45 protein-coding genes (2 of these 45 running past the window's edge) are annotated in these 57,671 nt (G+C 61.0%); 36 read left to right on the forward strand and 9 right to left on the reverse strand.

Annotation, left to right across the window (positions count from 1 at the left end; translation table 11 throughout):
* From DWV48_RS00665 to DWV48_RS00715, 11 genes are all read left to right on the forward strand, one after another.
* A protein-coding gene (locus DWV48_RS00665; protein WP_158574783.1) for a PTS sugar transporter subunit IIC crosses the window boundary here: on the forward strand, window positions 1-784 show its 3' portion. It extends 488 nt beyond the left edge of the window; 784 of the gene's 1,272 nt are visible here — the last part of the coding sequence; the start codon falls outside the window, past its left edge; its stop codon occupies window positions 782-784.
* Between the two features lie 90 nt (window positions 785-874).
* Window positions 875-1,177 (forward strand): PTS sugar transporter subunit IIB, encoded by a 303-nt coding sequence (locus tag DWV48_RS00670; RefSeq protein ID WP_118652419.1) that lies wholly within the window; start codon window positions 875-877, stop codon window positions 1,175-1,177.
* Window positions 1,178-1,179: 2 nt separating this feature from the next.
* Window positions 1,180-1,497 carry a PTS lactose/cellobiose transporter subunit IIA gene (locus tag DWV48_RS00675; RefSeq protein WP_118652421.1) on the forward strand — a complete coding sequence of 106 codons (318 nt, stop codon included), beginning with the start codon at window positions 1,180-1,182 and terminating at the stop codon, window positions 1,495-1,497.
* A gap of 280 nt (window positions 1,498-1,777) precedes the next feature.
* Window positions 1,778-3,178, forward strand: coding sequence for an L-fucose/L-arabinose isomerase family protein (locus DWV48_RS00680; protein WP_118652423.1), 1,401 nt, complete (start codon window positions 1,778-1,780; stop codon window positions 3,176-3,178).
* Window positions 3,179-3,180: 2 nt separating this feature from the next.
* Complete coding sequence (locus tag DWV48_RS00685; RefSeq protein WP_199588805.1) at window positions 3,181-4,017, forward strand: transketolase; 837 nt, start codon at window positions 3,181-3,183, stop codon at window positions 4,015-4,017.
* Window positions 4,010-4,951: a transketolase family protein gene (locus DWV48_RS00690; RefSeq protein ID WP_118652425.1), complete on the forward strand. Its 942-nt coding sequence runs from the start codon at window positions 4,010-4,012 to the stop codon at window positions 4,949-4,951. Before DWV48_RS00685 ends, DWV48_RS00690 begins: the two co-directional genes overlap by 8 nt.
* A 56-nt stretch (window positions 4,952-5,007) precedes the next feature.
* Window positions 5,008-6,495 carry a glycerol kinase GlpK gene (locus DWV48_RS00695; protein WP_118652427.1) on the forward strand — a complete coding sequence of 496 codons (1,488 nt, stop codon included), beginning with the start codon at window positions 5,008-5,010 and terminating at the stop codon, window positions 6,493-6,495.
* A gap of 92 nt (window positions 6,496-6,587) precedes the next feature.
* A complete protein-coding gene (locus DWV48_RS00700) occupies window positions 6,588-7,217 on the forward strand; it encodes a YitT family protein (RefSeq protein ID WP_118652429.1) in 630 nt (209 codons plus the stop codon).
* A gap of 26 nt (window positions 7,218-7,243) precedes the next feature.
* Window positions 7,244-8,182, forward strand: a complete 939-nt coding sequence (locus DWV48_RS00705) for an ROK family protein (protein WP_118652667.1) — start codon at window positions 7,244-7,246, stop codon at window positions 8,180-8,182.
* 271 nt (window positions 8,183-8,453) lie between these two features.
* Complete coding sequence (locus DWV48_RS00710) at window positions 8,454-8,942, forward strand: S-ribosylhomocysteine lyase (protein WP_118652431.1); 489 nt, start codon at window positions 8,454-8,456, stop codon at window positions 8,940-8,942.
* Window positions 8,943-9,086: 144 nt separating this feature from the next.
* Entirely contained in the window at window positions 9,087-9,731 is a 645-nt protein-coding gene (locus tag DWV48_RS00715) for a DUF4867 family protein (protein ID WP_118652433.1), read from the forward strand.
* 196 nt (window positions 9,732-9,927) lie between these two features.
* Here DWV48_RS00715 and DWV48_RS00720 read toward each other — a convergent pair whose 3' ends face one another.
* Complete coding sequence (locus DWV48_RS00720) at window positions 9,928-11,034, reverse strand: AAA family ATPase (protein WP_118652435.1); 1,107 nt, start codon at window positions 11,032-11,034, stop codon at window positions 9,928-9,930.
* Window positions 11,035-11,498: 464 nt separating this feature from the next.
* Between DWV48_RS00720 and DWV48_RS00725 the strand changes: the two genes are divergently transcribed.
* Window positions 11,499-12,926 (forward strand): 6-phospho-beta-glucosidase, encoded by a 1,428-nt coding sequence (locus tag DWV48_RS00725; RefSeq protein WP_118652437.1) that lies wholly within the window; start codon window positions 11,499-11,501, stop codon window positions 12,924-12,926.
* Window positions 12,927-13,169: 243 nt separating this feature from the next.
* Here DWV48_RS00725 and DWV48_RS00730 read toward each other — a convergent pair whose 3' ends face one another.
* From DWV48_RS00730 to DWV48_RS00740, 3 genes are all read right to left on the reverse strand, one after another.
* Window positions 13,170-14,435, reverse strand: a complete 1,266-nt coding sequence (locus DWV48_RS00730; RefSeq protein ID WP_158574784.1) for an ATP-binding protein — start codon at window positions 14,433-14,435, stop codon at window positions 13,170-13,172.
* A gap of 217 nt (window positions 14,436-14,652) precedes the next feature.
* Window positions 14,653-16,164, reverse strand: a complete 1,512-nt coding sequence (locus tag DWV48_RS00735) for a nucleoside hydrolase-like domain-containing protein (RefSeq protein WP_118652441.1) — start codon at window positions 16,162-16,164, stop codon at window positions 14,653-14,655.
* Window positions 16,165-16,429: 265 nt separating this feature from the next.
* The gene (locus tag DWV48_RS00740; protein WP_118652443.1) at window positions 16,430-17,767 is read right to left on the reverse strand and encodes a prolyl oligopeptidase family serine peptidase; all 1,338 of its coding nucleotides are present in this window, start codon (window positions 17,765-17,767) and stop codon (window positions 16,430-16,432) included.
* 490 nt (window positions 17,768-18,257) lie between these two features.
* Here DWV48_RS00740 and DWV48_RS00745 point away from each other — a divergent pair, with 490 nt between their 5' ends.
* The 3 genes from DWV48_RS00745 (at window position 18,258) to DWV48_RS00755 (ending at window position 22,715) form a co-directional block, all read left to right on the forward strand.
* On the forward strand, window positions 18,258-19,706 hold the full coding sequence (locus DWV48_RS00745; RefSeq protein WP_118652445.1) for a PTS transporter subunit EIIC: 1,449 nt from the start codon (window positions 18,258-18,260) through the stop codon (window positions 19,704-19,706).
* Between the two features lie 158 nt (window positions 19,707-19,864).
* Window positions 19,865-21,172, forward strand: coding sequence for a DUF4038 domain-containing protein (locus tag DWV48_RS00750; RefSeq protein ID WP_118652447.1), 1,308 nt, complete (start codon window positions 19,865-19,867; stop codon window positions 21,170-21,172).
* A gap of 247 nt (window positions 21,173-21,419) precedes the next feature.
* Complete coding sequence (locus tag DWV48_RS00755) at window positions 21,420-22,715, forward strand: ATP-binding protein (protein WP_118652449.1); 1,296 nt, start codon at window positions 21,420-21,422, stop codon at window positions 22,713-22,715.
* A gap of 50 nt (window positions 22,716-22,765) precedes the next feature.
* On the opposite strand, the gene DWV48_RS00760 is transcribed toward DWV48_RS00755, so the two are convergent.
* Entirely contained in the window at window positions 22,766-23,413 is a 648-nt protein-coding gene (locus tag DWV48_RS00760) for a TetR/AcrR family transcriptional regulator (RefSeq protein WP_118652451.1), read from the reverse strand.
* 340 nt (window positions 23,414-23,753) lie between these two features.
* Here DWV48_RS00760 and DWV48_RS00765 point away from each other — a divergent pair, with 340 nt between their 5' ends.
* The 5 genes from DWV48_RS00765 (at window position 23,754) to DWV48_RS00785 (ending at window position 31,902) form a co-directional block, all read left to right on the forward strand.
* Complete coding sequence (locus tag DWV48_RS00765; RefSeq protein WP_006719690.1) at window positions 23,754-25,049, forward strand: MFS transporter; 1,296 nt, start codon at window positions 23,754-23,756, stop codon at window positions 25,047-25,049.
* 77 nt (window positions 25,050-25,126) lie between these two features.
* Window positions 25,127-26,662 (forward strand): DUF5605 domain-containing protein, encoded by a 1,536-nt coding sequence (locus DWV48_RS00770; protein WP_118652453.1) that lies wholly within the window; start codon window positions 25,127-25,129, stop codon window positions 26,660-26,662.
* A 102-nt stretch (window positions 26,663-26,764) separates the two neighbouring features.
* Window positions 26,765-27,682, forward strand: a complete 918-nt coding sequence (locus tag DWV48_RS00775; protein ID WP_118652455.1) for an ROK family protein — start codon at window positions 26,765-26,767, stop codon at window positions 27,680-27,682.
* 205 nt (window positions 27,683-27,887) lie between these two features.
* Window positions 27,888-28,907 (forward strand): LacI family DNA-binding transcriptional regulator, encoded by a 1,020-nt coding sequence (locus tag DWV48_RS00780; RefSeq protein WP_118652457.1) that lies wholly within the window; start codon window positions 27,888-27,890, stop codon window positions 28,905-28,907.
* A 475-nt stretch (window positions 28,908-29,382) separates the two neighbouring features.
* Window positions 29,383-31,902 (forward strand): phosphoketolase, encoded by a 2,520-nt coding sequence (locus DWV48_RS00785; protein WP_118652459.1) that lies wholly within the window; start codon window positions 29,383-29,385, stop codon window positions 31,900-31,902.
* Between the two features lie 216 nt (window positions 31,903-32,118).
* Here the strand turns inward: DWV48_RS00785 and DWV48_RS00790 are convergent, their stop codons facing one another.
* A complete protein-coding gene (locus DWV48_RS00790) occupies window positions 32,119-32,556 on the reverse strand; it encodes a universal stress protein (protein WP_118652461.1) in 438 nt (145 codons plus the stop codon).
* Between the two features lie 218 nt (window positions 32,557-32,774).
* Here DWV48_RS00790 and DWV48_RS00795 point away from each other — a divergent pair, with 218 nt between their 5' ends.
* The 7 genes from DWV48_RS00795 (at window position 32,775) to pflA (ending at window position 41,195) form a co-directional block, all read left to right on the forward strand.
* Window positions 32,775-33,710 carry an undecaprenyl-diphosphate phosphatase gene (locus DWV48_RS00795; RefSeq protein WP_118652463.1) on the forward strand — a complete coding sequence of 312 codons (936 nt, stop codon included), beginning with the start codon at window positions 32,775-32,777 and terminating at the stop codon, window positions 33,708-33,710.
* Window positions 33,711-33,801: 91 nt separating this feature from the next.
* Window positions 33,802-35,316 carry a M20/M25/M40 family metallo-hydrolase gene (locus DWV48_RS00800; RefSeq protein ID WP_233546006.1) on the forward strand — a complete coding sequence of 505 codons (1,515 nt, stop codon included), beginning with the start codon at window positions 33,802-33,804 and terminating at the stop codon, window positions 35,314-35,316.
* A 9-nt stretch (window positions 35,317-35,325) separates the two neighbouring features.
* On the forward strand, window positions 35,326-36,657 hold the full coding sequence (locus DWV48_RS00805) for an MFS transporter (protein WP_118652465.1): 1,332 nt from the start codon (window positions 35,326-35,328) through the stop codon (window positions 36,655-36,657).
* Between the two features lie 110 nt (window positions 36,658-36,767).
* On the forward strand, window positions 36,768-37,109 hold the full coding sequence (locus DWV48_RS00810; RefSeq protein WP_118652467.1) for an arsenate reductase family protein: 342 nt from the start codon (window positions 36,768-36,770) through the stop codon (window positions 37,107-37,109).
* Window positions 37,110-37,401: 292 nt separating this feature from the next.
* Complete coding sequence (gene pflB, locus DWV48_RS00815; protein ID WP_118652469.1) at window positions 37,402-39,516, forward strand: formate C-acetyltransferase; 2,115 nt, start codon at window positions 37,402-37,404, stop codon at window positions 39,514-39,516.
* A 141-nt stretch (window positions 39,517-39,657) separates the two neighbouring features.
* Window positions 39,658-39,909, forward strand: a complete 252-nt coding sequence (gene grcA3, locus DWV48_RS00820) for an autonomous glycyl radical cofactor GrcA3 (RefSeq protein ID WP_040360482.1) — start codon at window positions 39,658-39,660, stop codon at window positions 39,907-39,909.
* 467 nt (window positions 39,910-40,376) lie between these two features.
* A complete protein-coding gene (pflA, locus tag DWV48_RS00825) occupies window positions 40,377-41,195 on the forward strand; it encodes a pyruvate formate-lyase-activating protein (RefSeq protein ID WP_118652471.1) in 819 nt (272 codons plus the stop codon).
* Between the two features lie 235 nt (window positions 41,196-41,430).
* Here pflA and DWV48_RS00830 read toward each other — a convergent pair whose 3' ends face one another.
* On the reverse strand, window positions 41,431-42,369 hold the full coding sequence (locus DWV48_RS00830) for an aldo/keto reductase family oxidoreductase (RefSeq protein ID WP_118652473.1): 939 nt from the start codon (window positions 42,367-42,369) through the stop codon (window positions 41,431-41,433).
* Window positions 42,370-42,516: 147 nt separating this feature from the next.
* A complete protein-coding gene (thrB, locus tag DWV48_RS00835; protein ID WP_118652475.1) occupies window positions 42,517-43,398 on the reverse strand; it encodes a homoserine kinase in 882 nt (293 codons plus the stop codon).
* A 225-nt stretch (window positions 43,399-43,623) separates the two neighbouring features.
* Between thrB and DWV48_RS00840 the strand changes: the two genes are divergently transcribed.
* Window positions 43,624-43,923 (forward strand): DUF2442 domain-containing protein, encoded by a 300-nt coding sequence (locus DWV48_RS00840; RefSeq protein WP_118652477.1) that lies wholly within the window; start codon window positions 43,624-43,626, stop codon window positions 43,921-43,923.
* A gap of 165 nt (window positions 43,924-44,088) precedes the next feature.
* Here the strand turns inward: DWV48_RS00840 and thrC are convergent, their stop codons facing one another.
* Entirely contained in the window at window positions 44,089-45,603 is a 1,515-nt protein-coding gene (gene thrC / locus DWV48_RS00845; protein ID WP_118652479.1) for a threonine synthase, read from the reverse strand.
* Window positions 45,604-45,844: 241 nt separating this feature from the next.
* On the opposite strand from thrC, the gene DWV48_RS00850 reads away from it, so the two are divergent.
* The 8 genes from DWV48_RS00850 to DWV48_RS00885 form a co-directional block, all read left to right on the forward strand.
* On the forward strand, window positions 45,845-47,209 hold the full coding sequence (locus tag DWV48_RS00850) for an aspartate kinase (protein WP_118652481.1): 1,365 nt from the start codon (window positions 45,845-45,847) through the stop codon (window positions 47,207-47,209).
* A gap of 72 nt (window positions 47,210-47,281) precedes the next feature.
* On the forward strand, window positions 47,282-48,307 hold the full coding sequence (locus DWV48_RS00855) for an aspartate-semialdehyde dehydrogenase (RefSeq protein ID WP_118652483.1): 1,026 nt from the start codon (window positions 47,282-47,284) through the stop codon (window positions 48,305-48,307).
* Window positions 48,308-48,487: 180 nt separating this feature from the next.
* A complete protein-coding gene (locus tag DWV48_RS00860; RefSeq protein WP_118652671.1) occupies window positions 48,488-49,339 on the forward strand; it encodes a DegV family protein in 852 nt (283 codons plus the stop codon).
* A 184-nt stretch (window positions 49,340-49,523) separates the two neighbouring features.
* Window positions 49,524-50,225 carry an ABC transporter ATP-binding protein gene (locus tag DWV48_RS00865; RefSeq protein ID WP_118652485.1) on the forward strand — a complete coding sequence of 234 codons (702 nt, stop codon included), beginning with the start codon at window positions 49,524-49,526 and terminating at the stop codon, window positions 50,223-50,225.
* Window positions 50,226-50,237: 12 nt separating this feature from the next.
* On the forward strand, window positions 50,238-53,912 hold the full coding sequence (locus tag DWV48_RS00870; protein WP_118652487.1) for an FtsX-like permease family protein: 3,675 nt from the start codon (window positions 50,238-50,240) through the stop codon (window positions 53,910-53,912).
* Between the two features lie 331 nt (window positions 53,913-54,243).
* Entirely contained in the window at window positions 54,244-54,924 is a 681-nt protein-coding gene (locus DWV48_RS09470; protein WP_294122588.1) for a methylated-DNA--[protein]-cysteine S-methyltransferase, read from the forward strand.
* A 277-nt stretch (window positions 54,925-55,201) separates the two neighbouring features.
* Window positions 55,202-56,626 carry an MFS transporter gene (locus tag DWV48_RS00880; RefSeq protein ID WP_118652489.1) on the forward strand — a complete coding sequence of 475 codons (1,425 nt, stop codon included), beginning with the start codon at window positions 55,202-55,204 and terminating at the stop codon, window positions 56,624-56,626.
* A gap of 222 nt (window positions 56,627-56,848) precedes the next feature.
* On the forward strand, window positions 56,849-57,671 hold the beginning of the coding sequence (locus DWV48_RS00885; protein WP_118652491.1) for a 1-deoxy-D-xylulose-5-phosphate synthase. It continues 980 nt past the right edge of the window; the window shows 823 of its 1,803 coding nt (coding positions 1-823); its start codon is at window positions 56,849-56,851; its stop codon lies off the right edge, out of view.

A 57,671-nucleotide genomic window follows, 5' to 3' on the forward strand; every position in this document is an offset into this window, starting at 1 on the left:
CCCCATGCCCGATTCCGTCCCTCAGTTCGTTACCGATTCGCTGTCTCCGATGTTCTGCGCCATCGTCATCTTCACCACGGCTGCTCTGGTTAAGTGGGGCATGGGCATGACGAGCTTCGGCGATGTCTTTAACCTCATCAACAGCACCATTGCCACTCCCGTTATGTTCCTGGGCTCCAGCCCCTGGGCCGTTGTCATTTACTTTACGCTGTGCAACCTGCTGTTCTTCTTTGGTATCCACCCCAGCGTCCTGATGGGCGTGTACATGCCGGTTGTCCAGGCCTGCGCTCTTGCCAACACCGAGGCATTCGTTGCCGGCCAGCCACTGCCGTACCTGTCGTTCATCATCATGTTCTCTGTCGGTTCTGTTGACGCCCTTGGCATGGAGCTTGCGCTGCTCACGGCCAAGTCCGAGCGCTACAAGGCCCTCTCCAAGATTGCCCTGGTGCCCGCACTCTTCAACATCTCCGAGCCCATCATCTTCGGTACGCCCATTGCCATGAACCCTTATATGTTCATCCCCTACATCCTGCTCAAGCCCGTGGCCTGCATTGCTGCCGCCGTCGGCCTGATGCTCGGTCTGGGCAATGCATTTAACCCGACCATTTCCATGCCGTTTGTCGTGCCGCTGCCCATCAGCAACTTCTTTACGGGCGGCATTGGCCTGGTCGCAATCGTCCTCGCCGCAATCCTGCTGGTCGGACTGCTGTTTATCCCGTTCGTCAAGATGGCCGATAAGGAGGCACTGGCCGAGGAAGCTGCTGCAAAGGCTTCTGCCGAGTAGGTCATTGTCCACAAGTTCGAAGGTTCGGCCGATCGCGTTGATCGCCGAAACATATAAGTCCCTGTGAGGGGTTACAGGAAAGGAACTGCAATGAAAAACATCGTTCTTATGTGCGCTGGCGGCATGTCCACGAGCATCATCATGAAGAACATCAAGAAGGCCGCCGACGCCGAGGGCCTGGAGTGCGAGGTGTCCGCTCACGCCGTCAATGAGGCTGCCGCCATTGGCCGCAATGCCGACTGCATTCTGCTTGGGCCGCAGGTTGGCTATGCCAAGGATGAGGTCTGCGCCGCATGCCCCGAGGTTCCGGTCGGCGTAATCCCCATGACCACCTACGGCATGATGGACGGCGTCAAGGCTCTGGCTCAGGCCAAGGAACTGATGGGGCTGTAAGTATGACGGCAGAAGAGATTCAGCTTCAGAGTTTTCAGATCATTTCAGGCGTCGGTTGCGCGCGCAGCTGCTATATCGATGCGATTCATCTAGCTCGTGACGGCAAGTTCGAAGAGGCCGAGGCAAAGATCACGGAAGGCCAGCAGCACTATGCCGAGGGCCACGCTGCCCATGGTGGCCTTGTCCAGCAGACTGCCGCCGGCGAGAACCTGAGCATCGATCTTTTGGTCGTCCATGCCGAGGATCAGCTGATGAGCGCCGAGGGCTTTGGCATCCTTGCCAAGGAGTTCGTGGACGTCTATCGCAAGATGGGCGCGTAGCCACGGACTTTGCTGCCGGCTTATCACCGTGGGTGGTGTACTCGCGGTAACAGGGCGGTGTTGATTCGTTTACATACATGTGCGGATAGGGAGGGCCCTTCGGGGCCCTCTTTTGTTCCCCTTGTATGTTCAGTTTGTTTACATACCGTTTAGGCTGATTTCTCTACCGTTTACGGGTATTTCGCGTTACACTTCTAAACAAAAGAGTAAAACATTTAGTAAACAGAACAAAACGAAACACGCGTCTGTTTACTGAACATACAACTAGGGGAGGACGTACATGGATAAGATTAAGCTCGGCTTTGTGCCCACGCGCCGCAGCATCTTTAGCGCGCCGGACGCGCTTAAGTATCGCGGCCTGACGGCTGACCGCCTGCGCGAGATCGGTGTCGACATCGTGGACATCGACGACATTAACGACGAGGGCCTGCTCTTTGACGACAGCCATATCGAGCCTATCGTCAAGAAGTTCCGCGCCGAGGGCGTCGACGGCATCATGCTGTGCCACGCTAACTTTGGCACCGAGTACGTTTGCGCCCGTCTTGCCCGCGAGCTCGGTCTGCCTGTGCTGCTGTGGGGTCCGCGTGACGAGCGTCCCGAGCCCGATGGCACCCGCCTGCGCGATAGCCAGTGCGGCCTGTTCGCCACCGGCAAGGTTCTGCGCCGCTTCCAGGTTCCCTTTACCTATATGACCAACTGCCGCCTGACCGACCCCGAGTTCGAGCGCGGCGTCTGGGACTTTTTGGCCGTATGCAATGTGGTCAAGACCTTCAAGCACACTCGCATCCTGCAGATGGCGACCCGTCCGTTCGACTTCTGGTCCACCATGTGCAACGAGGGCGAGCTGCTCGAGAAGTTCAATATTCAGCTTTCGCCCATCCCCATGACCGAACTCGTTCAGGCTGTGCACGACGCTCAGGCCGACGAGCAGGCCATGGCCGCCATGCTCGACCACATTCGTCACAGCTTTGAGATCTGCATACCCGAGGACAAGGTCCCCGCGGTCGCAGGGCTCGCCATCGCTATGAAGCGCCTGGTCGAGAAGTACGGCTGCAACGCCGGCGCCATCCAGTGCTGGAACGCTCTGCAGGACGAGCTGGGCATTATGCCCTGCGCCGCCAACGCCATCCTCAACGAGATGGGCATCCCTATCGTATGCGAGACCGATATCCATGGCGCCATCACCGCGCTGATGGTCGAGGCTGCCGACCTGGGCCGTCACCGTGGCATGTTCGCCGACTGGACCGTGCGCCATCCCGATAACGAGAACGGCGAGCTGCTGCAGCATTGCGGCCCCTGGCCCTGCAGCTGCGCGGCCGTCAAGCCCAAGCTCACCTACCCGCTGGCTTTCGATCACCCCGGCGCGCTGACGGCCGAGGCTAAACACGGCGACCTCACCCTTGCCCGCTTTGACGGCGACAACGGCGAGTACTCGCTGCTGCTGGGCAACGCCCGCGGCATCGACGGCCCGGCCGGCATGGGCACCTACCTGTGGGTCGAGGTCGACAACCTCAAGCGCCTCGAGGCCAAGATTGTCGAGGGTCCCTACATCCACCACTGCGTCGCTATTCACGCCAACGTGGTGCCGGTGCTCTACGAGGCGTGCAAGTACATCGGCATTGCCCCCGATTTATACGACCCCATCGAAGAAGACGTTAAAGCCTACCTGCGAGGAGAGTAGAAATGGCAACTATCGAAGAGCTTGAGTCCCTGCGTTGGGACCTTCGCCGCGATTGCGTCGATATCATCATGGCTGGCGCCGGCGGCCACATCGGCGGCGACATGTCGGTGATCGACGCCCTCATGACCCTCTACGCCAACCACCTCAACATTTCGCCCGAGACCGTCGACGATCCCAACCGCGACCGCTTCGTGCTCTCCAAGGGCCACGCTATGGAAGCCTACTACGCGGTGCTCTGCCACGAGGGCTATCTTGACCTCGACGACGTCAAGGCCCGCTTCTCCAAGTTCGGCAGCCCCTACATCGGTCACCCCAACAACAAGCTCAAGGGCATCGAGATGAACTCGGGCTCGCTGGGTCACGGCCTGCCCGTGGCCGTGGGCATGGCGCTCGCCGGCAAGATGGACGGCCGCGACTACCGCGTCTACACCATCATGGGCGACGGCGAGCTTGCCGAGGGCTCGGTCTGGGAGGGCGCCATGAGTGGCGGTAACTACCAGCTCGATAACCTGTGCGCGCTCGTGGACCGCAACCGCCTGCAGATCAGCGGCAGCACCGAGGACGTTATGAAGCAGGACTCGCAGGAGGAGCGCTGGGCCGCCTTCGGCTGGAACGTGCTTTCCATTCCGGGCAACGACGTCCAGGCCATCGACGCCGCGCTGACGCTTGCGGCCGAGACCAGCGGAAAGCCCACGGTCATCATCCTCAACACGGTGAAGGGCTACGGCTCGCCCGTCATGGAGGACAAGGCCGCCTGGCATCATCACCTGCCCAACGATGAGGAATATGCCCAGATCATCGCCGATTTCGCTGCCCATAAGGAGGCCATCAATGGCTAACAAGATCGCCAACCGCAAGGTTATCTGCGACACGCTGCTCGAGGCCGCCGAGACCGATAAGGACATCGTCGTCCTGTGCTCCGACTCCCGCGGCTCCGCATCGCTCACGCCGTTCTTCAATCAGTATCCCCAGCAGTCCGTCGAGGTCGGCATCGCCGAGCAGGACCTGGTGAGTATCGCCGCCGGCATGGCTTCGTGCGGCAAGAAGGCCTGGGCCGCCTCGCCGGCGTCCTTTGTGACCACGCGCTCGTATGAGCAGTGCAAGGTCGACGTTTCGTACTCCAACACCAACGTCAAGCTCATCGGCATCTCGGGCGGCGTGTCCTACGGCGCTCTGGGCATGAGCCATCACTCCGCGCAGGATATCGCCGCCATGAGCGCTATCCCGAACATGCGCGTGTATCTGCCGAGCGATCGTTTTCAGACTGCCGAGCTCGTGCGCGCTCTGGTTGCCGACAACAAGCCGGCCTATATCCGCGTGGGTCGCAACCCGGTCGAGGACGTGTATACCGAGGACGAGTGCCCGTTCCAGATGGACCGTGCCACCTGGGTGCGTCGCGGCACCGATGTGACGATTGTCGCCACCGGCGAGATGGTCCGCCATGCCGTGGATGCCGCCGATCTGCTGGCCGAGCAGGGCATCTCCGCCACCGTGCTCGACATGTACTGCGTCAAGCCGCTCGACGCCGAGGCCGTGATCGAGGCCGCCGGTGTCACGCGCGCCGTCGTGACCGTCGAGGAGCACAGCCCCTTTGGCGGCCTGGGATCCATGGTCGCGCAGGTCGTGGGCGAGCATTGCCCGCGTCCGGTTAAGTGCTTGAGCCTGCCCGACGCGCCGGTCATCACCGGCACGAGCCCCGAGGTCTTTGCGCACTACGGCCTCACCGGCGAAGGCATTGCCAAGACGGTCGCCGAGTTCCTTCCCGCAGAGTAACCGGAATGTGACAAAGGGACAGTCCCTTTGTCACATTCATTTTGAAAGGGGTGACTATGGGCCGCTACATCATCGGAATCGACCAGTCCACGCAGGGTACGAAGGCACTGCTGGTGGACGAGGGCGGCCATCTGATTCATCGTGCCGATCGCTCGCATCGCCAGATTGTCAACGAGGCCGGCTGGGTGAGCCATGATCCGGCCGAGATCGCCGCTAACGTGCTGGCCGCGGCGCGTGCCGTGGTGGAGGAGACCGGGGTCGACCCGGCCGATATTGCCGGTATCGGCATCTCCAACCAGCGCGAGACCACCGTGGCGTGGGACCGCGCAACCGGCCAGCCCGTGTGTGACGCCATCGTGTGGCAGTGCGCCCGCGCCCGCAGCGTGTGCGAGGCAGTCGCATCTGCTGATGGTGCCGCCGAGCTGGTACGCGGTGTGACCGGTCTGGCGCTTTCGCCCTATTATCCGGCGGCCAAGATGGCCTGGATTCTCGAGCATGTTCCCGGTGCCGCGGCGCTTGCCGCTCAGGGCGACCTGTGTCTGGGCACCATCGACTCGTGGGTTGTTTGGACCCTTACGGGTGGTCGCACATTCGCGTGCGACTACTCGAACGCAAGCCGTACGCAGCTCTTTGATCTGGAGAAACTCGCCTGGTCGGACGAGGTCTGCGCACTGTTCGGTGTCGACGCTGCCTGCCTGCCCGAGGTCCGTGATTCCGACGCCTGCTTTGGCGAAACTGACCTTGGGGGCTTCCTGCCCGCGCCCGTGCCGATACACGGCGCGCTTGGCGACTCCCACGCTGCCCTCTTTGGCCAGGGCTGCCTCTCACGCGGGATGGCAAAGGCGACGCTCGGCACCGGTTCGTCCGTGATGATGAACGTGGGTCCCGAGCTCGTGCGGAGTAGCTGCGGGCTGTCGAGCTCGCTGGCGTGGCGCATGAGCGGCGAGGCGTCCTACGTGCTCGAGGGCAATATTAACTACGCAGGTGCCGTTAAGACCTGGCTGCGCGACGACATGGGCCTCGTGGCTACGCCCGACGAGGTCACGGAGTTGTGCTATGCTGCGAATCCGGCGAGCCATGTGTACCTCGTACCGGCGTTCACCGGCCTTGGGGCGCCCCATTGGGCGAGCGACGCCGAGGCCGCCGTCTTCGGTATGACGCGCACCACGGGCCGTGCCGAGTTCGTGCGCGCCGCAGATGAAAGCATCGCCTACCAGATTTTCGACGTTGCCGACGCCATGCGTCGCGATTCGGGCCTTGCCTTGTCTGAGCTGCGCGTCGACGGTGGTCCCACGCGCGATGGCTACCTCATGCAGTTTCTCACCGACCTGCTGGAGACCCCATTGCGGGCTGCCGGCAACGACGAGATGAGCGGCCTGGGCGCCGCCTGGTGCTGCGGTATCGCGCTGGGCATGTACGGCCCCGAAGTCACCTCGGCAACGCCGCCGCGTGCGACCTGGGATTCCGCTATGGCGGCAGAGGAGCGCGCCGAGAAGGTCGCCGGCTGGCACCATGCCGTTGAGGTGGCGATTGCGTACGAGTGACGCCCTGGGGCGATGTCACGGAGTGCTATTCGGTCGATAGGTGAAGATGCGAACGAGAGGACGATGTGATGCGGCAGAATCTAGCGCGTCGAATGATGGTCTACGTCTGCGGGCTTCTATTCCTGAGCTGCGGCGTTGTAATGAATGCGCGCACGGGGCTTGGTGTTGCGCCCATCAGCACAGTGCCGTACGTGATGTACGCCATCGAGGGCCTGAGCCTCGGCACGGCGTCGTTTGCGGTGTACTGCGTGTTCGTGGTCGCCCAGCTTTGCATGGTGCGATATCCGGACGTCAAGATCCTCATGCAGATACCCGTCACCCTGCTGTTCGGTGCGCTTATCGACGTGCTGAATATCTGGCTGTTCCCGTTTACCGCGACAGGACTCGTCGACGGCCTGATCATGCTGGTTCTCGCCGTGTCGTTCACGACGCTCGGCGTGACGCTGATCGTCTCCGCGCGGCTCGTCCCCGTGGCACCCGACGGCATGGTGCAGACGCTCTCCCAGGCGCTTCACTGCGAGTTCGGCAAGGCGAAGTACCTCTTTGACGGTACCTGTCTGTGCATCGCGCTGGCCTACGGGCTTGTGCGTACGGGTGCTGTGGTGGGCATCGGTATCGGCACCGTAGTCGCCGTGTTTCTGTCGGGCGGCATCTGCACGTTTTGGGGTCGTCTGCTCAACCGCAGGCTCATGGCCTTTATGGAAGAGCCTGCGAACATGTAGACGCATTGAGCGAGACGGGAGCGGCCATGAGGCAGCTTTTTGGAATTGATATCGGCGGAACGAACGTCAAATGGGCGGTTGTGAGTGGGAACTACGAGTTTGGTGACCGTGGTTCGGTTCCGACGACGTTCGTTTCGGCCGATCAGCTGGTCGACACGCTCGTGGCGCTCGTAGAGCCGTATCGCGAACAGGTTGTAGGTGTGGGCATCTCGGCCCCGGGTGGCATCTTCGGTTACGAGGCCGATCCAGACGGGACGATCCATCGCGGTGGTGCGCTGCCGTACATGGACGGGTTTCCGCTTGGTCGAGTGCTGCGCGAGCGACTGGGGTTGCCTGTGACCGTTGTCAACGATGGCAAAAGCTGTGCGCTTGGCGAGTACGCTGCCGGTGCGTTGCGCGGCGTGGACGTGGGTTGCGTGGCGGTAATCGGTACGGGCATCGGCGGAGGCATCGTGGTTGACGGCCGGGTGCTGATGGGTGCGGGCGGTTTCGCGGGCGAGTTCAGCTTCCTGTCCAACAACGTAAACGAACCGCTTGATCATTGCGATACATTCGCGACTTCGAGCGGATGGCACGGCCTGCAGAATCTCGTGGCAGTCGAACTTGGCATTTCGGATGAAGCTGAACTGGAGGCCCTCGATGGCCGACGGATCTTCGAGCTATTGGAGCGCGGGGGCGCGTCCGAAGTCGCCGCCGTGCAGCGCGGATTGGATGCCTATGCTGAGCTGTTTGATCGTGTGCTTGTGAATCTGCAGTGCGTCATCGACCCGGCAGTCTTCGCGATTGGTGGTGGCATCAGCTGCCATCCCGCGCTGTTCGAGGCGCTCGACCGTAAGATGGATGACGTCATGGCGCACTACACTGGTTTTCTGAAAGATATGCCTCGTCCGCATGTGGTCCCGGCGCAGCTGGGTAACGACGCCAATATCTACGGTGCCGTCGCAACTTGTTTGCAGGTGCTGTAAGTGCAGGCCATCTATTCGTCTGGTGGCGATTACAGTCGCTGCCGGGTTTTTGGCTGTTGAGCTGCTCGCACGCTCTGCATTGCGGACGACGCAGCATCAATAGGTGAGGGGTCAGAAAACTAGATGCTGAACGGTCGATATTATCGGCTGCGCGGCGCCCCGTCCCAAAGTAGTCATTTGGGACGGGGCTTTTTTGACTGCTATCATGGGTGGGATTGTTGCGACCAGCTAAAAGAGCCCTGTCCCAAATTGACTACCGAGAGGATCTGCCATGGAGCGCATCGCGAGTTTTTCCGTTGACCATCTGCTGCTTGAGCCCGGCGTGTATGTGAGCCGCGTCGACCGCGATCCGGCGACCGGTGCCGCCGTCACCACCTTTGACCTGCGCTTGACCACGCCCAACAAAGAACCGGTTATGAACACGGCCGAGTGCCACACCATCGAGCATCTGGGCGCGACGTTCCTTCGCAACCATGCCGAGTGGTCGAGCCGTATTGTCTACTTTGGCCCTATGGGCTGCCGCACGGGCTTTTACCTGGTTGTGTTTGGCGAGGTGACGAGTGAGGAGATCTTGCCGCTCGTGCGCGAGTTGTTCGAGTTTGTTGCTGGCTTCGAGGGCGATGTCCCCGGTGCCGCTCCCGAAGAGTGCGGTAACTACCTGGACCAGAATCTCCCTATGGCAAATTGGCTCGCGCGTCGCTATCTCGACCGCGATCTGATCGATATCGATGAGGCACACCTGCACTATCAGCAGGCGTAAAGGTTTCGTCGCTCAAAATGAGTTCACTGGGCGCCTTCGCTTATGCGGGGGTGCCTTTTTGTTGAGCGGACATGGCGGACGTTTAAAACCGCGCGTGATTGTTCTAGAATGTTCGTAATATCACACAAACGAACAGGAGCGAACATGCATATCTACTCTGTATCAGATCACGAGTTCAAATCCTATGGTCGCGTGTGGGATGACGTGCCGTCCAACCTGACCGCCCCGCTTGTCGAGGCGCTTGCGGCCACGCCCATCCCCGAGGGCAGCAAGTACGTGGAAAGCGCGTCGGAGCTCGAGGGCGTCAAGGGTGCCGATAAACTGGGCTTTCTCATGTTTGGCGGCCGTCCTTTCCAGCTGGGCTGGTGCAACGGCCACAACACACAGCTCAACTGTCTGGAGTATCACCGCGCCAGCGAGTTTAACCTGGGCGCCCGCGACTTTATCCTGCTTGTGGCGCATCGCTGGGAGATCGAGGACGGCAAGCTCGACACCGCGTGCGTCAAGGCGTTCCGCGTGCCGGCGGGTACGGTCGTCGAAGTCTTCAACACCACGCTCCACTACACGCCCTGCATGGTCGACGACGGCGGCTTCCAGGTGATGGTGGCGCTGCCCGCTGGCACCAATGGTTCACGCCCCGAGGCCGCAGCCGACATGCCTGCCGCCGGTGACAGCTACTGCTATTGGAAGGCCGACAAGTGGGTCCTCTGCCACGCCGACAGCCCCAAGGCAGCCGAAGGCGGCTACGTGGGCCTCATCGGCAAAAACCTCGACATCAACGTGGACTAGAATCTTCCGTCTCGATCTGTAACATCTAGCGGGCTAAATCGTTACTACCTGTTACAGATTGAGACATACCGTAGAAGGCCGCCCGAAAATCTCGATTTGTAACACCAAACCCGATTTTGACGGTCTACCTGTTACAGATTGAGATAAAACGGGCCCAAACCACCACAAAGGTGCCTGTCCCCTTTGTGGTGGCTGTTTAGAGCTGGCTGCGTAGGTAGTCAGCCATGTATGGAACGGCGAAGCGCACGTAGCCGCGGCGAGCCTGTTCGATCACGCCGGCGTCAATAAGGCGCCGGCGATACTTTTGCGCATAGTCGGGTGTGACCGACATTCGCTCGGCAATATCGGAGATGCGCGACGCGCCGTCTTTGTCGTCGGTCATCGCAGCGAGAAACGCGACGTCTTGATCAGATAGCGCGGCAAGCGTCGTTTCACAAACATCGTTTTCGAAATCGACCTTCGACGCTTCGATGGCTCCGTCGATTTGCTCGCGCGCTGCACGTTCTCCAGCCTTGCAACGATTGGCGATGTTATAGCCGATGAGCTGCAGCATATAGGGTGAGCCTTGGGTCGCGCGAGCGGCACAGAGGCGAAGATGGCTTGGAATATCAAGGCAGAGCTCTTCGAAAGCCCGCTGGTAATAGGCGTCGACATCTCCGACCGAAAGCGGTTCGAGCGTGACCTTGCGAGCGCGGTTGAGAAACGTCAGCACGCGGTCATTGAGTGTTGCGCAGACGGCTCCCGGAAGGCCCGCCATGACGAGTGCGACGTTGAGTCGTTCGCCGACCAGTTCTTGATAGGCGGTGACGAGCTGTCTAATCTCAGGCGAATTTGCCTGGAGCTCGTCGATGAGGATGAGGATGCCGTGTTCCTGCTCGGTCAGTTTGCGCGCAAGCTGCGTGAGTTTGAACTGAAAACTCTTGGTCTCCTGCACGTCTCGTGTGAACTCGAGGCCTGCCGAGAACCCAAAAACACTCAGGCTGCCACCCGTGAATTTGGGAAGACAGCGTTTGTTGACGTAAGGCTCGCCTGCCTCTTGGATTTTCTCAACAATGCGCTCGAGCATATCCTCGGAGGCCACGGTAGGCGTGGCGACAACGAAGCCGAGCTTGCGTGCGCGATCGGCAAGTTCCCACAGAAGAACTGTCTTGCCGCTGCCTCGCTGACCAAGCATGAGCATGGCTCGGTCGCGATTGCCCGGCTCCTGCTCAAGGCCGGATATGAATGTCGAAATTACCGTTTCGCGCCCGACTAGATAAGAGGGGCGATTTCCAAATGAGGGGGAGAAGATGGGTTCAGTCATAAGTCTCCTTTCCTTTTTTTCCTATTTTTTCCTTTCTTTCCTATTTAGTCAAATGAGTTGTTGAGCGAAGGCGGTCACGTAGGCTTCACCGGCAAAACCTCGACATCACCTGCGACTAGAATCTTCTGTCTCGATCTGTAACATCTAGCGGGCTAAATCGTCTCTACCTGTTACAGATCTAGACAAACCACAGGGGCCCGCCCGAAAATCTCGACCTGTAACGCCAGGCCCGGTTTTGGCTGCCTAACTGTTACAGATCGAGACAAACCGTGCCCAATCCGCCGCAAAGGTGCCTGTCCCCTTTGTGGTGGTTTGGGCGGGCAGGTATCAAAAAGTGTCAGACGGGGGCAGCTGCCGAGCGCCTGCGCGCGAAAAGAAGTGTCGGCCTGCGCTGCTGTTGTTGAGAGAGGCCCGTTTGCGGGGATACTGAAACTACGACAAACAGCGTGTGAAAGGGTTGATGCATGGCTTTCCGTAAAGACTTCCTGTGGGGCGGCGCAACGGCTGCCAACCAGTGCGAAGGTGCCTACAACGTTGACGGCCGCGGCTTGGCCAACGTCGACGTGATGCCGCACGGCCCCGAGCGCTTCGCCGTGGGCGCCGGCGTGCGCAAGATGCTCGACTTCGAGGACGGCTACTACTACCCCGCGCAGAGCGGCATCGACTTCTACCACCACTACAAGGAGGACATCGCCCTCTTCGCCGAGATGGGCTTCAAGACCTTCCGCATGAGCCTGGCATGGACGCGCATCTTCCCCAACGGAGACGAGACGGAGCCCAATGAGGCCGGCCTCGCCTTCTATGAGGGCGTGTTCCGCGAGTGCCAAAAGCACGGCATAGAGCCGCTCGTCACCATCACGCACTTCGACTGCCCCATCCACCTCATCAAGGAGTACGGTGGCTGGCGCAACCGCAAGCTCATCGACTTCTACAAGAACCTCGCCCGCGTGCTGTTCACCCGCTACAAGGGCCTGGTGAAGTACTGGCTCACCTTCAACGAGATCAACATGATCCTGCACCTGCCGTTCATGGGCGCCGGCCTGGTGTTCGAGGAGGGCGAGGACAAGAAGGCCGTCGAGTACCTGGCCGCCCATAACGAGCTGGTCGCCAGCGCCTGGGCCACCAAGATCGCGCACGAGATCGACCCCGACGTGAAGATCGGCTGCATGCTCGCCGCCGGCAGCTACTACCCCTACAGCTGCCGCCCGGAGGACGTGCGCGCCGCCCAGCTCGAGAACCAGGACAACTACTTCTTCGTGGACGTGCAGAGCCGCGGCTACTACCCGGCGTACGCGCTCAAGAAGCTCGAGCGCGAGGGCATCGACGTCGGGATGACCGAGGAGGACAAGCAGATCCTGGCCGAGAACACGGTGGACTTCATCTCCTTCAGCTACTACTCCACGCGCTGCGCCGCCGGCGAGGGCTCCGACGCCGCCAAGACCGAGGGCAACGCCTTCGCCGGCGCCAAGAACCCCTACCTCAAGGAGAGCCAGTGGGGCTGGGCCATCGACCCGCTCGGGTTCCGCATCACCCTCAACGACCTCTACGACCGCTATCAGAAGCCGCTGTTCGTGGTGGAGAACGGCCTGGGCGCGAAGGACGTCGTCGAGGAGGACGGCTCCATCAACGACGATTACCGCATCGACTACCTGCGCCAGCACATCGAGGCCATGCGCGATGCGGTGACCGAGGACGGCGTCGACCTGCTCGGCTACACCACGTGGGGTCCCATCGACCTGGTGAGCGCCGGCACGGGCGAGATGTCCAAGCGCTACGGCTTTATCTACGTGGACCGCGACGATGCCGGCAACGGCACCCTCGCGCGCTCCAAGAAGAAGAGCTTCGACTGGTACAAGAAGGTCATCGCGACCAACGGCGAGGACCTGGCCTAAGGGCACTGAGGCACTCAACCTTGGGGCTCCAACCCTCCTCGCGTACCTAAAGTACGCTTCGTCGGGCTTGTCGCTCCCAATCTCAAGCACCTCAGGACCTTAGGAGGCGGACCTGACCGCCGTGTTTCGGAAGTCCTGCTTTATAACGTCCTAACCAAGGCGCCCGGCGAGCAGTTAATGCCCACCGGGCGTTTTGTTAAAAGAAGTGAAAGAAAGCAAAAGAAGTTAAAACTTGCAATTGCACTACGGCGCGAGAACATCCAGCGGAACAACTTGGACGCCGCGGTCAGTGACATAGGCTTGTGAGCCAAATCCAATGATTGCGACTTTCGAAACTGGCGGGTTGTTTCCGGCAGCGACCATACGCTTCTCGACAGCAACGAGACTGTCAGACGCCTCTTCGATTTGAGCAGAGCTGAGTTTAACTTCGATCGGAATCCACGTTCCACCGGGAGCCGCAATGACTGCATCGACCTCTAGATTGCGAGAATCGTGATAGTGATAGAGACCCATTCCATTTGCTTGCGCATAAACCCACAAATCATGAAGGGCCAACGATTCAAAAAGCAGTCCAAGCGTCTTGAAGTCCAGAAGTAATGTCTCCGGAGTCGCCCCGAGCGCAGCGGCCGCTAGTGACGGGTCAGCGAGATGATGCTTCTTCGATTCTCTTAGGTGCACTGGAGATCTCATTGCAGGGTTCCATGCGGGAATATCGCGAACGAAATTAACCCGAGCGAGAAGAGATATGTATGATGACGCCGTTTGTCTCGACACCTCTCCACCAAGATCGGCTACGAGCGTTTTGAGTGTCGCCAAAGTGGATTCATTGCGCGCAAGCGATTCAATGACAGCTTTGACCTTTTCAGGGTCGCGGCGAGGGCCGTCGACACGGGACAAATCTTCTTCGGCAACTATGTCGATGTATCGTTTGGCCATCGCGGACGCAGCCCGCGCATCGTGTCCGACCGCCGCAGGCCATCCACCACGAACAACGCACTCGGCAATCGAGGCAGAATCCAGCGACCCAAAAGCGCCATTGAACTTTTTGCCAGAAATAATGCCCGATAGCTTAACTGCACCGCTGGATTTCCCAAGTTCGAAAAGCGTCATGGTATCCATGCGCAGTTTGGCGAACCTTCCAGCGCCACTGTGCATCGGACGTTTGTCGTCTCGCGGTGTTGCCGACCCCGTAAATATGAACTGGCCAGGCTCACCGCCACGGTTGTCACATTCAAACCGTGCCGCGTCCCAAAGTTTCGGAACCTCCTGCCACTCGTCAATTAGCCGTGGCACCTCGCCGGAAACGGCAAGAGCTGGGTCAGTCTCGGCGCGTAAGCGATTCTCGAAGTTGCGGGACGGGTCCATGAGAAGGAGCCTGGACGCCGCACGGGTCTCGGCTGTGGTCGTCTTCCCGCACCATTTCGGTCCTTCGATGAGAACGGCACCGAATATGCCCAGCAGCTGGTCGAGCTCATTTTCGATAATTCTAGTGTAGTACTTCTTTGGCATAATTATCACCATTGTTTACCAGTGCGTTTAACCGAAATTACAGTTATTATTTAACCAAACTTCAACTCTTTGACTAACCATATTTACGCATTTCAATTAACGAAACAGATTAAACATCTACTGTCTGAGTTGGCAGTTGGGGACGTTCTTAAATGAGTGGCAGTTGGGGACACTCCTTGTCGAATGTGGCGGCTGTCGAATGTGGACGCCGTCCTTGCTACGCCACGGTCACGGCGACCTGGGCGTAGCGGGTGCAGGGGCGCTCGGCGCGCGTCTGGACGGTGAGGGTGAGCACGAAGCGGTCGCCGGGTCGTGCGTCGGCGGGCACGATGAAAGCGGCGTCCATCGCGCATTCATGCCACAGCGACAGATCCTGGACGCCTGCATAGCTCGACGGGTCCACGGCGACATCCCAATGCGCATCGAAGCCCCTGCCGTCGGGGTCGACGATGGTCGCTGAAAGGGCGACACGCTCACCGGCTGTAGCACTGCGGTCGGTCGCAACCTCGACAACATGCGCCGGATGCGAGCAGATGGCCGGATCATGGGCACACCATTGCGCGCGGGCGGCAAAGTCTTCCTGATAAGCACGCAGGTAGGGATTGAGATTGTCGTCTGCGGGCGTGCTGATGGAGGTAAAATCGGCGGGCGCCTTCGCATCGGGGTGTCCATCAAGAAACATGCGGCCGAGTAGCGTATCGAAGTCGCGGTCGTCAATACCGCGCAGGCCAAACGGCAGCAGCGGAATATAGGTCATGCTGTCGCCTTCGGCCATAAAGTCGCCGCGCTCAAACTGCATCGCGGGTATGCCTTCTAGACCCCAATCCAGACGGGCATGCTTGCCAAACTGAAAGCGCTCGGGCTCGTTTTCGTAGACCTTACCGTCGCCATAGAGCATATAGCGTGCCATGAGGGGGCCGTTGCCCTGCGTGAGATTCAGCTCGGGCCAAGGGGCCTTAAACAGCGGCAGCGTATCGGGCTGAGCCGTCTTGGCATCGACATAGCCGCCATACATATAAGGCATGCACCAAAAGATGAGCTCGGGAAAGAGCTCGCGCCCATGGTCGAGCCATGAGTTGTCCTGCCCTACGCCATCGGCAACGCCCATCACGCGCACCTTCTGATAGACCCGCTGCTGCACGGCAGGCCATTCGGGCGTGGCGCGATAACGCTCGGCAATACTCATGAGGGCGCGAACGATGGTGTTCATGCCACCCCAGCTGAGCAGCCATAACGTACGCGGATCATCGTCCAAAATCGCCTGAGCAATTACGCGAGACCCCTCAGTTTCCTCAGCCACATCACCCTCAAAGGCAACATTTCCCACAAAGGTGCGCTCGATCATCTGGGCAGGCGTGGGAAACGGAGACTCACCGGCAGCGTCCGCATTCGCCTGCAACTGTGGCCAAGCCTGAGCATATTCATTACTCCAGAGGCTCTCAATCCAATGCTCGGGAAACGGTCGATACTCGCGAAGCTCGCCGGCCAGCGAATCAGGCTCATGAGGCACAACAGCCCACTCATAAGAGCGACGCCCTTTGGTCCGCCAATGCGAATTCACCTCGCCCAGCGTATGAACCCCATCCCCAAGAAAGTGATACTGCGAAGCCGTATACACCACAGCTTGCACGTCAAGCAAGTTAAGATACAGAGCCAAATGAACGAGCGAGTTCATATCATCGACTTCCATATCAGTAGTAACAATCACCCGAGTCAAACTCTGGGACATAAGAAAAGCTCCAACCAAAATCAATTCAGCCAGTTACGCGCAAGGCAAGACGGGACCCACGCCCCCATCGCCACCGATCCGGCGTGCTGCCGGAAGCGCTCGTCCAGCGTTTCGAACAACGTTAACTTAGGGGCCCTGGTCTTTAGTTTTGTAAACACTCCGCAGCGCGGGCCCCGCTTATCCGATGCTCCGAAGGAGCAGGATAGGCGGGGCTCAGGCGCGAGGACGTTTACAAAACTAAAGGCCAGGGCCCCCGATGGGATGGCTACCTCGAAACTCTGGCCGACCACTCCCAGCAGCCCACCGGCTCGCCGTCGATGAGTACGTTGCCCCCGTCGAAGTCTTGATAACACAGGTCGTTGAATTGGTGGATCCACACGCCGTGGTTGAACGTCTTCTTAGGCGAGCCGTCGGCCTCGCGATAGCGTCCGGTCAGGTCCTCGACATGGCTAAAGTACGTGAGGTGCACGTTGGCTCCGGCGTCATGCAGGCGTGCCGTGAGCGGCAGCACGGTCTGCTGCGGCGACACGAGCTCGTCGCCCTTGGAGTGCGTAAACCACAGCGGCGTCTTGGCGAGTGCGGCGACGTCCTCGTCCGTGGCGTTGTACCACGGGGCGCAGCAGGGAAGGCCGGCGGCGAAGAAATCGGGGTAGTCGGCGCACAGGCGCAGGGTCATAAAGCCGCCGTTGGAAAGGCCGGCGACCACGATGCGGTCGGTGTCGATGCGCTCGGCATGCTCGGCGACAAACTCGTCAATGAGCGCCTTGAGCACGGGGGAGTAGATGCTCTGGTTGGAGCGGCCGAGCTGCTCGACGCCGTTGTCCATCCAAAACGTGGGAGACTGCGGCACAAGCACCCAGGCAAAGCCGCCAAAGTAGCGCTGGATTTGCGCCTGGCTAATGGCCGTCACGCGGTTGCCGATATAGGCGCGCGTGGCGCCCTCGCCCTGCGTGGAGCCCTTGCCCTCGCCGGCGCCGTGCAGGTACACCACGAGCGGGGCCTTCTGGGGCACGACCGTGGCCTCGGGCGCAAAGGGATTGAAGCAGGCGGAATCCTCGGCCTTAAAGCTGGGCTCGAAGAAGCCGTACTCGAGCGCGATGCCATTGACGGGGGTCTTTTGCGTGGCGTTGCTCCAGCCCTTGAGCGCGGGGCAGATATCGCCGCGGCAGGTGTCGAAGGCCAGACCGCAGGTGGGATCGTCGCCGTCGTTGCCGGGAAGAGCTGCGAGCTGCGTGATGTGCAGCTGGTCATCGAGCATGCGCGAGCCCATGACGCCGCCTTCGATCTTTTTGGTCAGGCGCTGCTCGGCGACCTCGAGTGCCACATGGGTGCCCACGGCGAGCTTGCGGCCGTTTTCGTCACACGGATACGCGGCGAGAACATCGATGTAACCCACGGAGGGTGCGGCATGGTCGGCGCCATGCTCCTTGCGCATCAGGATCTCGCCCGTGCGCTCGTGACGCTCTACATATATATGGAAAGTGCTCGCATCGATATCGTTGGCGCGCACGGTGCAGGGCAGGTCGAGAACGACCTTGCTGATCCAGGGGCCAAAGTCGCCCAAGGTGGTGACGGTTGCGTAGGCGCACGATTTGAGTTCCATGAGCTGCCTCCCTTATGCCGCGCGTGCTAAACAATCACGGCAATACAATCTAAACATGTTTAGTGTAAAGCAGAATTAGAGAATAAGCAGATGAACTCGGTAAACGGTCGCATCAAACGCTCAATGAATTACTAAACACTCGTCTACTACTATCTAACAGGGCTTTTGTTGATGAATCAACAAGGCATTGAGGTGCCAGATTATATAAAATCCCACGTAAACGACCATTTATAAATAAACGGATCTATATGCAATGCCTCGGCATTCAATTACCTTCACCCCCGATTTCCTACCGTTCACCGGACTGCAAACGGCAAAACTGCCACAAATTCAACGCTCCGTGTAAACTAAACGCTGTAAACGTTCAGTAAACAGATTGTTTACGACAGCGTATCCAAGGGCTCGGCAGCCGTAAGGGGTTATAGTCGCCGGGCCAAAGGCGTGCCTACGTCCAAACGGGTAGGCACACGATGATATGGGGAGGGGTCCCATGGCAGTAGATAACAAGCAGATTGCCACCGATGTCCTCGAGCTCGTGGGCGGTGCGGAGAATGTTGCCGTCGCCACCAACTGCATGACGCGCCTGCGTCTGACGCTCAAGGACAACAGCAAGGCCGACGTGGAGAAGATCAAGAAGGTCAAGGGTGTTCTGGGTTGCCAGTTCGCCGGCAGCCAGCTCCAGGTCGTCATTGGCCAGAACGTGCCCAAGGTGCTCGCCGAGTTCGTCGCCATGTCCGGCGTCAAGCAGGGTGCCGCGGTCGACGAGAACCTCGACGCTCCTAAGGAGAAGTTCGAGCTCAAGAACCTGCCCAACATCATCCTCGACTACCTGTCGGGTTCCATGACCCAGCTGATTCCGCTGCTCATGGCCGGTGGTCTGTTCCGCACCATCGCTGCGGTCCTCGGCCCCACCATGCTCGGCGTCCTTTCCGACACCGACCCGACCTACACGTTCCTCTACACCACCCTGTACGAGGCCACGTTTACCTTTATCCCCATCTACCTGGGCTATGCCGCCGCTAAGAAGCTCGGCGCTTCCCCGGTTCTGGGCATGCTTCTCGGCGGCGCCCTCATGGCCCCGTCCGTCGTGAGCGTCGCGACTCAGGAGGGTGGCGGAATCATCTCCGTCTATGGCATCCAGATCGCCGCTGCCAACTATCAGCAGTCCGTCCTGCCGATCATCCTCTCGGTGCCGGTCCTCTACTTTGTCGAGAAGTTCTTTAAGAAGGTCATGCCCGACGTGCTGTCCACGGTCTTCACGCCGTTCTGCACCATGATCGTCACTATCCCCATTGCCTTCATCGTTCTCGCCCCGATCGGCAACGAGATCGGCAGCCTCATCGCCAACGCCCTCTTTGGTCTTGCTGACCTCGGCGGCATCGGCATCCTGATCGTCATGGCCGTCCTCGGCGCCTTCTGGCAGCTCTTCGTGGTCTGCGGCATGCACATGCCCGTCATCCTGCTCGCTCAGGTTCAGATCATCGCCGCCGGCTACGATCCCTTCGTCTTCGTTTCCACCAACTGCGCCATGGCCGCTGTCTGGGGCTGCGCTTTCGGTGCCTTCCTCAAGATGAGGAACCCGGACGAGAAGGGTCTTGCCCTGGGTTACGTCATCTCCGCTATCGCCGGTGGCGTCACCGAGCCCGCGCTCTTCGGTATCCTCATGCGCTTCCGTCGCACCATGCTCGGCATGTTCATTGGCGGTGCCATCGGCGCTGTGTTCTCCGGCCTCATGGGTGTTACCTACTACCTGGCCGGCGGTGCCTCCAACTTCCTGGTCTTCACCAACTACCTGCAGGGTGGCCAGATGAACACCGTGTGGGCGATCGTCGGCATGGCAATTTCCTTCGTCATCGCCGCCGCCGTGGTGTTCGCGACCGGCTTCTCCAAGGAGGAGCTCGCCGAGATGGACGAGGAAGAGGCTCCGGCTCTCGCCTAGCGTGTAACGCGCATATCTGAGTAGGTCGAGATGGCCCCCACCGCTCGCCTACATTGACTCAGGGCCCCGCTCGGCATCCGCCCGGCGGGGCTTTCGTTATCGAATCTGCTATCCGATAATTCGACTACGGGTACGGGTCGAGAAGAGAAGGGAATCGCATGGTACTTGGCAGGCTCGCGGTGAATGACCGCAAGGACGGCTTCACGCTCGACGGGAAGCCTTGGTTTTGGCTGGCGGATACGTGCTGGAGCGCCTTTACCAGCATCGAACTGTCCGATTGGGAGTACTACCTCGCGCGTCGAGCGGAGCAGGGCATCAACGTGCTGCAGGTCAACACGCTTCCGCAGTGGGATCGCTGCCGCCCGGACCTCGGCATCTACCCGTACGCCAGCGAGGACGGGACGGTGTTCGACTGGTCTGCCCCCAACGAGGCGTATTGGGAGCGCGCCCGAGAGATGTGCCGGATGGCGGTCGAGCATGGTATCCGCCCGGCGCTCGTGCTTATGTGGTGTAACTACATCCCGGGTACGTGGGGGTCGATGATCGCGCAGAAGCTCGGCGCGCCCGTCATGCCGCTCGACGAGATCCGCCCCCATATCGAGCGCGTCGTGAGGCATCTTGGCGAGTTCGATCCCGTCTACGTGGTTACAGGCGATACCGATTTCAAGTCGGACGAGGCGATTCGCTATTACGAGGAGGGCCTTTCCGCCGTGTGCGAGCTGGCGCCGAACGCCCTTCGGTGCATGCACATCAACCGTGCCAACCGCACGATTCCCGAGCGGTTCATCGATCGTTTGGACTTCTACATGTACCAGCCCGGCCATAATTACGAGGGTCAGAGCGAGGCGTGGAAGCTCCCCGAGGATTTCCGTGCGACCTATCCACAAAAGCCCCTGCTGAATTCAGAGCCCTGCTACGAGCAGATGGGCGCGAGCCGCAACGTGTACTGGCGTTTCACTGCTCAGGATTGTCGCGCGAGTGCCTGGTCGGGCATCCTCTCGGGCGCCGCGGCGGGTCTGACGTACGGCGCGCACGGCGTGTGGAACTGGCAGACGGCGCAGGGCAGGGGGTCGGTGCTGGGCGAGGGTTTCGACATGCCGTTCCGTTGGCAGGAGTGCCTGCAGTTCCCCGGCGTGTGGGACTATGGCATGGTGCCCCACGTGCTCGATTCCTTAACTGAGGGCGGCCGTCACGCGGTTGTGCCCGCCCAGGAGCTGTTGGACGACGCCCGCGAGGCCATTCGCGTTGCGCGCGTGGGCGATCGCGTGGTCGCCTACCTGCCGCGTACGACGGCGCTCAAGCTCCATGGGTCGTTTGCCGATATGGAGGCGGTCGCATTCGATCTCGAGGACAAGCGCATGGCGCATCTGCCCGTGCGCGTGGATGCCCAGACGGGGATGACGCGCGTCGAGCAGCATCCCTTCGGCCACGACGCGCTGGTGATCCTCAAGCCGGCCGCGCATTAGGCGGTTTGCTTGTCTGACAGTTGTCTATGCCGCAACGAAGTAATGAAGCCCCAGTGCCAAGTGCGCTGGGGCTTCTTGCCGTGCGGGTCAATCATTTCGCGAACTGAGCGCGTTCGTGACTGACGTGCCTCGAAAATTCAGTAATAATGGCTCGATTTTTTAGAAAAATTAGCTCGAAAATTCGATAAAAGTCGCTCGAAAATTATTTATACTAAATTCATTGCCCGTTCACGCGGAGGTGATATGTATGGGTCTTAAGCCTTCCGGATATTTGCCTCGACTGACAGATTCGATTATCGAACGGAGAATGAAGGCATTCGGCGCCGTGGAGGTTGCCGGTCCGAAGTTCTGCGGGAAAACATGGTCGAGCATGGCACAGGCGGCGAGCATAGCTCATTTGGACGATGCGGGCACTCGTCGCATGGCGGAGCTTGACGTATCTCTAGCACTCGAAGGGCAGCTCCCCCATGTGATTGATGAATGGCAGGACGTTCCGACAGTTTGGGACGCGGTGCGGCGAAGCGTAGACGAGCATGGCAACAAGCGTGGCATGTATCTGTTGACGGGTTCCTCGACGGTCGATAAGAGTAAAGTCTCGCACAGCGGTGCAGGGAGGATAGCGACGGTCCCCATGCGCACCATGAGTTTATTCGAGAGCGGGGAGTCAACGGGGGCGGTCTCTCTTCGTGGATTGTTCGAAGGCCAGTTTGTTGGCGGTGTGGCATCGACTGATGTACGCAAGCTTGCCTATGCGATTTGCCGAGGTGGATGGCCCGCGGCGCTCGAGGGCGATGATGAACTGGTCGGAGATATCGCGGCGCAATACCTGGATGCACTATTTTCTGTGAGCGCGGTAAAGGCCGGACTTGATTCGCGCATGGCTCGGAGATGCGCATCATCGCTGGCGCGAAACATGGGGACGTCCCTGACGTATCGCACGATGTACGCCGATTTGCATGAGGGAGTTGTGCCATCGGGTGTCGCAGCATCGTATTTTCAAAGTGAGCTCGAACCCTACGTCTCGTTTTTCGAGGACCAGTATTTTATAGAAAACCAGGTTGGCTGGGACGCTCCTATCAAATCTAAGTCCAGGATTCGCTCAAAGCCAAAACGCACGTTTACGGATCCCTCACTGCCCGCCTCGTTGCTGGGAATGTCTCCCGAGCGCTTGTTACGCGAGACGCAGACATTCGGTACGTTATTCGAGGAGCTGTGTCTTCGTGACGTTCGCGTGTACAGCACCGCATTGGGCACAATGCCGAATCCCATCGTTTCCTATTACGGCGACGCTGACGGGCTTGAGGTGGATATTGTTGTCGAACTGCCTGATGGGAGGTGGGGGGCATTCGAGGTCAAGTTGAGCGAAGAAAAGGTGCCCGCAGCGGAGGCGAACTTGCTACGCTTGAGGGATAAAATCGCTCGCAACCCAGCGGCGCGCAATGCAGACCCCTCGTTTTTGGCGGTGCTCGTCGGCAAGGCATCATATACGTGGAAAATGCCGAGTGGCGTCTATGTCATACCCATCACGGAGCTTGGAGCGTAGAGTTAACCCAATTTCTGCCGATTTCGATGGTGCGAAAAGTTACCGCGCCGTTATCGATAACCCTCCCATAAGGGGAGGGGGAAGAGAACGTCCTCGAATTTGGCCCATTCTGCGGGATAGTCGATTTCATCCGGACGGGCAACCCAGCGCCCCTCAAGGCCGTACATCGCCGCCATGGCGCAGGAGAACGTGTCGTGCGCGTTGACCCCCTCCGGCACGCTCCATGCAATCTTCTGCTCCGGGTCGGTGATGTTCTTCGAGCGCTTATTGAAGTAGTCGTGCATTGGGCTCGCCGTGCTCATGCCCTCGGTGTTAAGCGTTTGGAACAGCATGACGAGTTCCGGCTGGTTGTTGTTCTCGGCAACGACGAGGCGGCAGTACTCGGGGATTTTCGGCTGCTGTCCCTCGAGGGCCCCGCCGGGTGCAAAGAGCGAAACATAGTCATCGGCCGATGAGCAGCGATCGTAGTAGTGTCGGATCACTTCTAGGAGCAGTCCGTGCTTGCTGCCCACGTAATGCAAGACGCCGGGCTGGCTAATGCCTACGGCATCGGCGACCGCCTGGAGGGACATGCCGGTGTAGCCGCGCTCGTTGATAAGGCGGACGGCAGCCTGAACGATTTGGTCGAGGCGTTCCTGTGCGGCGACGCTGCGCTTCGCTGCGGTGCGCACAGATTTTTTGGGGGATGCTTCGGTCATTCGTGGTTCTCCTCAAGTGGGTGCGGGTGGGAATATGCCCGCGCCCTCCCAATGCTAGCTGAAATTCGTGCGAATGGTTGACGCCGCACTCTGCTTTCGTGGAGAGCATATGCCGTTCACCTAGGGATTCATACCGCTTGCAGAGATAAGTACTTACTGAGTACTAAGTAACCTTACTATGCAGATAGCAAGTTACTTAGTACTCAGTAAGTAACGTGCTGGCGCGTCCCAGATCGCAACCTCTCTCCCGATCGTCCTCGAATCCAAGGCAGAACCCCTCCTTGTGGCTTCGAGGGTGCGACTCCTTTTGCGCATCACCACTTCGAAGGGAGCCAATCTCATGGCCCAGCAGACAGCAACAGCGACGTTTGACGAGAATGTCATTGCCCCCGACACGGGAAAGCCCATGCCGAAAACGGAGACATGGCGCTTCATGATCGGTTTCATCATCTTCGGCGTCATGTGGATGATGTCCGGCACAATCGGCTCGAACGTATTGTTCCCCGAGCGCTTTAACGGTTTGGGAATCGGTCAGCCCGAGGCGATTCTGGCGACCATGAACTCCGTCGGTTCCGTGTTCGCGCTCGTGTCGAACCTCGTGTTCGGCGCCCTTTCCGACCACTGCCACTCTCGCTTTGGCAAGCGCACGCCGTTCATCGTGGTGGGCGGCTTCATCTGCGGTGCCGCGTTCTGGAGCACTTCGGTTGCCACCACACTTCCCATGATCGTCGCGTCGTGGTGCGTCCTCCAGATCGGTCTGAACTGCATGCTTGCGCCCGCCGTGGCGGTGCTGTCCGACCGCATCCCGCTCAATAAGCGCGGCACGCTCTCGGCGTTTTACGGCGGCGGTGCCACCGCCGGTCAGTCCGTCGGTACCATCATCGGCACGCAGTTCCTCTCCAACCCGGTCCCCGGTTTTGTGATCGGCACGGTCTCCTGGTTGCTCACCGGCATCCTCGCCATCATCATCTGGCCTCGTGAGAAGTCTGCCGCGCTGGCGGATGGCGAGAAGAAGGAGGAGCTGAACCTCGTCTCGCTCCTCAAGATGTTCGTTCCGCCCACCAAGAACTGCCGCAACTTCTACCTTGCCCTGGTCGGTCGTCTGCTCCTCATCTTTGGCTACTTCTGCGTCAATGGCTACCAGCTCTACATTCTCGAGAAGTACATCGGCTTGCCCGTTGCCGAGGCGGGAGCGGTCCTGTCTTCCATGTCCGTTGTGATCATGGTGGTCTCCCTCATCTCCTCACTGACATCGGGCGCCATATCCGACAAGATCGGCGCGCGTAAGCCCATCATCGCGGTCGCCACCTTGCTTATCGCCGTTGGCATCGCCGCGCCGTGGATCCTCAAGTCCGTCATGGGCATGTACGGTTTCGCACTGCTCGCCGGTCTGGGCTACGGCATCTACTCCTCCGTTGACCAAGCGCTGAACGTTGACGTTCTCCCAAGCAAGGAAGAAGCTGGCAAGGACCTCGGCATCCTGAACATCGCCAACACCATCGGCCAGATTCTTGGACCCATTGTCACATCGTCCATCGTGGTCGCCACCGGCTCCTACTTCATGGCCTTCCCCGTCGCGATCGTTCTTGTCGTGGTTGGCTTCGTCTTCATCGCGCTCATCAAGGGCGTCAAGTAAATCCTGGAGATACGCCCGGGGAGCTCAAGGTTGCCCCGGGCGCCTGTAGATTGATCATTCCAAAATGGGAGGAAACCATGAAGTCTGTAGAGCAGTATAAGGTCTTTAAGCTGGAGCTAGAGGGCGCCGCCGAGGGCAATCCGTATGTCGACGTGACGTTTGGCGCTCGTTTTGAGCGCGCTGACGGCGGGGATGTCGTGGACGTGCCCGGATTCTACAAGGGCGATGGCACCTATGGGGTCAACTTCATGCCCGGAAGCGCCGGCGCGTGGAACTACACCACGTATTCCAGCGACTCCGCCCTCAACGGGGTGCAGGACTCGTTCGAGGTGACGCCGGCGAACGGGGACAACCACGGTCGCGTGCTTCGCGCCCGTGACGTTCTCCCGCGCGAGGCCCCGTTCAGCACGGAGAACGACTTCACTTTCGCCTATGAGGACGGTACGCGCTACCTGCCCTTCGGCACCACGTGCTACGCCTGGACCAACCAGGACGAGGAGCTCCAGGAGCAGACGCTCGAGACCCTGTCCCACGCCCCGTTCAACAAGATCCGCATGTGCATCTTCCCCAAGTTCTACGACTACAACGTGGACGATCCGGCGATGTACGCGTTCGAGGGCTCCAAGGGGGCGTTCGACCACACCAAGTTCTACGAGCCGTTTTGGGAGAACCTGGAGAAGCGCGTCGCCCAGCTCGACGAGCTTGGCATCCAGGCGGACATCATCCTGCTGCACCCGTACGACAAGCCCGAGGACTGGGGCTTCTCTCGCATGACCAGAGATGAGGACGTCTTCTATCTCACGTATGCGGTGCGTCGCCTTGCCGCCTACAAGAACGTGTGGTGGAGCCTTGCGAACGAATGGGACCTCCTGCCTTGGAAGCCGGCGGAGGATTGGGACCTGTACGCCCGCATCGTCATGGCCAACGACCCGTATGGCCACCTGCGCTCGATTCACAACTGCCGCGAGATCTTCGACCACAGCCATCCCTGGATCACCCATGTGAGCTGGCAGCGCTGCGATTTGCAGCGCACCGCCGAGTGCGTGGTCGACCTGCGCGCCCAGTACGGCAAGCCGGTGATCGTCGACGAGGTCGGCTACGAGGGCAACATCAACTGGGGCTGGGGCAACCTCACCGCCGAGGAAGAGGTTCGTCGGTTCTGGGAGGGCTGCCTGCGCGGCGGCTATGTGACCCACGGCGAGACCTATGTCGACCGCGGTCCCAAGCTCTGGTGGGCGCACGGCGGCAAGCTGTACGGCGACTCGCCCGAGCGCATCGCGTTTTGCCGCTCCTATATGGAGTCGCTGCCGAGCGGCATGGATTGGGTCCCCGACGAGATCAGCGTGATTGACGGAACCTTCACCTGGGACGTGACGTGCATGGCCGATTCCATGGGCAAGGGCACCGATGACGTCCTCATGTACTTCGGTTTCTTCCGCCCGGCGTATCGCGAGTTCACCGGAGACGAGGGCAAACGCTACAAAGTTGATATCATCGACACGTGGAATATGACCGTCGAGACCCTGCCGCAGACGTTTGAGGGTGCGTTCCGGATCGACCTGCCCAGCCGCCAGTACATGATGCTGCGCGTGCGCACGGTCGAGGCGGAGTAGCCGCGCTGCCGCGGCTCGAGGCGGCCCTCGTTCGGGCGCATCGCGCGCTCGCACGGGGGCCGCATGTCTTATGCGGGTGGTACGTAGAAGAAGGGAAAAGGGATGGACGAGTTTTTCGGTATCGATATCGGCGGAACGAGCGTTAAGTGGGCGGTCCTTGGCGAGGATTTCTCCATTCGTGAGCGTGGGTCTATTCCAACGGATTTCTCCACGGCGGACGATGCGGTTGCGGCCCTCATGGCGATCGTCGAGCCGTACGCGGACCGCGTGCGGGCGATCGGCGTGAGCGCCCCCGGTGGCATTTACGAGGACGACCCGGATGGTGTGATTCATCGCGGTGGCGCGCTTACCTATATGGACGGTTGTCCGCTGGGCAAGTTGCTGCGCGAGCGCTTCGACATGCCCGTCGTGGTGAACAACGACGGCAAGTGCTGCGCGTTGGGTGAATACGCCGCGGGCGCCTTGCGTGGGACCTCGGTCGGCGTGGTCCTGGCGATCGGGACGGGCATTGGCGGAGGCATCGTCATCGACGGACGCGTGCTGCGCGGCGCGAATTGCTTTGCGGGCGAATTCAGCTTCCTTCGCAACGATGTGCAGGCTCCGGTCTCCATGGAGAACATCTTTGCTGGTACGGGTGGTTGGCGTGCGCTTGCGGAGATGGTCCTTGCCGAGAAGGGTCTGAAGGACGACGGGACGGTCGACGGCCGCAAGGTGTTTGAGTGGATCGCCGACGGCGACGTCGATGCGCAGCGTGGGCTCGATCGATATGCGCTCATGTTCGATAACATGCTCGTCAATCTCCAAGCGGTCATCGACCCGGAGGTGTTCGCCATCGCAGGTGGCATTAGCTGCCATCCGGAGCTCATCGACGCGCTCGAGGCTCAGATGCCCCGCGCGGTCGAGGGCTTTGTCGGCCCGCTGGCGGGATTCCCCACCCCGCGTGTACGCGTTGCCCAGCTCGGAAACGACGCGAACCTATACGGTGCCGTTCAAGAGGCAATGCGTCTGGCGCGGCCTTAGCACCATGGTGGACTCGTGTATCGCGAAACATCTGTGCAGTTAGGGTGCACCGGGGTGCATAACGCCGCCTGTGCGGCCGCGGCGACCGCGTATGGTTGCCAACAGACCGCTCAGTGGTAAAACCGTTGACCAAGTCGTGTATGTGCGGCACTATTGCAACGGGCGTCGGCATGTGCCGGCGTCCGTCTTTTTTACGGGAGGGAATATGGCCGCCAAGGTGACGCTCAAGGAAATCGCCCAGGAGGTGGGATTGTCCCCCTCGGCCGTGTCTTTGGTTCTCAACGACCGTCCGTGCCGCATCTCCGAGGAGAACCGCAAGCGGATCAAAGAGGTCGCGGCACGCAAGCGCTACGTTCCCAACCAGATCGCCCGTAGTTTGGTTATGCAGCAATCGCGCACGTTCGGCCTGATCGTACCGAATATCGAGAGCCGTTTCTTCTCGTCGCTCGCCCGCAACCTGGAGGTCAGGTGCCGCGAGCGGGGGTACGCCCTCTTCATCATGAATTCCGATGTGTCCTCCGAGCATGAGGAAGAGATCGTGCGCCTGCTGGTCAATCGCGGCGTGGATGGCCTGATGTTGGTGACGGCGCATGAGATCGATGCCGATGAGCAGCTCGTCGAGAGCCTCGCATCTCTGCCGGTGCCCCTGGTGATGGTGGACCGTTTTATCGAGGGCGTGAACTGCGATAGGGTTCGCTTCGACAGTGAGCTTGGCGGGTTTCTCGCCACCGACTGCCTGCTGCAACAGGGCCATACGCGCATCGCATGCCTGGTCAACACCTCCTCGAACACCGGCAACGCGCGCCTGACGGGGTATCGTCGCGCGCTTGAGTCCCACGGTGTTCCCGTGGATGATTCCCTGGTGTTCGAGAGCGACTACTATATCGCCGACGGCGCGGCAGCGACCGAGCGGGTGCTCGACACCGACGCGACGGCGATCTTCGCGAGTTCGGACAACATCGCTCTTGGTGCGTTGAAATGCCTGTATGCGCATGGCAAGCGCGTGCCGCGCGATTATTCGCTCGTGAGCTACGACAACTCCGCTGCGGACGCCCTGTTCGAGCCGGCGTTGACGGCGATTGAGCAAAACGTCTCGAAGCTCGCCGACAACGCGATGGAGCTGCTGTTCTCCCGAATCGGGGAGGGCGCCGACCGCGCATTCGAGGACCGCGTGCTGGCTCCGCGCCTGGTATGCCAGGCAAGTGTCGCGCCGATTGCTGGTTAGCCGCGACCCGTGCGCGCCATTCGTCGCGCTTCGATACTGCTTCGATGCATGTAAAGACGAAGATTGGCCGGCTTTGGGGCGAATTCTGACCGAAAAGAGGGGTCATTATTTAAAAAGTGAGGGGTTTATTTTCCCCGGGCGAGTAGAGTGCCGTTTTTGGCATCTGTTTCCCAAGCTTTTGATGCAAATTCGGTCGTTGTACTTTGCCTGTGCGTATAAACCCCACACATATTAAATAGAGACACTCCTCTCGATGGTTCGGGCTGGACAAAGATTGGCCGTGGGCACGTGAGGGCAGCTCTCCCGTACCATATCCAATCAAATTCCCAACAGGGTAAACATTAACAAACAGAATTAAAAAGATTTAGAAAAAACGTTTTATCAGTTCTGATAAAACGTTTTATCGTTTACACTCGGCTTAACGATATTCGAAGGGCGGGAACGGTGTCCCGTCTTTGCGTGGGAGGAACAAGCCATGACTCAACCCGTGATCGGCACTCCGTGGAACAAGCTCGAGAACCCGGTGAGCGCAGAGGAGCTCGCCGGAGTTGACAAGTATTGGCGTTGCGCCAACTACCTGTCCGTTGGCCAGATCTACCTTCGTTCGAATCCGCTGATGCGCCCCGATTGGACCGATGCGAAAACGGGGGAGCAGCGTGACTTTGGGCGTATCGACGTCAAGCACCGCCTGGTGGGCCACTGGGGAACCACTCCCGGAATCAACTTCCTGTTCGGCCACGTGAACCGTCTTATCGCCGATCACGGTCAGAACACCATCTTCCTTATGGGTCCTGGTCACGGTGGTCCCGCCGGTACCGCGCAGTCCCTGCTTGACGGAACCTACCGCGAGATCCGCCCCGATATCACGGACGATGAGGCGGGTCTCGAGAAGTTCTTCCGCCAGTTCTCGTATCCGGGTGGCATCCCCAGCCACTTTGCCCCCGAGACTCCCGGCTCCATTCACGAGGGCGGCGAGCTCGGTTACACGCTCAGTCATGCATACGGAGCGGTGATGGACAATCCGAGCCTGCTGGCTGTTGCCGTGGTCGGCGACGGCGAGGCCGAGACCGCGGCGCTCGCAACCTCCTGGCAGTCCAACAAGCTCATCAATCCCAAGACTGACGGCATCGTGCTGCCCATCCTGCACCTGAACGGCTACAAGATCGCGAACCCCACCATCCTGGCGCGCATCTCCGACGAGGAGCTCACCAAGTTCTTCGAGGGCATGGGCTACAAGCCGCACTTCTTCGTCGCTGGCTTTGACAACGAGTCCCACGCCTCCATCCATGCGCGTTTCGCCGGGCTGCTCGAAGAGGTCTTCAGCGAGATCTGCGACATCAAGGCCAGCGCCGAACTGGGCGACGAGACCCGTCCCGTGTACCCGATGATTGTCTTCCGCACGCCCAAGGGCTGGACGTGCCCCAAGCACATCGACGGCAAGAAGACGGAGGACTCCTGGCGCGCCCATCAGGTCCCGCTGGCGGACGCCCGCGACACCCACGAGCACTTCCGCGTGCTGCGCTCTTGGCTGCACTCCTATGAACCCGAAGAGCTCTTCACGCCCGAGGGGCAGATTCGCGCCGAGGTGACGGCGTTCATGCCCACCGGCGACCTGCGCATCGGCGCCAACCCCAACGCCAATGGCGGCACGGTTCGCCGCGAACTCACTCTGCCCGACATCCACACCCATGAGGTCCCGGTGGCGGAGAAGGGCCACGGTTGGGGAGCGACCGAGGCTGCGCGCGTGTTCGGCGCCTACACCGCCGACGTCCTCGCCGCCAACGACGACTTCCGCATCTTTGGCCCCGACGAGACTGCCTCGAACCGCCTGCAGGACGCCTACGCCGCCACCAAGAAACAGTGGCTCGCCGGCCATTACGCGGACGCGGATAACGACGACTTGCTTGCACCCGAGGGTCGCGTGATCGAGCAGCTTTCCGAGCACCAGTGCGAGGGCTTCCTCGAGGCGTATGTGCTCACCGGCCGCCACGGCGTGTGGTCGAGCTACGAGAGCTTCGTTCACGTGGTCGATTCCATGGTGAATCAGCACTGCAAGTGGCTCGAGGCCACCAAGCGCGAGATCCCGTGGCGCGCTCCGATCTCCGGTCTGAACATCCTGCTCTCCAGCCATGTGTGGCGCCAAGATCACAACGGATTCTCCCATCAGGACCCGGGCTTCATCGACGTCCTGCTCAACAAGGCGAACGACACGCACGTGGTGAACGCCTATTACCCCTGCGATGCGAACATGGCACTCGCGGTTGCGGAGCGCGTCTACCGGTCCACGGATTGCGTGAACGCGATCTTCTGCGGCAAGCAGCCCGCGCCGACCTTCGTGACCGTGGACGACGCGCGCGCCGAGCTCGCCGAGGGCTTGGCCGCCTGGGAGTGGGCGAGCACCGCGAAGAGCTTGGAAGACGCCGACATGGTCATCGCCACGTGCGGTGATGTGCCCACGCTCGAGGCGCTTGCCGCCGTGGACCTGCTGCGCGGCCATGGTGTCAAGGTGTGGTTCGTAAACGTGGTCGACCTGCTCAAGATCCAGAATGCCTGCGAGAACGACCAGGCCATTACCGATGAGCGATTTGCCGAGCTCTTTGGCACGGGCGACAAGCCGGTCCTGTTCTGCTTCCACGCCTACGCCGGCACGATCCGCCGTCTGGTGTGGGCGCGTCCCGGCCACGACGCCTGGTGCGTGCACGGCTACGAGGAGAAGGGCTCCACGACCACGCCGTTCGACATGCTGCGCCTGAACAACATGGACCGCTGGGCGCTGGCCGCCGAGGCGCTGCGCCTGATCGACGGCGCTCGCGGGGAGTCCGTGCATGCCGAGCAGATCGAGGCATGGGAGGCGTTCCGCCTCGAGGCGTTCGAGTTCGCCGTCGATGAGGGCTACGACCACCCCGCGTTCACCGATTGGGTGTGGCCCGATGCGGCTGCCAACACCGAGTCGTCGCTCAATGCCACCCAACTCACCGCAGGCGATAACGAGTAGCCCGGCTTTCCTGAGCGGTCATATATGAAAACGGTGCATCGCCTGTATGGGTGATGCACCGTTTGACGTTCGGTCGAGTTTTAAGTTCTCGCGAAGTATAAAGCGAACGACCGGGATGGGTATTTCTTGAGCAAACATTCCGCAGGAAAGCCACCCGAAGGTGGCTTTCCGAGGACGTTTGCGAAGGAATTACCCATCCCGGACGGTGGGGAGCGACTACTTCACGACTAGGATGTCGCAATCGGTGTTGCGCAACAGGAACGTGGAGATGGAGCCCAGCAGCGCGTACTTAATGGAAGACAGACCGCGGGCACCGCAGAGTACGAGGTCGGGCTTGACCACGTCGAGCATCTCGTCCTTGAGCGTTTCGCGTATGCGCCCGGCGCGGATCATGACCTCGACGGAGGGAATCGCCTCGTTCGCCTTGGCCTCCTCGACCTGGGCCGCGATGGAGTTGGTAAAGGCATCCTGCAGGCCCTGGATCAGATCGGCGGGGTAGGATCCAGCGGATTCGAGCGCAGTCGAATCGATGACATGACCGATAACAAGAGCAGCGCCGTTGTTCGCGGCGACTTTGATGGCGCGTGCGAGCACGAAATCCTGCTGGTCGGTACCGTCAAGGGCAACAAATACCTTGGAATAACCTTCGTGCATGGTGACCTCCTTGGCCTGTGGTGGGCTTCCGTGTACCCACCGTTTGGTGCTTTACCATGCCACAGTTATACCCAATTGCCCGTTTCCGGTGCGTAACATGTCACGAACGGCGCGCTTTTTCGGTGCAGTGGGCGAAGAGGGGCGATAATAGGCGGAAGAATGATTTGACTGCGCCACGCTTGCGGTCATGTTATACGGTTGAAACTGGGGGAGGTCCTTTGGACGTCATCGAACTGCTTAAATCCGCGTTTCTCGGTTTGGTCGAGGGCATCACGGAGTGGCTGCCTATCTCCTCGACGGGGCACATGATCTTGGTCGACGAGTTCATCAAGCTCAACGTCACCGAGGAATTCTGGAACATGTTCCTCGTCGTGATCCAGCTTGGCGCTATTCTCGCCGTTTGCGTGCTCTTCCTGCGCGACCTGCTGCCCTTTGGCTTTGGCAAGACGAAGCAGGAGCGCCGCGACACGTGGAGCCTGTGGGGCAAGATCATCGTGGGCTGCCTGCCTGCGGCGATCATTGGCATCCCGCTCGATGACTTCATGGAGGAGCACCTCTATAACGCGTGGGTCGTCGCTGCGGCGCTCATCGTCTATGGCGTCGCGTTCATCGTGATCGAGCGCTGGCGCGCCAAGAAGCTTGCGGCGCGCGTGGCCGAGGAAGCCGCGGCGAACGCCCGTCCCGGGGGAGCCCACTTTGCGGCTCCCGCCGTCGCTATCGAGCCCACGCAAGGCGGCGACTTTGGCTCCATCACCTCGCTCGAGGATCTCTCTTACAAGACCGCCCTTGGCATCGGCTGCTTCCAGGTGCTCTCGCTTATTCCCGGTACCTCGCGCTCCGGCTCCACCATCATCGGCGGCCTGCTGTTGGGCACCACGCGTTCCGTTGCCGCCAAGTTCACGTTCTTCTTGGCGATTCCCGTCATGTTCGGTGCGAGCTTCCTCAAGCTCGTCAAGTTCTTCCTCAAGGGCGGCGTGTTCGACGCGAGCGGTCTGGCCATCCTCGGTGTGGGTTGCGCCGTCGCTTTTGTGGTCTCGCTCATTGCGATCAAGTGGCTCATGGGATTTGTCCGCCGTCACGATTTCACAGCGTTCGGCATCTACCGCATTGTGCTCGGCATCGCGGTGCTGGGGTATTTTGCTCTACTTGCCTAAAGTACGTGCTACCATTTCGTAGACGGATAACGAAAACTGAAGGCGCGCTGTCCGAGGGGGCGGCGCGCCTCCTCATGTACGAGGAGGAGCCATGGGCAAGATGGGAACGACGGTGGCGCTGGCAGGTGCCGCAGTGGGCGCGGTGGCGGGTGTCACGGCAATTGCATGTGCGAAGCGCGCAGCGGGCCTGCGTCCGAGTGCGCCCGCGGGTACACCGCTCACAGCAGAGGGCTACCACGCGGGGGATGACGCGGTCGAGCGATTCCGGGCGCTCCTGCGGGTGCCCACCATCTCGCGCGACGATCCGGCACTCGTGGATCGCACGCCCTTCGAGGCCTGGGTGCCCACCCTGCGCGAGCAGTTCCCCCGCGTGTTCGAGGTGTGCGAACTCACCATGTTTGACGAGTTCGGCCTGCTCATGCGTTGGCCTGGTGCCGATGCTACCCTCGATCCGATCGTGCTCATGGCACATCAGGACGTAGTGCCAACTGAGGGTCAGGCGTGGGACCACGACCCGTTTGCCGCCGAGATCCACGACGGCGAGATCTGGGCCCGTGGTTCGCTCGACACTAAGAACATCGCCGCGGCGATCTTCGAGTCGATGAACGTGTTGATCGGTGAGGGCTATGTGCCTCCGCGCGACGTCTGGTATTTCTCGTCGAACGGCGAGGAGGTTGCGGGTTCGGCTGCTCGGCAGGCGGTTGCGTGGATGCGCGAGCACGGCATCCACCCCTATATGGTGATGGATGAGGGCGGCGCGGTGGCGGCAGACGCCCCCTTGGGCGTGGAGGAGCCCGTGGCGATGGTCGGGGTCTCCGAGAAAGGGCATGTCGACCTCAAGGTCACGGCGCGCGCCGATGGCGGCCACGCATCGACGCCCGCCGAGAACGACGCCCCGCGCCTGCTCGCCCGCGTGTGCGAGCATATCGCCGCGAATCCCGGTAAGCCCGAGTTCACGCGCGCCCTCGACGCGACCCTCATGGAGCTTGCGAGCCGCAGTTCGACCCTGTACCGCATGGTGTTCTCAAACCTGTGGCTGACGCGTCCACTCGTATCGAAGATCATGTCGTCGAGTCCCGAGATGGGTGCGATGATCCGCACCACCTACGCCCTCACCCAGTTGCAGGGCTCGCCGGCCCACAACGTGCTCCCCACGGTGGCAACGGCGAACTTCAACGTCCGTATCGCCCCGTTCGAGACGGTCACGGATGCTATCAACCGCGCCCGTGAGCGCGCGGAGGAGGCGTGCCGAGCGTGCGGCGTGAGCCCCGACCACGTCACCATCGAGATCGAGCAGGCCGTGCCCTACACTGAGCCCGCGCCCGTGAGCCCGTTCGAGGACGACCCCGCTTTCGATTACCTGCATCGCTGCGTCGCGGGAGTGTATCCCGAGGCGGGCTTTGCGCCGTACGTGCAGAACTCCTGCACGGATTCCCGGGAGTTCTGCGAGATTTGCGAGCGCGTGTACCGCTTTGGCGGCTTTATCTACTCGGGTGAGGCCCGCTCGCTGCTGCATACGGCGAATGAGCGCATCGGCGTGGACGTGTACAAGCGCGGGATCGAGTTCTACATGGCGTTCCTGCGCAATCTCGACGAGCTTCGATAGGGGATGAACATGGCTGGAGAGAACAAGGCCCGCACCTCCCGAGCGCCCAGGCTCGATTACGCGCATGTCGCGCTCGCCTCGCTGCCGTTCATGGGCATGATCAGCTTCTGGCAGGTCTTTGACGGCATCGTTCCCAAGATGCTCACGGGGACGTTCGGCTTGGACAATATGACTACCGGTGCCGTCATGGCGATCGACAACGTGTTCGGTCTCGTGTTGCTACCCCTGTTCGGCATCCTGTCCGACCGCTGTGCAAGCCGCCTCGGTCGCCGCACGCCGTTCATCCTGATCGGGTCGGTGATTGCCGCTTTCAGCGTGCCGCTTATCGCCGTCGCCAACGGGATGCGCAGCCTGCCGCTGCTCATCTTCGCAATCCTCCTCACGTTGTTCGCCATCTGCATGTACCGCACCATGACCGTCGCGATCGTGTGCGATATCACGCCACGCCCGCTGCGCACCAAGGCCGATTCGATCCAAAAGATGGTGGGCTACGCGGGCACGGGCGCGATGCTCGTGGCGATTGCGGTGATGGTGCCCTCCGGTGACATGCCCAACTACATTCCGCTGTTCATGCTGCAGGCGCTCGTCATCCTGGGTTCTGCGGTGGTGTACGCCATCCGTGTGCGCGAGCCACAGCTCGTGCAAAAAATGCATGACGAGAGCCTTAAGATGGGGATCGAGGAGTCCGAGATCATGGTCGACGACTCACCCGAGGCAGGCGGCCGCGCGAAGATCACCGACCGCTCCGTACTCTTTTCGATTGCGATGCTCTTGGCCGCAACTTTTTTCTATTACATGAGCTACAACGCCATGACCACGAATATCTCGCGTTATGCTGATATGTTTTACAACATGGAGGGCGGCAGCTACGCGATTATCAACATCGTGACAATAGTTGGCGCGCTCTCGGGATATGTGCCGCTCGCTAACCTCTCGCTCAAGGTGGGACGTAAGCGCGTTGCCGTGGCGTCGGCGCTCGTCATGGCTCTCGCACCGGTAGCCCTGTGGCTTATTCCCGGGTTCAGCCCCGTCTTCTACCTCGTGTTCCTCGCCATAGGCATCGCGCTGGGCGGCGTTGACATGTGCGTGTACACCATGCTGCTCGAGGTGGTGGACGCGAACAGCGTTGGTCGCTACTCGGGCTACTACTACACGGTCTCGATGGCGGCGCAGGTGGCGACCCCCATCCTGTCGGGCATCGTAATGGATGTCGCCCCCGGTTTGCTCTTCGCCTACATCGCGCTCATGGGCATCTTCATGCTGTTTGCTATCGCGGCAGCGCGCCATGGCGACACGGTCCTGATTGACGAGGTCGCGCGCCGCGAATCGGCCTCGGCGTAAACGTCGGAGCGCTTCCTGCGGGCGGACGGCGCTCCGGCCCCCGCTTGTCGTGCCGACGTTCTGGCATACTGTGCGCATGCGAGACCATGACCACGAGAGGCGGAGGCCCTATGAACATCCAGATCTTCGGCACCAAGAAGAGCTTCGACACCAAGAAGGCGCAGCGCTACTTCAAAGAGCGGCGCATCAAGTTCCAGTTCATCGACTTGCGCGAGAAGGAGATGAGCAAGGGCGAGCTCCAGAGCGTGATGCGCGCGGCCGGCGGCATCGACGCCGTGATCGACCAGGGCGCCAAGGACCAGGACACCGTCGCGTTGATCACCTACCTGGTGGAGAGCCAGAAGTTCGACAAGCTCCTCGAGAACCAGCAGGTCCTTCGCGAGCCCATCGTGCGCAACGGCGCCAAGGCGACCGTGGGGTATTGCCCCGAGGTCTGGAAGACCTGGGAGTAGGGGACGGTGGCCACGGAAGGGCTGCGTGGAAGGACCTACGCGCGGGGGGCTCTGGAGCAGCCTAGAACGATAAAATGAACGAGAAAAAGTCCCAATTACGATAAACCGAATCACCTGCGGCTATGGTATCCTTGCAAGCGTGAATAAATCTTCGGCCAACGGTTGCTATTTTCACTCAAACGCGCGCGTTTTTTCGGCGAGTGGCGCATGGGGATGGCTGGCCGCTGTTCGGGGATGCCGGATATCGGGGCGAGAGCCGTCCCGACAGCACGACAAGGAGCGTGGTCAGGTAATGCAGGAGGCATGGGAAGGCTTCGAGGACGGTAATTGGACCAAAGAGGTCGACGTCCGCGACTTCATCCAGAAGAACTATACCCCCTACGAGGGCGACGAGTCGTTCCTGGTGGGCCCCACCGAGCGCACCACCAAGCTGTGGGACGACGTCATGGCCCTTATGCTCAAGGAGCGTGAGCAGGGCGGCGTTCTCGACATGGACACCAAGGTCGTGACCGGTATCCTGTCGCACCCGGCCGGCTACATCGACGCCGAGCATCCCGAGCGCGAGACCATTGTTGGTCTCCAGACCGACAAGCCGCTCAAGCGCGCCCTGCACGTCAACGGCGGTATCCGCATCGCCTGCCAGGCCGCTTCCCAGCACGGCTATGAGGTCGACCCCGAGATCGTCGACTTCTACACCAACAAGCGCAAGACGCACAACGCCGGCGTGTTCGACGTGTACAAGCCCGAGATGCGCGCTTGCCGCTCCGCCCATATCATCACCGGCCTGCCGGATGGCTACGGCCGTGGCCGCATCATCGGCGACTACCGTCGCGTGGCCCTGTACGGCGTTGACGCCCTGATCAAGGACAAGCAGGCTCAGAAGTCCTCCACCCCCTCCGTCATGAACGAGGACAACATTCGCCTGCGCGAGGAGCTCTCCGAGCAGATTCGCTCGCTGCAGCAGCTTATCGAGCTCGGTAAGCTCTACGGCTTCGACATCGCCCGCCCGGCTGCCAACACCCAGGAGGCCATCCAGTGGATGTACCTCGCCTATCTGGCTGCCGTGAAGGATCAAAACGGCGCCGCCATGTCTATTGGCCGTACCTCCACCTTCATCGACATCTACGCCGAGCGCGACCTCAAGAATGGCACTTTCACCGAGGAGCAGATCCAGGAGTTCGTCGACCACTTCATCATGAAGCTCCGCATGGTCAAGTTCGCTCGTACCCCCGAGTACCAGAACCTCTTCTCGGGCGACCCGCAGTGGGTCACCGAGTCTATTGGCGGCATGGGTGTCGACGGCCGTACCCTCGTCACCAAGATGAGCTACCGCTACCTCCATACGCTCGAGACGATGGGCACCTCCCCGGAGCCGAACCTGACCGTCCTGTGGTCCACGCACCTGCCGCAGGCCTTCAAGGAGTTCTGCGCCAAGACCTCCATCGCCTCCTCGTCCATCCAGTACGAGAACGACGACGTCATGCGCGTGTACCACGGCGACGACTACGCCATCGCCTGCTGCGTGTCCTCCATGCGCGTCGGTAAGGAGATGCAGTTCTTCGGCGCTCGCGCCAACCTCGCCAAGTGCCTTCTGTACGCACTCAACGGCGGTGTGGACGAGGTCTCCCACAAGCAGATCGGCCCTAAGTACCGTCCGGTCGAGGGCGACACGCTCGACTTCGATGACGTCATGAGCAAGTACAAGGACATGATGAAGTGGCTTGCCGGCGTGTACGTGAACACGCTGAACATCATCCACTATATGCACGACAAGTACTGCTACGAGGCCATTCAGATGGCCCTGCACGACAAGGACGTCCATCGCTGGTTCGCAACGGGCATCGCCGGCCTCTCCGTCGTGGCCGACTCCCTGTCTGCCATTAAGTACGCCAAGGTTCACCCCGTCCGCGACGAGCAGGGTGTCATCGTCGACTTCAACATCGAGGGCGACTTCCCCAAGTACGGCAACGATGACGACCGCGTCGACACTCTTGCCCACGACATCGTGCATGAGTTCATGGAGTGCATCCGTCGTCACGAGACCTACCGCAACTCCGTGCCCACCACCTCTGTCCTCACCATCACCTCCAATGTGGTGTATGGCAAGAACACCGGCGCCACGCCCGATGGCCGTAAGGCCGGCGTGCCGTTCGCCCCGGGTGCCAACCCGATGCACCAGCGCGACAGCCATGGCGCCATCGCGTCTCTGAGCTCGGTTTCCAAGCTTCCGTTCCGCGACGCGCAGGACGGCATTTCCAACACCTTCTCCATCGTGCCGGGCGCGCTGGGCAAGGAGGACGAGGTCTTCTTTGGCGACATCGACCTCGGTGACATCGAGTTCGAGAACCCGGTTGCTTGCTGCGATTGCACCGACTCCTCCGCTCCTGAGGGCTCTGAGGATCGCTAAGATCGCGGGCCACGTGGTCCGTCTGTAATGTTTCCGCGCCGGTCGTAATTCTGGCGTACCGGCGCGGCATCTACTGATATACTTTCAGTAACAATTCCTATTCTGGCGCGTTGGGGCGTCAAACAAGAAAAGGAGAACACCATGAAGGTCGCTGATATCCCGCAGGCGCAGGCCGACAATCTCGTGAGCATGATCGACGCGTACGCCGAGAAGGGTGGCCACCACCTGAACGTCAACGTGTTCAACCGTGACACGCTTCTCGACGCCCAGGCCCATCCGGAGAAGTACCCGCAGCTCACCGTGCGTGTTTCCGGCTATGCCGTTAACTTCCACAACCTCACGAAGGATCAGCAGGACGAGGTCATCTCCCGTACCTTCCACGAGGGCTTCTAATTCGCGATAGCAGAGCGAATGTGACGAGACGGGCGGCAGGGTAACCTGGCGCCCGTCTTTGCGCATGGGGGCTTCCAATGACCCATTGAAGATATGAGTTTACAAAAAACGACAATGTGTACCGCCGGGTAGCGTGTCTATCCCAAAGCGTGTTCGTTTCAGCGCGTATCCGCGTACAATTGCGCGAAATGTGGGATCAACGCCGGCATGCGAGCAGATCTGATCGTTAAACATGGCGCAAATGCGCAAGGGCACCGATCTGGCATCGCCAAATCGCCGTTAAGACGCGAAATTTGGTACACATTGTCGTTTTTTGTATGTCAAAGCTGATGGCTTAGGCGATCTTCATTGCGGCTGCGAGGAAGATTTCGCTGAAGGCGTTGGGGCAATGGATGTCCAACAGGGTATGATACCTAGCGGTTAAATGTGACTGCGTTGGATACCGCAGATGAAGGGGGAGATGGCTCATGGCGCGTGTGCAGTTGGACGGCTTGCAGGACCAGGTATCGAGCTACGCGCTCGGGCGTGTGCACTCGATTGAAAGCATGGGTACGGTCGACGGGCCCGGTGTGCGATTCGTGGTGTTCACCCAGGGATGCCCCATGCGCTGCGCATATTGCCACAATCCCGACACGTGGGCCGTGGGCGAGGGTGTGGGCACCCCGGTGACGGTCGAACGCATCATGAGCGAATTCGAGAGCAACCGCCCGTTTTACCGCACGGGCGGGATCACAGTCACGGGTGGAGAGCCCCTGCTGCAGCCGGAGTTCGTGGGCGATCTTTTCAAGGCGATGCACGACAACCCCAACGGGCGCGTCCACACGTGCCTGGACAGCTGCGGTTATGCGTACAATCCCAAGCGTCCGGAGCGGTTCGAGAACGTGCTCTCGGAGACCGATCTCGTCCTACTCGATATCAAGCACAGCGATCCGCAGGGGCATAAGGACCTGACCCGCTGCGCACCGGACAACATCATCGCGTTCGGTGACGAGCTCGCGCGACGCGGGATCAAGGTCGTCATTCGCCATGTGGTTGTCCCCGGGATCACCGACACGGTCGAGGAATGCGAGGCACTCGGAAGGCTGATCGCGCCCTGGCGCAATGTGGTGGGGCTGGAACTCCTGCCGTATCACACCATGGGCATCGTGAAGTACGAGCAGCTTGGGATCGAGTATCCGCTCAAGGATGTGCCGGCTATGGACAAGGGTCGCATTCCCGAGTTGCGCGAAGCGGTCCTGCATGGGCTGCGTATGGGCAGGGCAGCGGAACACAACTGCCAGGGTTAGCCGGGTTGCCCGACGGACCGGAAGCCCCCCGCGCGGGCGAATGATCCGACGGCGGGGAAGGCTAAACGGGAGCTTCAGTGCAAACAAAAAGGCAGCGCCGGTGGAGAGACCTGGCGCCGCCTTTTGTGAGGGGTGGAGTACTAGTGATGTACCCGCATGCTCCCCATCGAAAACGGTTTTCAACTCGTTCATGATGTCAGCACCGTTTGTGCACGTCACGAACACATTTGCCGTCTTATGGCAGGTCGTTACCCGCGGCGATATAAAGGTCGTACCATTCCTGGCGAGTAAGCTCGACATCGGCACCGGGGGCGATGGCGCGAATGCGCTCGGGATCCATTGAACCCGAGATAACCTGCATGCGGGCGGGATGACGCAAGATCCAGGCGATTGCAACGGCTTCTTTGGAGACGCCCCGCTCCTCGGCGATCTGAGCCAAGACGCCGTTGAGCTCGGCGAACTGCTCGTTATCGATGAAGGTTCCTGCGAACATGCCGTACTGAAGAGGACTCCAGGCCTGGATGGTCATGCCTGTGAGCTGCGCGTAGGAGAGCGCACCGCCATCACGGTCGGCCGCGGCGTCGTCCTCCATGTTCTCGTGCATCTGCATGCGCACCATGCCGGCATGGCACAGGCCGAACTGGAGCTGGTTGACCTCGAGCTTCTGATCGAGATTGGCCTGGAGCATCTCGCAGCTCCAGGGGCCCATGTTGCTCACGCCGATGTGGCGCGCCATGCCGGAGTCGACGATGTGGGCCATGGTGTCGCCGAGCTCGTCGAGGTCGCAGAGGGCGTCGAGGCGATGCAGGAGCACGAAGTCGACGTGGTCGGTCTGCAGGCGCTCGAGTTCGGCCTCGAGCGAGGAGAGCAGGTGGTCGCGCGAGAAGTCGTAGATGCCGTTGCGCTTCCCGGTGAAGTCGGGAGCGATGCCGAATTTGGTCTGGAGGATGACATCGTCGCGGGCGACCCCGAGGTCGTGCAGGGCCTGCCCCAGGACGCGTGAGCTTTCGCCCGCACCGTAGATGTCGGCGGAATCGAAGAAGTTCATCCCGCAGTTGAGTGCCGTCTGGACGATGTCGCGGGCCTCATCGCGCGTTTTTCCAGCCATGCGCATGACGCCCATTGCGATGCGGCTCGCCTCGTACTCAGTCGATCCGATTGTTTGGTAGTTCATGGGGTTCCCTTCGAGGTATGGGCGAATGCCGGAAACAAGCATCATAGCCATGATAGAACTTGAGTAAGGGATCGTGACAGCTGACGAAAGCCTGCTGTCAATACCAAATCGCAAGTTTTGCAGAACGACTACGTCCTCAGTTGGAAATTAGAGGTACTCGATCTGTGCGCCTTCGGTGTCGCAGGTGAGGATGTGGGTTTCGCAGGCGGGGAAGGCCTCGCGGAGGCGCACCTGCAGGAACTTGGCGACGATAGTATCGTCAGTCACAGCCATGAGGGTCGATCCGGAGCCGGAGATCCACAGCGTTCCCGCCCCGCCCTCCAGGCACGTGGCGCGGATGGCATCGTAGTCGGGGATGAGTGCCCGGCGATAGGGCTCCTGCAGGCGATCGTCGTTCGCGTCGGCGATGAGCGCGAGGTCGCCCGTCTCCAGACCGCGCGTCATGCCGGCGATACGGCCCATCTGCCACACCGCGTTCGAGAGCGGCACCTCCTGCGGAACCACCTTGCGCGCCTCGCTCGTATGGACCTCGTAGGGCGGGATGATGGTGATGAAGCGCAAGCGATCGCTCACGTCATAGCGAAGGCAGCGCGGCAGGCCGCCCTCGGGCGTGAAGGAACACACGGCACCGCCCAAGATCGCGGGGGCCACATTGTCGGGATGCCCCTCGACGGACGTGGCGATGCGGACGAGCTCAGCGCGGTCGACGGTATGGCCGGTGAGGGCGGCTGCTGCCATGATGCCAGCGACCACGCAGGTGGAGCTGCTGCCGAGACCGCGCGCCACGGGCACCTCGGTATGGATGTCGAGCTTGACCGGGAAGGGCTCCTCACCCCACTCCCGCAGGGCGTCGACGAAAGAGACGTACACGAGGTTGTTCTCGCTTTGGAACTCCACAGGGCAACCCGTGATTTCGAGTTCGTCCGAGCGTTCGAAGGTGAAATGCGAGTACAGCGACACGGCCATACCGAGCGTGTCATAGCCGATGCCGAGGTTCGCACTCGTAGCGGGAACAGTGATCTTGATCATGGGGCTCTCCTTCTTGAGGATGAAACTCACCTTACTATCCTATCAGGGGCTGTTCTTAAGGCATGAGCGCGCGGGTACAATAAAGTTACTTTTCACGCCGTTGAAATGAGTGCCTATGCCGGTTATTGCATTGTTTTTGGGAAGATGAATTGATGCAAAATTGGGAATTGGCGGCTGCGGGCAAGCCTCTCAATCCAATTGATCCTTTGATGTAGGAGGTGCCACATGGAGTATTTGCCCCGCGTTGTCCAGGCGCTCGCCGGCGACGATTATACCGTGTATGCGTATTTCTCTGACGGGTCGGTGCGCCGTGCAGACATCAAGCCCCTCATCGAGCGGGGCGGTGTATTTGCCCGCCTATCAGATGAAGATTTCTTTTCAAACAGGTTGACAGTTATGAATGACGCCGTTGCGTGGGACGTTGCCGGAAACCATGATGAAGCTGCTTGTATTGATTTGGACCCTTGGAGCATGTACGAGACGAGCGAGTGCGTTGCCGATCCGCTCGCCGAAGAGGCGGCCTAACTCTCACTATCACGGCGACTTAAGCATGGGTAGTATGCTCAAGTTCCGGCGTGTTTCGTCCGCCGCGAGTTCCGCATGAGCCGAAGGCCACCTTAAGTGGCCTTCGTGCGAGTCAGGATTGTTCGAGCGCCGGATGAAACACGCCGGAACCCATATACGTATCTTCTACAGCGCTGTGGCAGCGTTCTCCACGTACGTGGGCATATCGTCGATATCGACCACGTCGGTGTGGAGGACGGGCTTGTCCTGGAGCGTGGAAAGCTGCTCGGGCGCGGTGGTATCGGTCGCCTTGGCGAGGACGTCCATGCAGGCGAAGTCGCTCGGAGGACAGAACAGGCCGAGCGCCCCGGCGACGGCGCGGGGGAACTTGTAGGGGCTCGCCGTGGAGAGCAGGATGCGCGCCTTGGCATCCGGGGCGGCGGGTTGCTCAGCCAGGACGTGGAAGCCGCATGCAGTGTGCGGGTCGATCACGTAGCCGTTCGCGTCCCAGCACTCCTTGATGGCGTTCGCGACCTGGTCCTCGTCGGCCCAACCGCATCCGAAGACCTCCTGGATGCGGGCGAGCAAGTCGGCGGGCAGGGTGTAGGAACCCTCGCCGCTGAGGCTTTCCATGAGCTGCGCGACCAGTTCGCAGTTGCCGTCGCTCAGGTAGTAGAGCATGCGCTCGAGGTTGGACGAGATGAGGATATCCATGCTCGGCGACGTCGTGGTGTAGAAGGGGCGCTGACGGTCGTAGGTACCGGTGGTGAGGAAATCGTAGAGCACGTTGTTCTTATCGCTTGCCACGACGAGCTTGGCCACGGGCAGACCCATGCGCTTGGCGTAGTAGCCGGCGAGGATGTCGCCGAAGTTGCCGGTGGGCACGCAGAACTCGACCGCATCGCCCGGCTCGATGGCGCCTGCGCGCAGGAGCTGAGCATAGGCAGCGAAGTAATACACGACCTGCGGCACCAGGCGGCCGACGTTGATGGAGTTGGCACTGGAGAGCATCACGCCCTGCTCTGCCAGGTGCTCGGCGAGCTCGATGTCGCCGAAGATGCGCTTGACGGCGCTCTGAGCGTCATCGAAGTTGCCGCGCACCCCGCAGACGGTGACGTTGCCGCCCTCTTGCGTACTCATCTGGAGTTCCTGCACGCGGGAGACCTTGCCCTCTGGATAGAAGACGGTGATGCCCACACCGGGCGCGTCGGCAAAGCCGGCAAGCGCCGCCTTTCCGGTGTCACCCGAGGTCGCGGTGACGATTTGGATCTTGGCGGGCGCATCCTCAGCGGCGGAGTCAGCCGTGCGGGCCATGAGGCGGGGGAGCATCTGCAGGGCAACGTCCTTGAACGCACTGGTGGGGCCGTGCCAGAGCTCGAGGACGTAGGAGGGCACGCCATCGGCGTTGGGGGCCTGCGCGAGCGGCACCACGGGGGTGACTTCGTCGCTGGCAAAGGTGCCCTCGTAGGCCTCGCAAACGCAGGCGGCGATCTCGTCGGCGCTGTAGTCGGGCAGGAGCGCGCCGAGCACCTCGCGTGCGAGCTCGAAGTAGTCCTTGGAGGCGAGGCTGGCGAGGTTGATGGTGGCCTCGCCCAGCGCGTCGCTCACGTACAGACCGCCGTCCGGCGCGATGCCGCGTCGAATCGCCTGCTTGGAGCTGAGCTCAGATGTACGTGAACGCGTGCTGTGGTACGTCGCCATACTGCGATCTCCTCACAATTGGGTGCATAGATGGAGCTCATGGTACCAGAGCGTCCCGCTCCGGCTGGCTAAAGTGAACGCAGGCGCGGGCCTTTACAGCGCCATTCCACATGACGTTCTTTATTTGGAAACAATGGTGACACCTTTGAGCTGCCCTACTAGCTCATGGTAAAGTGGCAGCCTACGTGTCATGTCGCGCTGCCCGTTTGCGGCACGCGCTGGGGAGGGGTTTCTGCGCACCATGATCAAGATCACCAAATTTGGCGGTTCGTCCGTCGCCGACGCCGAGCATTTCCGCAAGATCAAGGCGATTATCGACGCCGACCCGGCACGCCGCTTCGTGGTGGTGAGTGCGTGCGGACGCCGTTCCAAGGCCGACACCAAGGTCACCGACCTGCTGTATCTCGTAGACGCTCACGTGAACTACCACGTTTCCTGCGAGGACCTGCTTACCGACATCGGCCAGCGCTATTTCGACATCGCCGACGAGTTGAACCTCGACTATCCGATCCGCGATGAGTTCGCGGCGTTTGCCGAGCGCGCCCGTACCGGCGGGTACACCACCGAGGAGCTTGTGAGCCGCGGTGAGTACTTCACTGCGCGCCTCATGGCCGAGTACCTGGGGCTGCCGTTCATCGACGCTGCGGATATGGTCGCCTTCCACCACGACGGCACGCTCTCAATGAAGCGCACGGCGGAGCTCGTCAAGGAAAACGCCCGCGAAGGCGGATTCGTCATGCCCGGCTTCTACGGTGCCACCAAGGAGGGTAAGATCCGCCTGCTCGACCGCGGCGGCGGAGACATCTCCGGCTCCATCCTCGCCCAGTGCCTGGAGGCTGATCTCTACGAGAACTGGACGGACGTCTCGGGCTTCCTCTCCGCCGATCCTCGCATCGTGCCGGGCGCGCAGCCCATTCCCCGCATCACCTACGAGGAGCTTCGCGAACTCTCCTACATGGGCGCGAGCGTCCTGCATGAGGAGGCCGTCTTCCCCGTGCGCGATGCCGGCATCCCGCTCGTGATCAAAAACACCAATGCGCCCGAGGATCCGGGCACCATCATTTCCGAGACCGCCAAAGAGGGCGATTCCGAGCCCATCATCACCGGCATCGCCGGCAAGCGCGGGTTCCTCGCCATCAACGTCTCGCGTGACCGCACCAAGAGCCGCATTGGCTTCATGCGTCGTGCCCTGTCCGTCTTTGAGCGCTATGGTGTCTCGGTCGAGCACATGCCCACGGGTGTGGACCAGTTTGCCGCAGTCGTTCAGGCCGCCGACGTCAAGGACTCCCTGTACTCGCTCGTTTCCGATATCCAGGAGGAAGTCGAGCCGCTGGAGATTGAGGTTGTCGAGAATCTGGCGCTCATTGCGACGGTTGGCCGCAACCTGCGCGGGCGCGCCGGTATCTCGGGGCACCTGTTCGGCAAGCTGGGCGAGGCGGGCGTGAGCGTCCGCATGATCACCCAGGGCTGCGACGAGATCAACATCATCGTCGGCGTCGAGGAGCGCGATTTTGACCGCGCCATCAAGACCATTTACGAGGCGTTCTCCGATGAGAACGGCATTGTTACCACGGCCGATCTCGAGCCGACGCCGAGCCCGTTTTAAGCAGAGCATGCGCCCGCTCGTCACGTCATGTGAGGGTGGCATTCGACATATCCTTTTGAGAAGGGGGACAACATGAAGACATATTCCGTCGCCATCGTGGGCGCCACCGGAGCGGTGGGCACGCAGATGCTTCAATGCCTGGAGGAGCAGGAGTTCCCGGTTGGCTCCCTCAAGCTGCTTGCGAGCCCGCGCTCGGCCGGCAAGGTCGTCGAGACTCCGTGGGGCGAGGTCACGGTCGAGGCCGCGGCACCCGAGGCGTTCGACGGGGTCGACATCGTGCTCGGCGCGGCGGAGGACGACATCGCGCTCGCGCTCTACCCCGAGGCCGTCAAGCGCGGTGCGGTGGTTGTGGACAACTCGCACGCCTTCCGCCTCGATGCGGACGTGCCGCTGGTCGTTCCCGAAATCAACGCCGCCGATGCCCTCAACCACAAGGGCATCATCGCCAACCCCAACTGCGCCACCATCATCGGCCTCGTTCCCACCTGGCCGCTTCACCAAATCGCCGGTGTCAAGCGCATGATCGTCTCGACGTACCAGGCCGCGAGTGGTGCCGGCGTCCCGGGCATGCGAGAGCTCGAGGAGCAGATCGGCTGCATGGGGCGCGGCGAGGAGATTCCCGCACCGAGCGCATTCGCCGCGCAGCTCGCCAGCAACCTCATCCCGCAGATCGGCGGCGAGAAATTCGAGGGCTTCACCTCCGAGGAGATGAAGATGCAAAACGAGGGGCGCAAGATCATGCATCTGCCCGAGCTTCGCGTGAACTGCACCTGCGTGCGCGTACCGGTGGTTCGCTCGCATTCCGAGAGCATCACGCTCGAGTTCGAGCGCGACATCACACTTGAGCAGGCGCGTGAGGCCCTTGCCGCGGCACCTGGCGTGAAGCTTGTGGACGACCTGAACGCAGAGAGCGCGCACGACCGTTGGCCCATGCCGCTGGACACGACCGACCAAGACCTCATCTGGGTCGGCCGCATTCGCCGCGACATCTCCAATCCGGAGGCGCTGCGCGGCATCACGTTTTGGTGCTGCGGCGATCAGATTCGCAAGGGCGCGGCGACAAATGCGGTCCAGATTGCAAAACTACTCTGCGAGTAGGCTGCAAACGCCGCGCGGCCGCTCAACGGCGGTCGAGACCGTCTGCGGGTAAAGCAACACTACTAAGTAAAGTGTGTACAATCTAGTCGAAGCACGGAATGACAGCGGAGGGCGTCGTCTGCACGGATGTGCGGGCGGCGCCTTTCGCGTCTGAATACGATAAGAATGGTCGTGGTCTGTATGAGCGAGTATGTCATCGTGGTCGAATCCGGCGCAGATGTCACGCCGGAGCTGCGTGAGCGCTATGGAATCGTGAGTGTTCCTATGCACGTGACGATGGGGGACGAGACGGTGGACGACGGCTCGATCGATCCGCTTGAGATCTACTCGCGCTGCAATGAGATGGGTCAGATGCCAAAGACGAGCGGCTGTTCTCCTGCGGACTTCAATGAGGTTTACGATCGCATCCACGCCGAGCAGCCCGAAGCCACCATCCTGCACCTTGCGTATTCCGAGGTGACCACCTGCTCGCATCAGTCCTCTAAGATCGCCGCCGAGGGCCGCGACTACGTGTACTCGATGGATACACGCTTCGTCTCTGTGGGTCAGTCGCTCATTGCCGTCGAGGCCGCCAAGTATATCGAGGCGAACCCCGATGCGACGGTCGAGGAAATATTCTCCTTCGTCGAGAGCGTGATGGATCGCGTGCTTTTGGGCTTCGTCCCCACCGACCTCGCCTTCCTCAAGGTGGGCGGTCGCCTCTCCAACGTGGCGTTCCTTGGTGCGCATCTGCTCAAGATCAAGCCGTGCATCGAGGTCACGGGCGGCAAGTTCGTCGCCACCAAGAAATTCCGTGGCTCCATGCTCAAGTGTGCCCGTGCGTTCCTCGACCACATGGTCGAGAAGGGCGATATCGATTTTTCGCATATTGGTCTCGCGTATTCCGTGGGCCTGTCCGAGGAACTGCGCGGCGACATGGAGGTATATGCCCGCGAGCTCGGTTTCGAGGACATCACGTGGACGCAGGTTGGTGGCGTGATCTCCAGCCACTGCGGCCCCACCGCCTTCGGCGCGGTCCTGCTGCAAAAGTAACCACGTTCTCTTGCGAGCGCAGGCACCGCAACGTCCGCCAGCGCAAAGAGCGCGATCGGTATTCTCCAAGCTGTCGGGTCGATGTGGTTCGATATTCGCACATGCTGCCCACGTATTTGCCTGATGCCTATACTTGTGGGTATATCAATTCATAATGGGAACCCACGCAACGGGAGCGCCGCGTATGGCATATATCGAGTTCAGCGATGTGACGAAGGTTTATGGCTCGGGTGATGCCGAAGTCCACGCGCTGGATGGGGCGTCGTTTGAGGTCGATCGCGGCGAGCTCGCTGTGATCCTCGGCGCCTCCGGCGCGGGCAAGACCACCGCGCTCAACATCCTCGGCGGCATGGACACCGCCACGAGTGGACGCGTTGTCGTCGACGGGCGCGACGTGAGCTCCGCCTCCGAAGACGACCTCGTGGAGTACCGCCGCGCCGACGTGGGCTTTGTGTTCCAGTTCTACAACCTCGTGCCCAACCTCACCGCGCTTGAGAATGTCGAGCTCGCTTCCCAGATTTGCCCCGACTCCCTTGACGCCGCCGAGTGCCTGCGCAAGGTGGGCCTGGGCGAGCGCATGGCGAACTTCCCCTCGCAGCTTTCCGGTGGCGAGCAGCAGCGCGTATCCATCGCCCGAGCGCTGGCCAAGAACCCCAAGCTCCTGCTGTGCGACGAGCCCACGGGCGCCCTCGATTACCAGACGGGCAAGCAAGTGCTGCAGTTGCTGCAGGACACGTGCGGTCGCGATGGCATCACGGTCCTCATCATCACGCATAACTCCGCGCTCGCCCCCATGGCCGACCGCCTCATCCGTTTCAAGAGCGGCCGCGTGACCGACATGCGCGTGAACGCCACACCCACACCCATCGCCGATATCGAGTGGTAGGCGACGGTGTCTATGAAGGGGAGAAAGACGGACCGTCGTTCCGGTAACCGGCGTCCAAACGCGTTCAGAACGGACATCGCCCGCACCATCACGGGCAATCTCAAGCGGTTCATCTCGTTGTTCGTCATCACCGCGCTGGGCGCCACGATGCTCGTCGGCCTCAAGGCCGCCTGCGACGACCTGCGCTTCACCGCCGACAGCTACTACGACAGCCAGCGGCTGTTCGACATCTCGATTCAGTCCACGTTGGGTCTGGACGAGGGCGATATAGAGGCCCTGGCCAAGATAGACGGTGTCGATGTGGTAGGGGGCGGGTATTCCGAAACGGCATACACTCAGGTCAAAGGTGCAAGCGCGAAGGTTGACCTCAAGGCGCTCTTGCCGGCGGGGATGAATGAACCCCAGGTGATCGAGGGGCGCCTGCCGCGCGATGTCAACGAGGTCGCCGTGACGCAGAAGTACCTCGATGTGAGCGGCAAGAAGATCGGTGATACCGTGACCTTCGAGGGCGAAGGCGAGGAGCCCAGCGCCGCAGGGGCCACCGACGACGCTGGCGAAGCGGGCGACGACGCGGGAGCCGCCGGCGCTGCGGTGACCGCCGATGCCACGGGGACCGCCGACGCCGCTGACGATACGGCCCTGGCAGCGGGAGGCTCCTCCGCCATCTTCAAGCGCGGCGAGTACACGATCACAGCTTCCGTGCTCGACCCCATGGACGTGAACGCGGGTAGCAAAACTATGAGCTTTCGCAGCTCGGGAGGATCGCAGTACGCATTTTTCCTCACACCCGGCGCCGTATTGGACCGTGGCACGTTCACCGTTGCCTACCTCACGGTAAAAGGCGCGGCAGATCTCATGACCTACTCCGATGAGTACAAGGATATGGTCGATGAGGTGAAACAGCGCGTTGAGGACATTCGCGAGCAGCGCGAGGAGGCACGGAGCGAGGGCCTCAAAGCCGATGCACGCAAAGAGGTCGACGACGCGCAGGCGGAGGCGGACAAGCAGTTCGAAGATGCGGAGGCCCAGATTGATGATGCACTTGCTCAGATAGCCGAGGGCGAGGCCGCGCTCGCGGCGCAAGGGGCGGATGCGCGCCGCCAGCTTGCGGACGCCCAGACCAAGCTCGATGCATCTCGCACGCAGTTGACTTACGGCATGGCCGTCATTGACGCCAGGCAGACCGAGCTCGACGCTGGACGCGTTCAAGCTGAGTCGGCTCTCGCGCAGATAGCTCAGGCTGAGTCGGGAGCCGCAACGCTCAAGGCGATCATGAACAGCGGGCTCACCGGCCATACGTGGCCGGAGGCCGCTTGGCAGCGGTTGCTGGAGGGTGACGCCACGGCAAAGGCGGAATTCACCACGGCCATCACGGCGTATATTGACGAGGCGTCTGGCCAATTGCAGCAGGCCGAGGAGCTTTGCGACGGGATCATTGCCGCGCTCGACCGGTTGCCCGTCGGCGATCCCGCGGCGAAGGAGGAGGCGCTCGCCGCGCTCGACCGGCTTGCCGTCATTCGCCCCGATCTCTCAGGTCAGATCGAGCAGATCAAGGCACTCGTCTCCGCATATCCAGAAAACGAGTCTGATATCCAAGAGGCCAAGAACCGGGTCCTCACCATCAAGAACACGCTGACGACGCTCTCGGGCCAGCTTTCCGACATGTCATCGCAAGCCGACGACATCGCGGACGCGGTGCTCAGCAAGCCCACGGTGCAGGCGGCGCTCGGCAAGATCGAGGCTGGTCAGGTGCAACTTGACGCGGCCCGCGCCAAGGCGAACCAGAGCCTAGGGCAACTCGAGGCGGCGCGGGCAACCCTCGACCAACAGCGCGCCAGCGCCGAGGCGCAGCTTGAGGGCGGTCGCGCCGAGCTTGCCGAGGGCTCTGCCGACGCCGCCGAGGGCCAAGCGGAGCTCGATGAGCAAAAGGCCAGCGCGAATGCCAAGTTTGCCGATGCACGTTCCGAGGTGGATGGCATCGAGCGTGCCACCTGGTACATCCAGGATCGCAGCTCGCTTGCCAGCTATGCGAGCATCGAGTCGGACGCGAGTTCCATCGAGTCCATCGCCACGGTGTTCCCCCTCATTTTCTTCACGGTGGCGGTGCTCATCAGCCTCACCACGGTTACGCGCATGGTCGAGGAAGACCGCGGACTCATCGGTGTGTACAAAGCGCTCGGGTATAGCCGCGGCCGCATCCTCTCCAAGTACCTCATCTACTCGTTCGCCGCATGCGTGGCCGGCGGCATTGCAGGCGACGCCCTTGGCTTCATCGTGCTGCCCGAGATCATCTTCACCATCTTCACCACCATGTACGCGCTGCCGCCGTTCCAGCTGCACTTCAACGCGTTCACGGCGGCACTCGGCATCACCCTGTTCGCCGTCGGAATCGTGGGCGCAACGTTTCTCGCGTGCCGCCACGTGCTCAGGGAAACGCCTGCCTCACTCATGCGCCCCAAGGCCCCGCGCGCGGGCAAGCGCATCCTGCTCGAGCGCATCACGCCCGTGTGGCGGCGCCTCTCCTTCCTCAACAAGGTGAGCGCGCGCAACCTCTTCCGCTACAAAAAGCGCTTCCTCATGACGGTTTTCGGTATTGCCGGGTGCACCGCGCTCATGATCTGCGGCCTGGGCATTCGCGACACGGTGATCTCGCTCAAGCCGCGCCAGTACGGCTCGGAGGGCATCGTGCGCTACGACCTGCTGGCCGTGACGGCCGACGCGGACTTCTCCCAGGGTGAGGACGAACTGCGCGCCACGGGTGCCATCGACACGATGCTCGAGGCGCGCGTCGATACGGTCACCGCCGAGTTTGGCGGCGTGAAGGAGAACATCCAGCTCATCGTTGTCCCCGACAACGCGGACCTGTCTGCCTACATGAAGACCGAGGACGGCTCCCATACCTCGTTCCTTGCTCCGGCGATGGGCGGCGAGGAGCTTGGACTCCCGCGTGAGGATAACGGAGCGCTCATCACGAAGAACGCCGAGCAGGTGTTGGGATTTGGCCTGGGCGACGAGCTCGCGCTGCAGGGCACCGCCTTGCAAACCGGCAGCGCCCGTGTGGACGGCATAACCGTTAACTTCCTGGGAAATTTCATCTTCATGACGGAGAGTGCCTACCAAGAGGCCTTTGGCGAGCCGTGCATACCCAACGCGTTCCTGGTCAGTCTCGAGGGCACGGATGCCGAAAAGATCGCCCTTGCTGATGAGCTCTCTGCTGGGAACACGTTCGTGAGTGTGTCGAGCTCCACCAAGATCGCCAATGATTTCTCAGAGAGCTTCAAGATCATCGACGTGGTGGTGTACGTGGTGACGGTCATGGCGGCTGCGTTGGCGTTCGCCGTGGTCTTCACGCTGTCCAACACCAACATCTCCGAGCGCGAACGCGAGCTCGCCACCATCAAGGTGCTGGGCTTCCGCCGGCGCGAGGTGTATCGCTACATCAACAAGGAGACGATTGTCCTCACGCTCATCGGCATCGTGGCGGGATGGCCCCTCGGGTACCTCATCACGCGGTTCCTTACGTACGTGTTGCGCATGCCGTCGCTGTTCTTCGACACGATCGTCGAGCCCCAGACGTATGTGTTCGCCTCGATCATGGCGCTCGTGTTCACGCTCATCATCAACCAGATGACCAATCGCAGCCTCGACAAGATCGATATGGTGGGAGCCCTCAAGAGCGCCGAGTAGCTGCACCTGATTCGTGGCGGGCCTTATATACGCTCCGGAGCGTGGTTCCGCTTCGCTCCACAAAAACGCTCCTACGGTATATAAGGCCCGCCACGCCTCGTGCTCGGCTAAATCGGCGATTGAGTGCTTTTGAACTCATCTACCTATGCAGGCGGGATAAAGAGGTTGAAGCGCTGCAGGTGCGGAAGGGGGAGCGCTGGGATATATACCGTAGCGGTGTTTTATGGAGTGAAGCGAAGCCACACTGCGTACCGTATATATCCCAGCGTGCCAGGCAAGGTGACCTTGTGGCGGCGGTACAATGAATCGACTGTGCTGTAAGGGGGACCGCATGATAACCACCACCTACCACTCGCCGCTAGGCGACATCACGCTTGCCGCCGACGCGCGTGGGCTCACGGGTTTGTGGTTTGCCGACCAAGCGCATTACGGCTCCACGCTTGAGGGCGATGAGCCCTCCTTTGACATGGAGCGAGGTGTATTCGAGGACGCGGTGAACGCTGCCGTGCATGCCGAGCCGCATGCCGAGGCCGCACCTGCCGTCACGTGCGAGAAGATTGAGGGCTGCGATGCCGTATCCGGGTGCAGCCCCCTGAACGCCGAGGACCCGCGGAATACCGCTGCGGTGGGCGTGCTCGAGCGTGCATGGGCGTGGCTGAACGCGTATTTCGCCGGTCAAGCGCCGCGTTGGACCCCACCTCTGCACATCGAGGGCACCGAGTTCCAACATGCGATTTGGGTCGCGTTGCTTGAGATCCCTTATGGCGAGACGGTCACCTATGGCGAATTGGCCCATCGGGTGGCGCGTCGCCGCGGGTTCACGGAAGCGGGGCTGGAAGGCGATGCCGCAAAGACGCCCTCTCCGCGTGCCGTTGGTGCGGCAGTGGGCCGAAATCCCATCTCGATCATCGTGCCCTGCCATCGCGTGGTGGGTGCGGACGGATCGCTCACCGGATACGCCGGTGGCGTGGAGCGCAAACGCGCCCTGCTCGAGCTCGAGGCGGCGCGGTAACCGAGGCCTTCGACAACCTCGCATACGCGTGCAGACAACCTCCGCACGTGTCCACAGCATCCGCGAGAGTGTACTTTCGCGGAGGATTTTCGGCATATTCGTGCCGAGAGTGCCGCGAGAGTTACCTTTCGCGGCAGCCTTGGTTTTGGCATGAAGTGACGAGATGTGCATGGAGGTTCGCGCCGTTCCATGCAAAAATAGCGCAACCGAACCGACGCGGGTTCTCAGCTCATGCTGCTATGAGGTGGGAACCCGCTTTTATGTGGAAAGGGCGCGCATGAGTCAAACGACCGATGCGGCAAAGAAGCCGAACAAATGGGCCATCCTGTTCACGGTGCTCATCATGACCTTTATGGCTACGCTCGATTCGAGCATCGTCAACGTGGCCCTCCCCGTGATGCAGAAGGCCCTGGAAGCCGGCCTTGGTCAGATCCAATGGGTCTCATCGGTTTACCTGCTTACCATGTGCGCGTTCCTGCTCGTGTTCGGGCGCCTGGGCGACCTGCACGGCAAGGTTCGTTTCTTCGAGTTCGGCGTGGTGATCTTCACCATCGGTTCACTCATGTGCGGCCTTTCCACCACGCTGCCCGCACTTGTGGTGTCCCGTGCGGTGCAAGGCATCGGCGGGGCATCGGCCATGGCGAACAACATGGGCATCATCACCGAGGCGTTTCCCGCTCGCGAGCGCGGTCGCGCGTTGGGGCTGTTGGCGAGCTTTGTCGCGCTCGGCATGATGTGCGGGCCCGTGCTCGGCGGTTTCATCGTGGCGGTGATGCCTTGGGAGTATATCTTCCTCATCAACGTTCCCGTGGGTGTGCTCTCGCTTGTGCTGGGCCGATTTACTCTGCCGCGCACAGGGTTCACAGTCGAGGGTGGGACCATGGACGTCTTTGGCGCGGTTCTACTCGTCCCCGGCATGTTGCTCACATTCCTGTCCGTCACCATACTGCAGAGCAACCCCGGGCTGCTTGTTGCCGGTTCGTTTGCGGCGGGCGTCGTACTGCTCGTTCTGTTCGTCCGTCACGAGCGTGCGGTCGAACAGCCTTTGGTGGCGTTTGACATCTTCTGCGATAGGCATTTCGTGGTGAACCTTATCTGCCTGTTCATCAGCTTTGTGGCGATTGGTGTCTACGAACTCATGACGCCGTTCTATCTCCAGGACGCTCGAGGGTTCGATCCAGGTCTCTCCGGTCTCATCTTCTGCGTTATCCCCCTGGTCAACGCACTTGTCGGTCCTATTTCCGGTGCGGTGTCCGATCGCATCGGCTGCGAGGTGCCCACATGCGTGGGGTTGGCGTCGTTCAGCGTCGGCTTGTACCTCATTGGGATGCTGGGGATGGACGCCTCCATTTCCTGGATCCTGTTCTGCCTGGGCCTTGCGTCATGCGGTACATCGATTTTCCAGTCGCCCAACAACTCGCTCATCATGGGCTCGGTGCCCGTTGAGACGCTCGGATTTGCCGGCAGCGCCAGTGCGCTCGCTCGGTACCTGGGCATGGCGATCGGTATCTCCGGTTCCACCTTCATCCTCTACGGGCAGATGGGCGCAGCCGCGGGGCACCCGGTCACGGCGTTCGTTGAAGGCCGGCCCGACATCTTCCTCTCCGGCTATCGCGTGGTGTACATGATCACGGCCGTTTTGGTTGCCGTGGGGTTCGCCCTGACCGTCGCCCGCGCCCTTAAACGCCACAAGCGGATCTGAGGAAGTTCTCCTCGCTGGGCGTGCCTGATTAGTTGCGGGCGGATGGAGCAGCTGGGGAGCAGCTGGAGACGGGCGCTGGCGGTCGCAAGTCACGCGGCCACGGCGCACTTCGTGCTTGCCGTTCGGCGGATGACGCACATCTTCATCACCGGAGTGTGGGAAACTGGTACTCTGAAACAATACGTTGCTACTTTTCGGCGTCCAGGGAGGTTCGTCGCACGCATGCTGCTGGAACGCATTTCATCGCCGCAAGACGTCAAGGACCTCGAGCCCTGTGACCTGCCGATTCTTTGCGAGGAGATCCGTCGCGCCATTCTGGTGAGCTCCGCTTCGGTGGGAGGTCACATTGGGTCCAATTTGGGCGTCGTCGAGTTGACGGTGGCTCTGCACCGTGTATTCGATTCCCCGCACGACAAGATCGTCTTCGATGTTTCGCATCAGACCTATGCTCATAAGATGCTCACGGGTCGCGCGAGCAACTATCTCGATCCATCGGAATTCGGCGGGCTTTCGGGTTTCTCCAATCCCGATGAATCCGAACATGACCTGTTCTCCATGGGGCACACCTCCACGTCGGTAAGCCTTGCTTGCGGCATGGCGAAGGCTCGCGACCTTAAAGACGAGGATTATCGCGTAGTCGCCGTGATTGGCGACGGATCGCTCTCGGGCGGGCTCGCGTTCGAGGGCTTTGACGCCCTGGCCGAGCTGGGCTCCGGGGTCATCGTTATCGTGAACGACAACGGCTGGTCCATCGCCGAGAACCACGGCGGCCTCTACCGCAACCTCGCGGAGCTTCGCGAGACCGGTGGCGAGGCCCCCAACAATTTCTTCCGCACCCTGGGGCTCGATTATCGTTTTGTTGCCAAGGGCAATGACGAGGCCGAGCTTGAGCGCGTCCTTCGCGATGTCCGCGACGTCGACCATCCTATTGTGGTGCACGTGTGCACCACCAAGGGAGCCGGCTACGAGCCTGCGGCGGCGGATTCGGAAAGTTGGCACCACGTGGGGCCGTTCGATATCGAGTCGGGCAGCTATGACGTGTTCC

The sequence above is a fragment of the Collinsella sp. AF08-23 genome (assembly GCF_003479805.1).
GTDB lineage: Bacteria > Actinomycetota > Coriobacteriia > Coriobacteriales > Coriobacteriaceae > Collinsella.

What these genes read in the sequence shown, in the direction of transcription:
- DWV48_RS00670 (WP_118652419.1), top strand. Translation starts at nt 875, where the DNA reads ATGAAAAACATCGTTCTTATGTGCGCTGGCGGCATGTCCACGAGCATC.
- DWV48_RS00675 (WP_118652421.1), top strand. Translation starts at nt 1,180, where the DNA reads ATGACGGCAGAAGAGATTCAGCTTCAGAGTTTTCAGATCATTTCAGGC.
- DWV48_RS00680 (WP_118652423.1), top strand. Translation starts at nt 1,778, where the DNA reads ATGGATAAGATTAAGCTCGGCTTTGTGCCCACGCGCCGCAGCATCTTT.
- DWV48_RS00685 (WP_199588805.1), top strand. Translation starts at nt 3,181, where the DNA reads ATGGCAACTATCGAAGAGCTTGAGTCCCTGCGTTGGGACCTTCGCCGC.
- DWV48_RS00690 (WP_118652425.1), top strand. Translation starts at nt 4,010, where the DNA reads ATGGCTAACAAGATCGCCAACCGCAAGGTTATCTGCGACACGCTGCTC.
- DWV48_RS00695 (WP_118652427.1), top strand. Translation starts at nt 5,008, where the DNA reads ATGGGCCGCTACATCATCGGAATCGACCAGTCCACGCAGGGTACGAAG.
- DWV48_RS00700 (WP_118652429.1), top strand. Translation starts at nt 6,588, where the DNA reads ATGATGGTCTACGTCTGCGGGCTTCTATTCCTGAGCTGCGGCGTTGTA.
- DWV48_RS00705 (WP_118652667.1), top strand. Translation starts at nt 7,244, where the DNA reads ATGAGGCAGCTTTTTGGAATTGATATCGGCGGAACGAACGTCAAATGG.
- DWV48_RS00710 (WP_118652431.1), top strand. Translation starts at nt 8,454, where the DNA reads ATGGAGCGCATCGCGAGTTTTTCCGTTGACCATCTGCTGCTTGAGCCC.
- DWV48_RS00715 (WP_118652433.1), top strand. Translation starts at nt 9,087, where the DNA reads ATGCATATCTACTCTGTATCAGATCACGAGTTCAAATCCTATGGTCGC.
- DWV48_RS00720 (WP_118652435.1), bottom strand. Translation starts at nt 11,034, where the DNA reads ATGACTGAACCCATCTTCTCCCCCTCATTTGGAAATCGCCCCTCTTAT.
- DWV48_RS00725 (WP_118652437.1), top strand. Translation starts at nt 11,499, where the DNA reads ATGGCTTTCCGTAAAGACTTCCTGTGGGGCGGCGCAACGGCTGCCAAC.
- DWV48_RS00730 (WP_158574784.1), bottom strand. Translation starts at nt 14,435, where the DNA reads ATGCCAAAGAAGTACTACACTAGAATTATCGAAAATGAGCTCGACCAG.
- DWV48_RS00735 (WP_118652441.1), bottom strand. Translation starts at nt 16,164, where the DNA reads ATGTCCCAGAGTTTGACTCGGGTGATTGTTACTACTGATATGGAAGTC.
- DWV48_RS00740 (WP_118652443.1), bottom strand. Translation starts at nt 17,767, where the DNA reads ATGGAACTCAAATCGTGCGCCTACGCAACCGTCACCACCTTGGGCGAC.
- DWV48_RS00745 (WP_118652445.1), top strand. Translation starts at nt 18,258, where the DNA reads ATGGCAGTAGATAACAAGCAGATTGCCACCGATGTCCTCGAGCTCGTG.
- DWV48_RS00750 (WP_118652447.1), top strand. Translation starts at nt 19,865, where the DNA reads ATGGTACTTGGCAGGCTCGCGGTGAATGACCGCAAGGACGGCTTCACG.
- DWV48_RS00755 (WP_118652449.1), top strand. Translation starts at nt 21,420, where the DNA reads ATGGGTCTTAAGCCTTCCGGATATTTGCCTCGACTGACAGATTCGATT.
- DWV48_RS00760 (WP_118652451.1), bottom strand. Translation starts at nt 23,413, where the DNA reads ATGACCGAAGCATCCCCCAAAAAATCTGTGCGCACCGCAGCGAAGCGC.
- DWV48_RS00765 (WP_006719690.1), top strand. Translation starts at nt 23,754, where the DNA reads ATGGCCCAGCAGACAGCAACAGCGACGTTTGACGAGAATGTCATTGCC.
- DWV48_RS00770 (WP_118652453.1), top strand. Translation starts at nt 25,127, where the DNA reads ATGAAGTCTGTAGAGCAGTATAAGGTCTTTAAGCTGGAGCTAGAGGGC.
- DWV48_RS00775 (WP_118652455.1), top strand. Translation starts at nt 26,765, where the DNA reads ATGGACGAGTTTTTCGGTATCGATATCGGCGGAACGAGCGTTAAGTGG.
- DWV48_RS00780 (WP_118652457.1), top strand. Translation starts at nt 27,888, where the DNA reads ATGGCCGCCAAGGTGACGCTCAAGGAAATCGCCCAGGAGGTGGGATTG.
- DWV48_RS00785 (WP_118652459.1), top strand. Translation starts at nt 29,383, where the DNA reads ATGACTCAACCCGTGATCGGCACTCCGTGGAACAAGCTCGAGAACCCG.
- DWV48_RS00790 (WP_118652461.1), bottom strand. Translation starts at nt 32,556, where the DNA reads ATGCACGAAGGTTATTCCAAGGTATTTGTTGCCCTTGACGGTACCGAC.
- DWV48_RS00800 (WP_233546006.1), top strand. Translation starts at nt 33,802, where the DNA reads ATGGGCAAGATGGGAACGACGGTGGCGCTGGCAGGTGCCGCAGTGGGC.
- DWV48_RS00805 (WP_118652465.1), top strand. Translation starts at nt 35,326, where the DNA reads ATGGCTGGAGAGAACAAGGCCCGCACCTCCCGAGCGCCCAGGCTCGAT.
- DWV48_RS00810 (WP_118652467.1), top strand. Translation starts at nt 36,768, where the DNA reads ATGAACATCCAGATCTTCGGCACCAAGAAGAGCTTCGACACCAAGAAG.
- pflB (WP_118652469.1), top strand. Translation starts at nt 37,402, where the DNA reads ATGCAGGAGGCATGGGAAGGCTTCGAGGACGGTAATTGGACCAAAGAG.
- grcA3 (WP_040360482.1), top strand. Translation starts at nt 39,658, where the DNA reads ATGAAGGTCGCTGATATCCCGCAGGCGCAGGCCGACAATCTCGTGAGC.
- pflA (WP_118652471.1), top strand. Translation starts at nt 40,377, where the DNA reads ATGGCGCGTGTGCAGTTGGACGGCTTGCAGGACCAGGTATCGAGCTAC.
- DWV48_RS00830 (WP_118652473.1), bottom strand. Translation starts at nt 42,369, where the DNA reads ATGAACTACCAAACAATCGGATCGACTGAGTACGAGGCGAGCCGCATC.
- thrB (WP_118652475.1), bottom strand. Translation starts at nt 43,398, where the DNA reads ATGATCAAGATCACTGTTCCCGCTACGAGTGCGAACCTCGGCATCGGC.
- DWV48_RS00840 (WP_118652477.1), top strand. Translation starts at nt 43,624, where the DNA reads ATGGAGTATTTGCCCCGCGTTGTCCAGGCGCTCGCCGGCGACGATTAT.
- thrC (WP_118652479.1), bottom strand. Translation starts at nt 45,603, where the DNA reads ATGGCGACGTACCACAGCACGCGTTCACGTACATCTGAGCTCAGCTCC.
- DWV48_RS00850 (WP_118652481.1), top strand. Translation starts at nt 45,845, where the DNA reads ATGATCAAGATCACCAAATTTGGCGGTTCGTCCGTCGCCGACGCCGAG.
- DWV48_RS00855 (WP_118652483.1), top strand. Translation starts at nt 47,282, where the DNA reads ATGAAGACATATTCCGTCGCCATCGTGGGCGCCACCGGAGCGGTGGGC.
- DWV48_RS00860 (WP_118652671.1), top strand. Translation starts at nt 48,488, where the DNA reads ATGAGCGAGTATGTCATCGTGGTCGAATCCGGCGCAGATGTCACGCCG.
- DWV48_RS00865 (WP_118652485.1), top strand. Translation starts at nt 49,524, where the DNA reads ATGGCATATATCGAGTTCAGCGATGTGACGAAGGTTTATGGCTCGGGT.
- DWV48_RS00870 (WP_118652487.1), top strand. Translation starts at nt 50,238, where the DNA reads ATGAAGGGGAGAAAGACGGACCGTCGTTCCGGTAACCGGCGTCCAAAC.
- DWV48_RS09470 (WP_294122588.1), top strand. Translation starts at nt 54,244, where the DNA reads ATGATAACCACCACCTACCACTCGCCGCTAGGCGACATCACGCTTGCC.
- DWV48_RS00880 (WP_118652489.1), top strand. Translation starts at nt 55,202, where the DNA reads ATGAGTCAAACGACCGATGCGGCAAAGAAGCCGAACAAATGGGCCATC.